The 55531-nt window shown below is 73.1% G+C and carries 52 protein-coding genes, 1 pseudogene and 1 riboswitch (1 of these 54 cut by a window edge); of the genes and pseudogenes, 29 read left to right on the top strand and 24 right to left on the bottom strand.

The genetic code is table 11. The annotated features are described in order from the left end of the window. Positions 1-225 (top strand): annotated as a pseudogene (locus ACGFN2_RS30150) (hypothetical protein); the annotation flags it as partial. A gap of 79 nt (positions 226-304) precedes the next feature. Here the strand turns inward: ACGFN2_RS30150 and ACGFN2_RS30155 are convergent. Beyond that, positions 305-1738, bottom strand: a complete 1434-nt coding sequence (locus ACGFN2_RS30155) for a sensor histidine kinase (RefSeq protein WP_393365713.1) — start codon at positions 1736-1738, stop codon at positions 305-307. A 1-nt stretch (position 1739) separates the two neighbouring features. Further along, positions 1740-2468, bottom strand: a complete 729-nt coding sequence (locus ACGFN2_RS30160) for a response regulator transcription factor (protein WP_362608982.1) — start codon at positions 2466-2468, stop codon at positions 1740-1742. Between the two features lie 217 nt (positions 2469-2685). On the opposite strand from ACGFN2_RS30160, the gene ACGFN2_RS30165 reads away from it, so the two are divergent. From ACGFN2_RS30165 to ACGFN2_RS30185, 5 genes are all read left to right on the top strand, one after another. Next, positions 2686-3369: a DUF3159 domain-containing protein gene (locus tag ACGFN2_RS30165; RefSeq protein ID WP_393365715.1), complete on the top strand. Its 684-nt coding sequence runs from the start codon at positions 2686-2688 to the stop codon at positions 3367-3369. Continuing rightward, on the top strand, positions 3366-4565 hold the full coding sequence (locus ACGFN2_RS30170; protein WP_393365717.1) for a cytochrome P450: 1200 nt from the start codon (positions 3366-3368) through the stop codon (positions 4563-4565). Before ACGFN2_RS30165 ends, ACGFN2_RS30170 begins: the two co-directional genes overlap by 4 nt. A 78-nt stretch (positions 4566-4643) precedes the next feature. Continuing rightward, positions 4644-4838, top strand: coding sequence for a ferredoxin (locus ACGFN2_RS30175; RefSeq protein WP_362608977.1), 195 nt, complete (start codon positions 4644-4646; stop codon positions 4836-4838). 8 nt (positions 4839-4846) lie between these two features. After that, positions 4847-6031, top strand: coding sequence for an NAD(P)/FAD-dependent oxidoreductase (locus tag ACGFN2_RS30180; protein ID WP_393365844.1), 1185 nt, complete (start codon positions 4847-4849; stop codon positions 6029-6031). 126 nt (positions 6032-6157) lie between these two features. Next, on the top strand, positions 6158-7261 hold the full coding sequence (locus ACGFN2_RS30185; protein ID WP_362608990.1) for an aminopeptidase P family protein: 1104 nt from the start codon (positions 6158-6160) through the stop codon (positions 7259-7261). Positions 7262-7342: 81 nt separating this feature from the next. Here ACGFN2_RS30185 and ACGFN2_RS30190 read toward each other — a convergent pair whose 3' ends face one another. Then, on the bottom strand, positions 7343-8356 hold the full coding sequence (locus tag ACGFN2_RS30190; RefSeq protein ID WP_393365720.1) for a zinc-binding dehydrogenase: 1014 nt from the start codon (positions 8354-8356) through the stop codon (positions 7343-7345). 298 nt (positions 8357-8654) lie between these two features. Between ACGFN2_RS30190 and ACGFN2_RS30195 the strand changes: the two genes are divergently transcribed. Continuing rightward, complete coding sequence (locus tag ACGFN2_RS30195; protein WP_362608988.1) at positions 8655-9299, top strand: pentapeptide repeat-containing protein; 645 nt, start codon at positions 8655-8657, stop codon at positions 9297-9299. 128 nt (positions 9300-9427) lie between these two features. Here ACGFN2_RS30195 and ACGFN2_RS30200 read toward each other — a convergent pair whose 3' ends face one another. The 3 genes from ACGFN2_RS30200 to map all read right to left on the bottom strand — a co-directional run bounded on the left by ACGFN2_RS30200 (position 9428) and on the right by map (position 11713). After that, the gene (locus ACGFN2_RS30200; RefSeq protein ID WP_042147111.1) at positions 9428-9925 is read right to left on the bottom strand and encodes a hypothetical protein; all 498 of its coding nucleotides are present in this window, start codon (positions 9923-9925) and stop codon (positions 9428-9430) included. A 98-nt stretch (positions 9926-10023) separates the two neighbouring features. Beyond that, positions 10024-10692, bottom strand: a complete 669-nt coding sequence (locus ACGFN2_RS30205; protein ID WP_393365722.1) for a response regulator — start codon at positions 10690-10692, stop codon at positions 10024-10026. A gap of 253 nt (positions 10693-10945) precedes the next feature. After that, positions 10946-11713 (bottom strand): type I methionyl aminopeptidase, encoded by a 768-nt coding sequence (gene map / locus ACGFN2_RS30210; RefSeq protein ID WP_362608971.1) that lies wholly within the window; start codon positions 11711-11713, stop codon positions 10946-10948. A 115-nt stretch (positions 11714-11828) separates the two neighbouring features. Here map and ACGFN2_RS30215 point away from each other — a divergent pair, with 115 nt between their 5' ends. Continuing rightward, on the top strand, positions 11829-12104 hold the full coding sequence (locus ACGFN2_RS30215) for a helix-turn-helix transcriptional regulator (protein ID WP_362608969.1): 276 nt from the start codon (positions 11829-11831) through the stop codon (positions 12102-12104). Positions 12105-12302: 198 nt separating this feature from the next. Here ACGFN2_RS30215 and ACGFN2_RS30220 read toward each other — a convergent pair whose 3' ends face one another. Next, the gene (locus ACGFN2_RS30220) at positions 12303-12878 is read right to left on the bottom strand and encodes a TerD family protein (RefSeq protein WP_362608967.1); all 576 of its coding nucleotides are present in this window, start codon (positions 12876-12878) and stop codon (positions 12303-12305) included. A 202-nt stretch (positions 12879-13080) separates the two neighbouring features. Here ACGFN2_RS30220 and arfB point away from each other — a divergent pair, with 202 nt between their 5' ends. Then, the gene (gene arfB, locus ACGFN2_RS30225) at positions 13081-13509 is read left to right on the top strand and encodes an alternative ribosome rescue aminoacyl-tRNA hydrolase ArfB (RefSeq protein ID WP_362608965.1); all 429 of its coding nucleotides are present in this window, start codon (positions 13081-13083) and stop codon (positions 13507-13509) included. Between the two features lie 78 nt (positions 13510-13587). Here the strand turns inward: arfB and ACGFN2_RS30230 are convergent, their stop codons facing one another. Beyond that, entirely contained in the window at positions 13588-14202 is a 615-nt protein-coding gene (locus ACGFN2_RS30230) for a flavin reductase family protein (RefSeq protein WP_362608963.1), read from the bottom strand. 312 nt (positions 14203-14514) lie between these two features. Between ACGFN2_RS30230 and cdgB the strand changes: the two genes are divergently transcribed. Both cdgB and ACGFN2_RS30240 read left to right on the top strand, forming a co-directional pair. Next, positions 14515-16191 (top strand): diguanylate cyclase CdgB, encoded by a 1677-nt coding sequence (cdgB, locus tag ACGFN2_RS30235; protein WP_362608962.1) that lies wholly within the window; start codon positions 14515-14517, stop codon positions 16189-16191. Between the two features lie 260 nt (positions 16192-16451). Then, positions 16452-17357, top strand: coding sequence for a CBM35 domain-containing protein (locus ACGFN2_RS30240; RefSeq protein WP_393365727.1), 906 nt, complete (start codon positions 16452-16454; stop codon positions 17355-17357). A 238-nt stretch (positions 17358-17595) separates the two neighbouring features. Here ACGFN2_RS30240 and ACGFN2_RS30245 read toward each other — a convergent pair whose 3' ends face one another. From ACGFN2_RS30245 to ACGFN2_RS30255, 3 genes are all read right to left on the bottom strand, one after another. Beyond that, positions 17596-18534, bottom strand: coding sequence for a 1-phosphofructokinase family hexose kinase (locus ACGFN2_RS30245; RefSeq protein WP_393365729.1), 939 nt, complete (start codon positions 18532-18534; stop codon positions 17596-17598). A 193-nt stretch (positions 18535-18727) separates the two neighbouring features. Further along, positions 18728-19939 carry an N-acetylglucosamine-6-phosphate deacetylase gene (gene nagA, locus ACGFN2_RS30250; protein WP_393365731.1) on the bottom strand — a complete coding sequence of 404 codons (1212 nt, stop codon included), beginning with the start codon at positions 19937-19939 and terminating at the stop codon, positions 18728-18730. Continuing rightward, complete coding sequence (locus ACGFN2_RS30255) at positions 19939-20895, bottom strand: ROK family protein (RefSeq protein ID WP_393365733.1); 957 nt, start codon at positions 20893-20895, stop codon at positions 19939-19941. Before ACGFN2_RS30255 ends, nagA begins: the two co-directional genes overlap by 1 nt. A gap of 272 nt (positions 20896-21167) precedes the next feature. On the opposite strand from ACGFN2_RS30255, the gene ACGFN2_RS30260 reads away from it, so the two are divergent. The 3 genes from ACGFN2_RS30260 to otsB all read left to right on the top strand — a co-directional run bounded on the left by ACGFN2_RS30260 (position 21168) and on the right by otsB (position 23879). After that, a complete protein-coding gene (locus ACGFN2_RS30260) occupies positions 21168-22388 on the top strand; it encodes an extracellular solute-binding protein (RefSeq protein ID WP_362608952.1) in 1221 nt (406 codons plus the stop codon). 106 nt (positions 22389-22494) lie between these two features. Beyond that, positions 22495-22782, top strand: coding sequence for a DUF3263 domain-containing protein (locus ACGFN2_RS30265; protein WP_362608951.1), 288 nt, complete (start codon positions 22495-22497; stop codon positions 22780-22782). Between the two features lie 185 nt (positions 22783-22967). After that, positions 22968-23879, top strand: a complete 912-nt coding sequence (gene otsB / locus ACGFN2_RS30270; RefSeq protein ID WP_362608949.1) for a trehalose-phosphatase — start codon at positions 22968-22970, stop codon at positions 23877-23879. Between the two features lie 38 nt (positions 23880-23917). Here otsB and ACGFN2_RS30275 read toward each other — a convergent pair whose 3' ends face one another. Continuing rightward, positions 23918-25444: a trehalose-6-phosphate synthase gene (locus ACGFN2_RS30275; protein ID WP_362608947.1), complete on the bottom strand. Its 1527-nt coding sequence runs from the start codon at positions 25442-25444 to the stop codon at positions 23918-23920. Positions 25445-25541: 97 nt separating this feature from the next. Continuing rightward, entirely contained in the window at positions 25542-26504 is a 963-nt protein-coding gene (locus ACGFN2_RS30280; RefSeq protein WP_393365737.1) for a glucosyl-3-phosphoglycerate synthase, read from the bottom strand. 172 nt (positions 26505-26676) lie between these two features. After that, a riboswitch (SAM riboswitch) is annotated at positions 26677-26837 on the top strand. A 17-nt stretch (positions 26838-26854) separates the two neighbouring features. Here ACGFN2_RS30280 and thrC point away from each other — a divergent pair. The 4 genes from thrC to groL all read left to right on the top strand — a co-directional run bounded on the left by thrC (position 26855) and on the right by groL (position 31128). After that, complete coding sequence (gene thrC / locus ACGFN2_RS30285; RefSeq protein ID WP_362608943.1) at positions 26855-28138, top strand: threonine synthase; 1284 nt, start codon at positions 26855-26857, stop codon at positions 28136-28138. 77 nt (positions 28139-28215) lie between these two features. Further along, positions 28216-28494, top strand: coding sequence for a MoaD/ThiS family protein (locus ACGFN2_RS30290; RefSeq protein ID WP_018089727.1), 279 nt, complete (start codon positions 28216-28218; stop codon positions 28492-28494). A gap of 422 nt (positions 28495-28916) precedes the next feature. Continuing rightward, positions 28917-29120 carry a cold-shock protein gene (locus ACGFN2_RS30295; RefSeq protein ID WP_003986833.1) on the top strand — a complete coding sequence of 68 codons (204 nt, stop codon included), beginning with the start codon at positions 28917-28919 and terminating at the stop codon, positions 29118-29120. 382 nt (positions 29121-29502) lie between these two features. Beyond that, positions 29503-31128: a chaperonin GroEL gene (gene groL, locus ACGFN2_RS30300; protein ID WP_362608941.1), complete on the top strand. Its 1626-nt coding sequence runs from the start codon at positions 29503-29505 to the stop codon at positions 31126-31128. Between the two features lie 194 nt (positions 31129-31322). Here the strand turns inward: groL and ACGFN2_RS30305 are convergent, their stop codons facing one another. The 4 genes from ACGFN2_RS30305 to ACGFN2_RS30320 form a co-directional block, all read right to left on the bottom strand. Beyond that, the gene (locus ACGFN2_RS30305) at positions 31323-31634 is read right to left on the bottom strand and encodes a hypothetical protein (protein ID WP_393365740.1); all 312 of its coding nucleotides are present in this window, start codon (positions 31632-31634) and stop codon (positions 31323-31325) included. A 527-nt stretch (positions 31635-32161) separates the two neighbouring features. Beyond that, entirely contained in the window at positions 32162-33748 is a 1587-nt protein-coding gene (locus ACGFN2_RS30310) for a PTS transporter subunit EIIC (protein ID WP_393365742.1), read from the bottom strand. Between the two features lie 71 nt (positions 33749-33819). Next, positions 33820-34758, bottom strand: coding sequence for an N-acetylmuramic acid 6-phosphate etherase (gene murQ, locus ACGFN2_RS30315; protein ID WP_393365744.1), 939 nt, complete (start codon positions 34756-34758; stop codon positions 33820-33822). A 131-nt stretch (positions 34759-34889) separates the two neighbouring features. Continuing rightward, entirely contained in the window at positions 34890-35837 is a 948-nt protein-coding gene (locus ACGFN2_RS30320; RefSeq protein WP_362608934.1) for a MurR/RpiR family transcriptional regulator, read from the bottom strand. A 129-nt stretch (positions 35838-35966) separates the two neighbouring features. Here ACGFN2_RS30320 and ACGFN2_RS30325 point away from each other — a divergent pair, with 129 nt between their 5' ends. From ACGFN2_RS30325 to ACGFN2_RS30335, 3 genes are all read left to right on the top strand, one after another. Then, positions 35967-36329, top strand: coding sequence for a hypothetical protein (locus tag ACGFN2_RS30325; RefSeq protein ID WP_362608933.1), 363 nt, complete (start codon positions 35967-35969; stop codon positions 36327-36329). Positions 36330-36380: 51 nt separating this feature from the next. Next, entirely contained in the window at positions 36381-36674 is a 294-nt protein-coding gene (locus ACGFN2_RS30330; RefSeq protein ID WP_393365747.1) for a DUF4031 domain-containing protein, read from the top strand. 66 nt (positions 36675-36740) lie between these two features. Next, on the top strand, positions 36741-37283 hold the full coding sequence (locus ACGFN2_RS30335) for a pyridoxamine 5'-phosphate oxidase family protein (protein ID WP_393365749.1): 543 nt from the start codon (positions 36741-36743) through the stop codon (positions 37281-37283). A 51-nt stretch (positions 37284-37334) separates the two neighbouring features. On the opposite strand, the gene ACGFN2_RS30340 is transcribed toward ACGFN2_RS30335, so the two are convergent. Both ACGFN2_RS30340 and ACGFN2_RS30345 read right to left on the bottom strand, forming a co-directional pair. After that, positions 37335-38609, bottom strand: coding sequence for a Cmx/CmrA family chloramphenicol efflux MFS transporter (locus tag ACGFN2_RS30340; protein WP_393365751.1), 1275 nt, complete (start codon positions 38607-38609; stop codon positions 37335-37337). Between the two features lie 635 nt (positions 38610-39244). Beyond that, a complete protein-coding gene (locus tag ACGFN2_RS30345; RefSeq protein WP_393365753.1) occupies positions 39245-39928 on the bottom strand; it encodes a hypothetical protein in 684 nt (227 codons plus the stop codon). Positions 39929-40244: 316 nt separating this feature from the next. On the opposite strand from ACGFN2_RS30345, the gene ACGFN2_RS30350 reads away from it, so the two are divergent. Both ACGFN2_RS30350 and ACGFN2_RS30355 read left to right on the top strand, forming a co-directional pair. Then, positions 40245-40967 carry a copper homeostasis protein CutC gene (locus tag ACGFN2_RS30350; protein ID WP_393365755.1) on the top strand — a complete coding sequence of 241 codons (723 nt, stop codon included), beginning with the start codon at positions 40245-40247 and terminating at the stop codon, positions 40965-40967. Between the two features lie 226 nt (positions 40968-41193). Then, positions 41194-43416 carry a serine/threonine-protein kinase gene (locus ACGFN2_RS30355; RefSeq protein WP_393365757.1) on the top strand — a complete coding sequence of 741 codons (2223 nt, stop codon included), beginning with the start codon at positions 41194-41196 and terminating at the stop codon, positions 43414-43416. Between the two features lie 60 nt (positions 43417-43476). Here the strand turns inward: ACGFN2_RS30355 and ACGFN2_RS30360 are convergent, their stop codons facing one another. Then, positions 43477-45597: a HelD family protein gene (locus ACGFN2_RS30360; RefSeq protein WP_393365759.1), complete on the bottom strand. Its 2121-nt coding sequence runs from the start codon at positions 45595-45597 to the stop codon at positions 43477-43479. 348 nt (positions 45598-45945) lie between these two features. On the opposite strand from ACGFN2_RS30360, the gene ACGFN2_RS30365 reads away from it, so the two are divergent. From ACGFN2_RS30365 to ACGFN2_RS30375, 3 genes are all read left to right on the top strand, one after another. Beyond that, complete coding sequence (locus tag ACGFN2_RS30365; protein ID WP_362608920.1) at positions 45946-46155, top strand: hypothetical protein; 210 nt, start codon at positions 45946-45948, stop codon at positions 46153-46155. 76 nt (positions 46156-46231) lie between these two features. After that, positions 46232-46381, top strand: coding sequence for a hypothetical protein (locus ACGFN2_RS30370; protein ID WP_393365761.1), 150 nt, complete (start codon positions 46232-46234; stop codon positions 46379-46381). Positions 46382-46426: 45 nt separating this feature from the next. Next, positions 46427-47698 (top strand): glycosyltransferase 87 family protein, encoded by a 1272-nt coding sequence (locus ACGFN2_RS30375; protein WP_393365763.1) that lies wholly within the window; start codon positions 46427-46429, stop codon positions 47696-47698. Between the two features lie 16 nt (positions 47699-47714). Here the strand turns inward: ACGFN2_RS30375 and ACGFN2_RS30380 are convergent, their stop codons facing one another. Further along, the gene (locus ACGFN2_RS30380) at positions 47715-49367 is read right to left on the bottom strand and encodes a DNA repair helicase XPB (RefSeq protein ID WP_362608914.1); all 1653 of its coding nucleotides are present in this window, start codon (positions 49365-49367) and stop codon (positions 47715-47717) included. A gap of 169 nt (positions 49368-49536) precedes the next feature. Further along, positions 49537-52044: a helicase-associated domain-containing protein gene (locus ACGFN2_RS30385; RefSeq protein WP_393365765.1), complete on the bottom strand. Its 2508-nt coding sequence runs from the start codon at positions 52042-52044 to the stop codon at positions 49537-49539. Between the two features lie 176 nt (positions 52045-52220). Between ACGFN2_RS30385 and ACGFN2_RS30390 the strand changes: the two genes are divergently transcribed. Next, positions 52221-53396 (top strand): hypothetical protein, encoded by a 1176-nt coding sequence (locus tag ACGFN2_RS30390; RefSeq protein WP_393365767.1) that lies wholly within the window; start codon positions 52221-52223, stop codon positions 53394-53396. Between the two features lie 58 nt (positions 53397-53454). Then, the gene (locus ACGFN2_RS30395) at positions 53455-54096 is read left to right on the top strand and encodes an HAD family hydrolase (protein WP_393365769.1); all 642 of its coding nucleotides are present in this window, start codon (positions 53455-53457) and stop codon (positions 54094-54096) included. Here the strand turns inward: ACGFN2_RS30395 and ACGFN2_RS30400 are convergent. Continuing rightward, positions 54057-54311 carry a hypothetical protein gene (locus ACGFN2_RS30400; RefSeq protein ID WP_362608908.1) on the bottom strand — a complete coding sequence of 85 codons (255 nt, stop codon included), beginning with the start codon at positions 54309-54311 and terminating at the stop codon, positions 54057-54059. The two genes, ACGFN2_RS30395 and ACGFN2_RS30400, sit on opposite strands and share 40 nt — an antisense overlap. Before the next feature lie 224 nt (positions 54312-54535). Between ACGFN2_RS30400 and ACGFN2_RS30405 the strand changes: the two genes are divergently transcribed. Continuing rightward, positions 54536-54919, top strand: coding sequence for a cold-shock protein (locus ACGFN2_RS30405; protein WP_018089689.1), 384 nt, complete (start codon positions 54536-54538; stop codon positions 54917-54919). Positions 54920-54942: 23 nt separating this feature from the next. Here the strand turns inward: ACGFN2_RS30405 and ACGFN2_RS30410 are convergent, their stop codons facing one another. Next, positions 54943-55531, bottom strand: partial view of a 1,4-dihydroxy-6-naphthoate synthase gene (locus ACGFN2_RS30410; protein ID WP_362608906.1) — the 3' portion only. It continues 263 nt past the right edge of the window; the window shows 589 of its 852 coding nt (coding positions 264-852); the start codon falls outside the window, past its right edge — the gene reads right to left on this strand; the stop codon is at positions 54943-54945.

The raw sequence follows: 55531 nt of genomic DNA on the forward strand, positions 1-55531 counted from the left end.
AACCGGGCGCCGTTCTTCGTCGGCAACCACTTCGAGCAGTGGAACGGCGGCATCTACATGGACGCCGTCGAGGAGGCGATCAAGCACATCGCCGATGACAAGCACAAGGACGTCCGGCTGGTCTCGTTCCGGCAGCTGTGCGACTGGCTCGACGCCCAGGACCCCGAAGTCCTCGCCGACTTGCGCCGGCTCGGGGTCGGGCAGAAGTTCACCGGACGCGGTTGAGGGGAGTAGAGGGAGGCTGGCCGGGGCACGGCGAGGGGCAGGCCCCGTACAGGCCAACCCGGCCCGCTGAGGCGGGCGTTCAGCGGGCGGCAGGCAGGGTGACGGTGAAGGCGCTGCCCTTGCCGGGGGTGGTGTGGACGGTCGCGGTGCCGCCGTGGGCCTCGGTGATGGACTTGACGATGCTCAGGCCGAGGCCGGTGCCGCCGCTGGTGGGGTTGCGGGACTCGTCGCCGCGGTAGAAGCGCTCGAAGATCCGCTCGGCGGTCTCGGGGGGCATGCCGGGGCCCTGGTCGGTGACCGTCAGCTCCACCGTGCCGGCGGGCAGCGTGCGGGCCGTCACCGCGACCGGGGTGTCCGGCGGGGTGTGGCGCAGCGCGTTGCCCAGGAGGTTCTGCAGTACCTGGCGCAGCCGGTCCTCGTCGCCGCAGGCGAACACCCCGTCCGGCACCTCGACGGTGAGGGGGCGGTCGGGGGCGACGAGGCGGGCGTCGGTGACGGCGTCGTCGGCGAGCGTGGCGAGGTGCACCGGGGTGCGCACGATCGGGCGGCCCTGGTCGAGGCGGGCGAGCAGCAGCAGCTCCTCGACCATGGTGTGCATCCGGGCCGCCTCGCCCTCGATGCGCAGCATCGCACGTTCGATGAGGGCGGGGTCCTGGGCCAGGCCGTGCAGTTGGAGCTGGGCCCAGCCCCGGATGGTGGTCAGGGGAGTGCGCAGCTCATGGGAGGCGTTGGCCACGAACTGGCGGAGCTGCTCCTCGGAGCGCTGCCGTTCGTCGAAGGCCCGGTTGAGGGCGGTGCCGACCTCGCCTACTTCGGAGTGCCGCCGGGCGACCTCGATGCGCTGGTCGATGTCGCCCTCGGCGATCGCGGTCGCGGTGGTGGCCATGTCCCGCAGCGGCCGCAGGCCCACGCCCAGCACGCCGCGGCTGAGCAGCACGATGCCGCCGAGCACCGTGAGCGTGGCGGCCGCGTCGGCGCCGACGAGCCAGTAGACGACGTCCTCGGCCGGCTGGAGGCTCTTGGCGACCACCACCCGGCTGAACCGCTGGGGCGCCGCGTCCGGGGTGGGCCGGACGGTGGCGGTGTAGCCGAGGGGGAAGCTCAGCGTGCGGTAGCGGGGGACGGGCCCGCCCCGGGCGGAGAGGGTGACGACTTGCGTGGCGAAGTCGTCGGGCAGCGGGTCGGGCAGGTCGGGACGGGCGCGGGTCCGGCCGTCGATGTCCCGGGCCGGGGTCTGGGTGACCACCCGGCCCCGGTCGTCTACCAGCGCGACGTAGAGGCCGTCGGGTATCAGGGAGTTGAGGTTGCCCGCGTCGACCGGGGCGTGCCGGACGTGCACCCGGTGCTGCACGGACTCCCGGGTCTTGGTGAGGTTGGTGTCGGCGGAATTGACGAGGTTGAGCCGCAGCGCGAGCAGCGACACCGCGTTGACGGTCACCATGCCCACGGCCGCCAGCAGCACGACGCCCACCATCAGCCGTGCCCGCAGGGAGCCGCGCCAGGCCCCGGCCATCTCACCCGCCTTCGGGCAGCCGCAGGCTGTAGCCGAAGCCGCGCATCGTGTGGATCAGGGCGGGCCCATGGGCGTCCACCTTCGCCCGGAGCCGGGAGACCAGCTTCTCGACGACGCCGTCGCCGAAGTGGTGCTGCCACACATGGTCCATGATCTGTTCCTTGGACATCACCTGGTCGGCGTTGATCAGCAAGTAGCGCAGGAGTTTGTACTCGGTCGGTGACAGCGCGATCTGCCGGTCCGCGCGCCGGACCCGCCTGCTGCGCTCGTCCACGGTCAGATCGGCGAAGCACAACAGGGGCCCGGGCTCCGCCGACCGGCCGGCCCGCCGCAGCAAGGCATGGACCCTGGCGAGGAGTTCGGGCAAGCTGAACGGCTTGGTGAGGTAGTCGTCCGCGCCCGCCGCGAAGCCCGTCACCCGGTCGTCGACGGAGTCCCGCGCGGTCAGGAACAGCACCGGCAGCCGGGCCCCGCCCTCCACCAGCCGCCGGCAGACGGCGAACCCGTCCAGGTCGGGCAGCAGGACGTCCAGCACCAGCAGATCCGGGGGCAGTTCCGCGTAGGCGCGCAGGGCCTCGCCGCCGCAGCCGGCGGTCGCGACCTCGTACCCGGCGAGGCCGAGCGTGGTCTCCAGCAGCTCGGCCATCCGCGGATCGTCGTCCACGACGAGCAGCCGCTGCCCGCTTCCTCGGGGCAGCGGCGCGCCACTCGACGGCGAGGCGGAAAGCATGGCGGGCACCCATCGCGTCATTTCGCGTGATTGGAGTCTGCGACGACAACGTGCGGGCCCGTCCGCCGGTTCCCCGGCGGCGGGAGCGGCACGGGCGCCACGGGCTCCGGCTGTCAGGCAATGGTCAGGTTGCCGACCGGGGCCGGTCAACGGGGCCCGCTTTTCTGGAGTCACGACACCGGACCGACCACCGTCCGCCGAGACGTCTGGAGACCCCGTGGACCCTGCCGCAGACCTCGCGCCCGGAGGTACGGACGCCGTCCGCACCGCCGTCCGGAAACGGCTGCGCAGCACCGTGATCGATGTGACGCCCATCTTCGGCTTCACCCTGACCTTCGCCCTCACCCACAGGCTCGGCGTCGCGCTGACGCTCGCCCTCACCACCGGCGCCGGGGTCTTCCTGCTCCGGCTGGTGCGCAGGGAACCCGTGCGGCAGGCGCTCTTCTTCCTCGGCGTGGTCTGTGTGCAGGGCCTGCTGGCCGGGCGCACCGGGGACGCCACCAACTTCTTCCTGCCGCACCTCGTGACGCACGCGGTGATGGCCGTGGTGACACCGGTGCTGCTGCTGCTCGGCTGGCCGCCGCTGGGCGTGCTGGTGGGCCTGGTCACGGGGGAGCGGACCACGTGGCGCCGCTGCGCCGTGCGCCGCCGGGCCTTCACCAAGGGCAGCCTCGTCATGTACACCGGCAACCTCCTGACGTTGTCGGTCCAGCTCCCGTTGTTCCTGACCGGCCAGGCCGTCGCCCTCGGCACGGTCGATGTCTTCGGGCCGCTCGTCTTCGCGCTCGGCGCGCTCCTGGGGTGGCGCGTCTACCGGCGCTCCGTCGGTACTCACCGCTGCGACGCCCCCGTCGGCCCGGGCCCCGACCTGACCCCCACCTTGGAAAGGACCGTTCGATGACCAGTACGCAGCCCACCACCAGGACCCAGCCCATGGGCCGTACCTGCCCCTTCAGCCCGCCGGAGGGCTACCGGACGCTGCGGGAGGAGGACCCGATCGCGCCCGTGACCTTCCCGGACGGCGCCAAGGGCTGGGTGGTCAGCCGGTACGAGGACGTGCGGGCGGTGCTCACCGATCCGCGGTTCGGCGCCAACCGCCGTCGGGTGCGGCCCGGTGACCCGGAATCCGCCGACGCTCCGCTGCCGCCGCCCCCGCCGGGCATGTTCATCATGATGGACGGCCAGGAGCACACCCGCTTCCGGCGGATGCTCACCGGCCAGTTCACGGTCCGCCGGATGCAGAAGCTGGCTCCGGCGGTGGAGCAGATCGTCGCCGAGCAGCTGGACGCGATGGCCGCCGCCGAGGGGCCTGTGGACCTCCTCCAGGCCTTCGCCCTGCCGATTCCCTCGCTGGTGATCTGTGAGCTCCTGGGCGTGCCGTACGCGGACCGGGAGGAATTCCAGGAGAACTCCGCCAGGCTGCTCCGGCTCGACGCGAGCCGTGCGGAGGTCGAGCAGGCCCAACAGGCGCTGAACCAGTACATCCACCGGCTGGCCGCCGCCAAGCGCGAGCACCCCACCGACGACATCCTCAGCGGCCTCGTGCAGTCCGAACAGCTCACCGACGAGGAGCTGGCCGGAGTCGGGGCGCTGCTGCTGCTCGCCGGGCACGAGACCACCGCGAACATGATCGCGCTGGGCACCATGTGCCTGCTGGGCAACCCCGGGCAGCTGGCGGCCCTGCGCGCCGACCCCGCCCTCATGGACAACGCCGTCGAGGAGCTGCTGCGCTACCTGACGATCATTCAGTACGGGCTGCGCCGCGTCGCCCTGGAGGACGTGGAGATGGGCGGCCACCGCATCGAGGCCGGCGCCACGGTGCTCGCCTCGCTGTCCTCGGGGAACCGGGACGCCACGAAGATCTCCGGCGACCCGGACGTGCTGGACCTGGGCCGGGAGTACAGCCCGCACCTCGCGTTCGGGCACGGCGTCCACCAGTGCATCGGGCAGCAGCTGGCCCGGGTGGAGATGAAGGCCGCGCTGACCGCCCTGTTCGACCGCTTCCCGGACCTCCGGCTGGCGGTTCCGGCGGACCAGGTGCCGATGCGCGAGGAGATGCTCATCTACGGCGTCCACGAGCTCCCCGTCACCTGGTAGCCGGCCCGTCCGCCGGGCCTCCACCGAGAAACCTGCCAAGAAGCCCACCGAGAACCCACCGCACGAAGAGGAATCCCGATGAAGGTCATCATTGACGAGGACAAGTGCGTCGGCGCGGGGCAGTGCGTCCTGTCCGCCGCCGAGGTCTTCGACCAGCGTGACGAGGACGGCATCGTCGTGCTGCTCGACGCCGCGCCGGCGGACGCCCTGCGCGCCCCGGTCGAGGAGGCCGCCGCCCGCTGCCCCGCACTGGCCATCGAGGTGCTGCCGTAGTGCCCGCCATGGACCGCATCGTCCTGGTGGGCGCGTCGGCCGCGGGCCTCACCGCGGCCGACGCCCTCCGCCGCGAGGGCTTCACCGGATCGCTGACCCTGGTCGGCGAGGAACTCTGGACCCCCTACGACCGGCCGCCGCTGTCCAAGCAGGTACTGGCCGGCGACTGGGAACCGGAGCGGGCCGTGCTGCGCCAGGAGGCCGACATCCGGGGGCTGGACCTGGACCTCCGGCTGGGCTGCCGGGCCACTGGGCTGGACCCGGCGGCGCGCACCGTCACCCTGGCCGACGGGGACCGGCTGCACTACGACGGCCTGATCGTCGCCACCGGGCTGCGGCCCCACCGGCTGCCCTTCGGCCACGACCTGGCCGGTGTGCATGTGCTGCGTACGCTCGACGACGCCCTGACGCTGCGGGCGCAGCTGTGTGCAAGCCCCCGGGTCGTGGTGATCGGCGCCGGCTTCCTCGGCAGCGAGATCGCCGCCACCGCGCGGGGCCTCGGCCTGGACGTCGCCCTCGTCGACACCGAGCCCACCCCGCTGGCCCGGCAGGTCGGCACCTGGGTGGGCGGCCTGGTGGCGGACCTCCACCGGGACCACGGGGTACGGCTGCACCTGGGGCGCGGCGTCACCGGGGTGACCGGCGCGAGCGGCCGGGTCACCGCCGTCGAACTCGACGACGGCACCCGGCTCCCCGCCGATGTCGTCGTGGTCGCCATCGGCTCGGTGCCGGCCGTCGACTGGCTGGCCGGCTCCGGGCTGTCCCTGGAGGACGGGGTGCGCTGCGACAGCCACTGCCGGGCGGCGCCCGGGGTGTACGCGGCGGGGGACGTGGCCAACTGGCCGGACCCGGTCACCGGCGGCCGGGTCCGGCTCGAACAGCGCCTGAACGCCACCGAACAGGCCCGCGCCGCCGCCCGGAACCTCCTCGCCGGCCCAGCAGGCGGCGTGCCGTATGAGCCCGTCCCGTTCGGCTGGACCGACCAGTACGACGCCAAGATCCAGTTCCATGGCCGGTGCCCCGCCGACGACGCCCGGGTCGAATGCGTCGAGGGCGACCCAGGGGCACGCAAGTTCGTCGCGCTCTACCGGGCCGACGGCCGTGTGGTGGGCGCCCTCGGCTGGAACAGCGCCCGCGCCCTGCGCACCTACCGGGGCCACATCGGGACGACCGAACCGGTGGCGGCAGGGTGAACGGGAGGCGGAACGGCAGGCAGAACGGGAGACGTGAACTGGAGGAGTGAAAGAGGCCCGCGGGGAAGGGAATTCGGCGGGCCGGTGGGGCCGGATCGGCGTAAGTTCGCCGCCATGGTGACTTCGATGACGCAGGTGGACTACGAGCGGCGGATGGCGCGGGCCGGCCGGGCCGCCGCCGATGCCGGGCTGGCCGGGCTGATCGTGACGCCGGGGCCGGATCTGACGTGGCTGTGCGGTTACCGGCCGACCGCCGTCACCGAGCGGCTGACCGCCCTGGTGATCGAGCCGGAGCGGCGCCCGCGGCTGCTGGTGCCCGTACTGGAGTACCCGGACGCGGAGTACTCCCCGGGGGCCTGGGCGATGGAGGTGTCGGGGTGGACCGATGGTTCGGACCCGTACGCCGAGGTCGCCAAGTGGATGGACCCGCAGGGGCGTTACGGGATGTCCGACTCGACCTGGGCGATGCATCTGCTGGGGCTCCAGCGGTCGGTGCCGGGCAGCGCGTACGCCGCGCTCACCGAGGTGCTGCCGATGCTGCGCGCCGTCAAGGACGCCCACGAGGTGGAGCTGCTGGCCGCGGCCGGGGCCGCCGCCGACGCCACGTACGAGGACATCCTGTCCGTCCGTTTCGGCGGGCGGCGGGAGTCCGAGGTGGCGGCGGACCTGGTGCGGCTGCTGACCGGGCACGGGCACAGCCAGGTGGACTTCACGATCGTGGGGTCCGGCCCCAACGGCGCCAACCCGCACCACGAGGCCGGTGAGCGGGTCATCGAGGACGGGGACATGGTGGTGCTCGACTTCGGCGGCCTCAAAGACGGCTACGGGTCGGACACGACGCGGACCGTGCACGTCGGGGAGCCGGGCGCCGAGGAGCGCAAGGTGCACGACATCGTGCGGGAGGCGCAGCAGGCGGCGTTCGAGGCGGTGCGGCCCGGCATCGCGTGCCAGGACGTCGACCGGGTGGCCAGGCGGGTGATCAAGGCAGCGGGCTACGGCGAGTACTTCATCCACCGGACCGGGCACGGCATCGGGGTGACCACCCATGAGCCGCCCTATCTGGTCGAGGGCGAGCATCTGCCCCTGGTGCCCGGGATGTGCTTCTCGATCGAGCCAGGCATCTACCTGCCGGGCCGCTTCGGGGTACGGATCGAGGACATCGTGACGTGCACGGAGTCCGGCGGCCGCCGGCTGAACCAGACGGGACGGGAGATGGCGGTGGTGCGGTAGGGATGCGGTAGGGGAGCGCGGGGCGGGGTCGGGTTGGGCTTTGGGCGGCCCAACCCGGCCCCGCCCCGCACGAGTTGCGCCCTACGGCACCAGCACGACCTTGCCCATCGTGGCGCGGGACTCCAGTGCCCGGTGGGCGGCCGCGGTCTCCGCCAGGGGGAAGCGCTGGACCGCCGGTACCAGCCGGCCCGCCGCGGCCTCGGCCAGGGCCGCGGTCTCCAGGGTGCGGAGCGGGTTGTCGCCGCCGGCCCTGGCTAGCATCGGCGGGCCGAGGACCTGCTCCGACGTGATCCCGCGGGCCGTCAGCTCGCCCTCGGCGAACTCCAGCGGACCGCCGGTGAGCAGGCCGTCGGAGGACCAGCCGAAGACCAGATGGCGGCCCCCTCTGGCGAGCAGGTCCACGGCCGCGCGACCGGGGGCGCCGCCGACCGAGTCGAAGACGAGTGTGGCCCCGGCCGCTCCCCGGCCGTCGAGGAAGGCCCGGACCGTGGCGGGCCAGTCGTCGCGGAGGTAGTCGACGGCGAGGTCGGCGCCCAGTTCGCGGACCCGCGCCACCTTGGTGCCACCGCCGGCCAGGCCGATGACGGTGGCGCCGGTGTTCTTGGCGTGCTGGACGAGCAGGGAGCCGATGCCGCCGGCCGCCGCCGGGACGAGCGCGATGTCGTCGGCGGTGAGGTCCGCGAAGAGCAGGATGCCCATGGTGGTGCGTCCGGTGCCGATCATGGCGACGGCCTGGCCCGCGTCCAGACCCTCGGGGATCGTGTGCAGCCGGTCGGCGGCGACGACGGCGAGTTCGGCGTAGCCGCCGGGGACCGTGCCGAGGTGGGCGACCACGCGCCGGCCGAGCCAGTCGGGGTCGGTGCCCTCGCCCAGCGCCTCGACGGTGCCCGCGACTTCCCGCCCGGGGACGGTCGGCAGCTCGGGGAGCGGCATCGGCCCGCCCGGTATGCCCTCGCGCAGGGCGGTGTCCAGGAGGTGGACCCCGGCCGCCGCCACCGAGATACGGACCTCACCGGGCCCCGGGCGCGGGTCGTTCACCGTCTCGTGGCGGAGGTTCTCCGCGGGGCCGAAGGCGTGCAGGCGTACTGCGTGCATGGCGGTGTCTCCTTGGGGCGTGGGGTGGGGTGGGGTGGGGTGCGCGGTGCGTGGGGCTCGGTACGGGTGGTGAGCTATGCCCGCACTCACTCTGTTACCTCAAGGTTGGTTGAGGTCAAGGTGGTTGGTGTTGCTGGTTGCTGTTGCTCGGCGGGAGCTGCCACCCGACCGGGAGGGCAGGGGTTTCCGCAGGTCAGGCCGCATTGTCAGTGGTGTGGTTCACGATGGGGTGTGCAGGCGTGATGGGCCACGGGCAGCGGAAGGCGGTGATCGCGTGGCAGGGCGCGGCAAGGAGACGGTGCGGGCGGTGCGGCGGCCGGCGGTGCGGCTTCCGGAACTGGCGGCGTACGACGGCGGCGAGCTGGAGGCCGAAGGGGACTACGACGGGCTGGAGTTCGCGGACGCCGACTGGGCCGGGCAGTCGGCGCGCGGCGCACGCTTCATGGACTGCGCGGTACGGCGGTGCGCGTGGGACGAGACCGCGCTCGGCCGGGCACGGTTCATCGACAGCGTGCTGAGCGGCATCCGCGGGGTCGGCACGGATCTGTCCCAGGCATCACTGCGCGATGTGGAGGTGACGGACGCCCGCCTCGGCGGGACACAGCTGCACGGGGCGGTGCTGGAGCGGGTCGTGGTGCGCGGCGGGAAGATCGATTTCCCGAATCTCCGGCAGGCGAAGCTGCGGGATGTCGCCTTCGAGGGGTGCGTACTGGTCGAGGCGGACTTCGCGGGGGCGGTGCTGGAGCGGGTGACGTTCGACGACTGCACCCTGACGCGGGTGGACTTCTCCGAGGCGCGGATGAAGGACGTCGATCTGCGGGGCGCGGCCGCGCTGGACATCGCACGGGGGATCGACCGGCTGTCGGGCGCCGTGATCAGCCCGGCCCAACTGCTCGATCTGGCCCCGGTGTTCGCGGCCCAGATAGGCGTACGGGTGGAGTGAACCGCGGCGGGGCGAGGGCTTCGGGGGACTTGGCGGGGCCTGCGGCGCGGGGGTCGGCCGGGGAGCGGGCACAGGGGTGTCTGATCGCCGGGTGCCGGGTGCCGGTGGTGTCGGATGTCCGTCCGGGATCAGACGCGGGGGAAACGGGCCTGGAGGTCCCAGATGGCGGGGTTGTCGCCGAGGCCGTCGTGCATGTCGGTGAGGTCGGCGATCAGGTCGTGCAGGAAGTCGCGGGCCTCGCGGCGCAGCGCGGAGTGGTTGAAGGTCAGCGGGGCCTCGTCGGCCGCCATCCAGTCCGCGTCGACGTCCACCCAGCCGAAGCGGCGCTCGAAGAAGATCCGGTCGGCGGACTCGGTGAAGTCCAGCTCGGCGTGGACCGGGCGGGCGGAGCGGTTGCCCCGGGGGTCGGTGTCGAGCTGCTCGACGATGTCGCAGAGGGCCCAGGCGAAGTCGAGGACCGGCACCCATCCCCAGGCCGTGGACAGCTCGCGGTCCGTCTTCGTGTCGGCGAGGTAGACATCGCCGCAGAAGAGGTCATGGCGCAGCGTGCGCACGTCCGCGGTCCGGTAGTCCGTCTGCGGAGGGTCCGGGAAGCGGCGGGAGAGGGAGTAGCCGAGGTCGATCACCCCTTGATGGTGTCACGCGGGGTGAAGCCGCCATCCGTCGCCATCGGGTGCCGTCCGGCGCGCTCCGGCCCGGTCCGGCCCCGCCCGGTGCCGACCGGTCAGCGCAGCAGCCGATGTTCCCTGGCGACGGAGACCGCGGCGGTCCGGGAGGCCACGCCGAGCTTGTCGTAGAGCCGGCTCAGATGCGTCTTCACCGTGGTCTCGCTGGTGGACAGGGCCCGGGCGATCTCCCGGATGCTCAGCCCGCGGGCGAGCCGGCCGAGGATGTCCAGCTCCTGGTCGGTGAGGGTGGGGCGCGGGCTGCGCATCTGGGCCAGGACACGGTGGGCGACCGGCGCGGCCGGCATGCTGTGGCCCCCTGCCGCGGCCCGGATCGCGGCGAACAACTGCTCCGGCGGCTCGGCCTTGAGCAGATGCCCGGCAGCACCCGCCTCAAGGGCACAGGCGATGTCGGCGTCGGTGTCGTAGGCGGTCAGTACGAGGACCGGGGGCGAGCCGGGGGCGTCGGTGCGGGTGATCCGCCGGGTGGCCTCGACACCGTCGACACCGTCCACGCCGGAGCCGATACGGAGATCCATCAGGACGACGGCGGGCCGGAGCGCGGCGGCCAGGGTCACGGCCTCCTCAGCGTTCGTGGCCTCGCCGATCACCTCGAAACCGGGGGCGCCGCTGAGCAGCGCGAGCAGCCCGGCACGTTCGATGGCGCGATCGTCGCAGAGCAGCACCTCTATGACGGGGTGCGCGGGTTCGGCGGGGGATGGGCTCATGGGCTGCGCTCCAGGAGGACGGCGGCGGACGACACGGTCCCGCTCGCCCGGCGCCGCTTCCATGGTGCCCTCACCGAGCCGTTCACGCAGACCGGGCACCCGCCCCGCCCGACGAGCAGCCGCCCCACCACGGCGGCCACCCACAAGCCGGAAGCCCCACCCCACACCACACCACACCACCCCACACCTGCGCCGACCCGCACGCCCCGGTCGGCACCCGCCCGGTCAACACCCGCCCGGTCGGCACCCGCCCCTACGCCGCCGTGAGCACCCGCGGCCCCGCGTTCGTCACCGCCACCGTGTGTTCGAAGTGGGCGGCGCGGGAGGTGTCCGTGGTGCGCAGGGTCCAGCCGTCGTCGGCGGCGTAGTAGTCGTTCCTGCCGCCGGCCAGGAACATCGGCTCGATCGCGAGGACCAGGCCGTGGCGGAGGCGCATGCCGCGGCGCGGGCGGCCGTCGTTGGGGACCGACGGGTCCTCGTGCATCTGGCGGCCGATGCCGTGGCCGCCGAAGTCCTCGGGGATGCCGTAGCCCGCGGCGCGCCCGATGCTGCCGATCGCATGGGAGATGTCGCCGATCCGCGCGCCGACCACGGCCGCCGCGATGCCCGCCGCCAGCGCCCGCCGGGTCGTGTCCATGAGCCGCTGGTCCTCGGGGCGGGCGGCGCCGACCGTGAAGCTGAGGGCCGCGTCGCCCGCCCAGCCGTCCACCAGGGCGCCGCAGTCGATGCTCACCAGGTCGCCGTCGCGCAGCCGGGTGCCGTCCGGGACGCCGTGCACGATCGCGTCATTCACGGAGACGCAGAGGACGGCGGGGAACGGGGTGGGCGCGAACGTCGGACGGTAGCCGAGGAACGGTGAGTCGGCACCGGCCTCGCCCAGGACCGTACGGGCCACCTCGTCCAGCTCCTGCAGCCGCATCCCCGGGCCGGCCGCCGCGCGCACCGCTTCCAGCGCCTGGCCGACGACCCGTCCGGCCACCCGCATGGCGTCCAGTTCCGCGTCCGTCTTGATCTCCACCATGGCCCGTCCTCCCGCTCACGGCCGCCCGTGCCGCACCCGGCGGCGGCAGGAGCCACTCCCTCGGCAACCGGTATTTCTTTACCGGTATTTGTTTACCGGTATTAGTATCACGGGCATGGTGCGAACTCCACTGACCCCTCGGGAACGTGAACGCGGTGAGCGGCTCGGCGCGCTGTTGCGCTCGGCGCGCGGCGAACAGAGCATGGTCGAGGTCGCTGCGGCGGCGGGGGTGTCCGCCGAGACGCTGCGGAAGATCGAGACCGGCCGGGCGCCGACACCGGCGTTCTTCACGATCGCCGCGCTGGCCGGGGCGCTGGGCCTCTCGCTGGACGAGGTGGCGGCACTGGCCACGCCACCCGCAGCAGAAGCGGTCACGGACGCGGTCGCCTGAGGGGCCCGCGAGGCACGCCCCCACCACCAGAGGCGCCACCCACCGCCACGGGGCCCGTCCGCCGCCAGGCGCACCCCTACCGCCAACGCCGCCCCCAAACACACCGAAGGCCGGCTCCCATGGGGAACCGGCCCTCCGATGTGCTCGCTATGCCCCGACCCTGTCAGGGCGCAGCGCGGAGCTGACTCAGGCGCTGACTCAGACGTTGACGCCGAAGTCCTGCGCGATGCCGACGAGGCCCGACGCGTAGCCCTGGCCGACCGCGCGGAACTTCCACTCGGCGCCGTTGCGGTAGAGCTCGCCGAAGACCATGGCGGTCTCGGTGGCGGCGTCCTCGCTGAGGTCGTAGCGGGCGATCTCGGTGCCGCCGGCCTGGTTGACGATGCGGATGAAGGCGTTCCGCACCTGGCCGAAGTTCTGGCTGCGGTTCTCGGCGTCGTAGATGGAGACCGGGAAGACGATCTTCTCGATGTCGGCCGGCAGCGCCGCGAGGTTGACGTTGATCTGCTCGTCGTCGCCCTCGCCCTGGCCGGTGACGTTGTCGCCGGTGTGGACGATGGACTGGTCCGGCGTCGCCTTGTTGTTGAAGAAGACGAAGTGCTGGTCGGAGAAGACCTTGCCGCTCGGGTTGACCGCGATGGCGCTCGCGTCGAGGTCGAAGTCCGTGCCGGTGGTGGTGCGGACGTCCCAGCCGAGGCCCACCGTGACGGCGGTCAGGCCCGGTGCCTCCTTGGTGAGGGAGACGTTGCCGCCCTTGGACAGGCTTACAGCCATGGGAAGTCCCTTTCCTTGTCGACTCGTCGAAGCGTCGGGCTCCGTACTGCGCACGAAGCTACCGTCACCCACCTCAACGTCATGAGGGGACCGCCAGGTTCCAGGAGTCTTTACTCTCTTTGCCGAATTCTGATGTGAATGCGTGGCGCGCACCCCGAAAAGCGGGTGACGGGGGCGTGCGCGGCGCGGGATCATAGGACTCATGTCCGGGCCCTATGTCATCCGAGGTTCGGTCGTCCTTCCAGAGGCCGAGCTCGTCTGGCGTTTCTCGCGTTCCTCAGGTCCGGGCGGCCAGCACGTCAACACCAGCGACAGTCAGGTCGAGCTGCGCTTCGACCTCGGTAGGACGCAGACCCTGCCGCCGGTGTGGAAGGAGCGCGCCCTGGAGCGGCTGGCGGGCCGGCTGACCGACGGCGTGCTGGCGGTACGGGCCTCCGAGCACCGCTCGCAGTGGCGCAACCGCGAGACCGCCGCCGTGCGGATGGCCTCGCTGCTCGCCGAGGCCACCGCGCCGCCGCCCAAGCCGCGCCGCAAGTCGCGGATTCCACGGGGCATCAATGAGCGACGGCTGCGCGAGAAGAAGCAGCGCGGCGACACCAAGCGCGGCCGCTCGGGCCGCGACTGGGGCTGACGGCGCGGCCGCCGGTACCCGGCCGCCCCCGCCACGTTCGCCCCTCCGGGCGCCCGGCCGCGCCCCGATCCCCGGGGCTCACCCCAACTGCCGGTACTTCCCCCGGAAGTACGTCAGCGGCCCGTCGTCGTCGTTCGGGACCGACGTGGCCAGGACACGTGCGATGACCAGGGTGTGATCGCCGGCCAGCACCCGCTGCTCGGTCCGGCACTCCAGGGTCGCCAGCGCGCCCCCGATGAGCGGCGCGCCGGACGCTTCACCCCGAATGTGCGGAAGGTCCTCGAAGAGCAGTCGGTCGCTGATGCGGCCCTTCATGGCGAATCGTCCGGCGGTCTGCCGCTGGTGCCCCGAGAGCACCGACACGGCCCAGAGGGGTTGCCGCTCCAGCAGGTCGTCCATCCGTGAGTCATTGCGAACGCTCACCATCACCAGCGGCGGGTCGAGGGACACCGACAGGAACGCCGTGGCGGTCATGCCGACGTCCTCGCCGCGCGGCCCGTCGTCCGGGTCGTGGGCGGTGATCAGCACCACGCCGGCGGCCAGGCGGGACAGGGCGGCACGGAACTCGTCGTCACTCACCCCAACAGAATGCGGGATCGGCGCGCCGCCCGGCACGGAGGCGAGGGCGACGGCGGGTGCGGCGTGCGCGACGGGCCCGGAGGCCGCCGTATCGGCAGAGGTCTTCGTGAACACGCCATAAACGCTAACTTTGGCCGGCCGCGGCGCGCATCGGCCCTCCGGACCACTCATGTCCTAGGTCTGACGGCGGAGGCCGGAATCGCTCGGAATTTGCGTTCAGTAAGTGTAGAAAGAGTGAAGGCGCGCTCCCGTGGCGGTTTTATGGAAGATCGCCAACCGTCGTTCATTGCTTGTGACTTGAGTCACAGCAGGCGCTAATTGTTGACCCTGTGTACCGAGTGAACAGCTCACTGTGATTCAGTGAGCGGGGAATCGGACGACAAGAAATCGTGGAGTTTGCTGTCGAGGTCTCGGGGAGAGCGAACGATGGAGACCGAGTCGGAGCCATACGTCCGTCTTGCAACCCTGCGGCAGCTGCACCAAGTGGTCGCCGAGCTGAACACCGCACGTAGCCTTGCGGACACCTTGCAGACCGTCGCCGACGGCGTGATCACCGGGCTCGGCTACGAGCTGGCCGCGGTCAACCTCGTCCGTCCCGACGGCGACCTCGTCGTCGCCGCGGTGGCGGGCAGCGCGGGCGCCGAGGCGCTCATGGCCGGACGGGTCGGCTCCCGCGCCTCCTGGGAGCGCCGGCTGTCCATGGGCGAGCGCTGGGGCGATCTGCACTTCATCTCGCACACCGAGGGCTGGGTGCTCGATGACGACGACGTGCCGCAGTGGCACACGGCCGGACCCACGCCCCGGTTCCCCGACGAGTGGCACCCCATGGACCGCCTCTTCGCGCCGATGTACACCGCGGCGAACGGCGGCGGCGAACTCCTCGGGGTGATCTCCGTCGACCGGCCGCGCAACGGCCGGCGGCCCGGCCCCTGGGGCCAGGAAGCCCTGCAGATGTACGCCTTCCAGTCCGCCATCGCGATCAGCAACGCCCGGCTGCGGGCCAACATGCAGCGCGCCCTGGTCCGGCTGGAGCGCGAGCAGCAGGCGCTGCGGGCCAGCGAGGAGAGCTTCCGGCAGGCGTTCGAGTACGCGCCGAGCGGGATGGCCGTCGCCGAAATGGGCGGTGACCAGCACGGACGGCTGCTCCGCACCAACGACGCGCTGTGCCGGCTGCTGGGCCGGCCGGCCTCCGGGATGCGCCGCTACTCCTTCTCCGACCTCGTCCACCCCGAGGACATCGGCACGCTGCTGCGCACCTCCGCCGAGGGCGGCCGCGCCGAGCTGCGGCTGGCCCGCCGGGACGGCACCTACGTGTGGGTCTCGCTGCGCAACTCCGTCGTCGCCGACACCACCGACGGCCCCCGCTTCCTGCTCACCCACGTCGAGGACATCGAGGAGCGCAAGCGGCACGAGCTGCAGCTCGCCCACCGCGCCAGCCACGACTCGCTGACCGGGCTGCCCAACAGCGCCGAGCTGCGGGCCCGGCTCGGCGCCCGGCTGTGCTCCCGCCCGCCCGGCTCGATGGCGGACGCCTACGCCTCGTCGGGCACCCTCAGCGTCGACCCCCACGACCCGCACGGCTTCCGGGCGAACGGGAAGGAGCCCTTCGACGGGCTCGACGGCTTCGAGGGCGGGCCCCCGCCCCCGTTCGACCACCATGTGCACCTCGTCGCCCCCGCGGACGGACCGGCCGACGACGGCTCCAAGGGGCTCGCGGTCCTCTTCTGCGACCTCGACGGCTTCAAGTCGATCAACGACCGCTTCGGGCACAACACCGGCGACGCGGTGCTGATCGAGGTCGCCCGTCGGCTGACCAGCGGCGTCCGGGACGGCGACACGGTCGCCCGGCTCGGCGGCGACGAGTTCGTGGTGCTCGCCGACGGCCTGGGCACCGCCGACGCCGAGGACCTCGCTGTACGGCTGCGGAACGCGATCATCCCGCCGATCCGGGTGGAGGGCCGCGCGGTCCGGGTGGGCGCCAGCTTCGGCATCGGCTGGGCGAGCTGCGGGATGTCGGCCGAGGAAGTGCTGGAGTCGGCCGATCAGCGGATGTACGTCGAGAAGCGCTCCCGCTCGAAGGCGAACCGGCGGGCCGCGGGCTGAGCGGCCGGCGGTCCGCAGGGGCCACCGGGCGGGATGCCGCGTATCTCACACCGGCGGCGCTCCGGGCCGCACACCAGCAGTTCACCGATCCGTAGCGATCTTGTGGCCCTCCGGGCACGGTGTGCGCAGGCCGCGACGGGGTAGGCTGCGCCGATGCGGCGCGGCGCCGCCGGGGGCCCGAAAGACAGTTCGCGCAATGAAGCCTGCGGACGCGTAGAGACGCGTACAGACGCGCACAGATCGCTTGGGAGTGACACGGAATGACGGCCGGCAACAACGGCGCGGACACGCCGGAGAACGATGACCCGTTCGCCTACCTCTACCGCTCCGAAGGCGGCGAGGGCGGCGCCCAGGGCTCGGCCGGCGACGGTGCGGCGCGCCAGCCGGGGGTTCCGCGGACGTCCTACAACCAGGTCCGCGCGGTCGGCCAGCGCCAGTACGGCCAGCAGGCCCCGCAGCAGGTGACGTACGGACAGCAGAACGCCCACTACGCCGCCCCCGAGACGCTGCCCGGCGGTGACCGCACGCGCTCCGCCCCCGCCGCGGGCAACGGCGGCCAGGAGCCGCGTCGCGGCCGCAACGGCCTGCTGATCGGCGCCGTCGCCGTGGTCGCGGTGGTCTGCATAGGCATCGGCGTCGCGATGCTCACCAACGGCAAGGACTCCAAGGGCGACGAGGCCGGCAAGCAGGGCCCGTCGGCCGGCGACACGGTCAAGCCCTCCGACGAGCCGTCCAAGAACAAGCCCGGCAGGCTGCCCAAGGAGAACGCGGTCAGCCTGCGGCTGGAGGGCGGCGCGACGACCGCGAAGGATGTGCCCGGCGCGCGCTCGCCCGGCGGGACCTATGTGGCCGGCATGAATGCCCAGGGAGCGGCGGCCACGTGGTCGGTCGACGTCGACGCCCCCGGCAAGTACAAGCTCTGGGTCGGCTACGGCGTGCCCGGCAAGGACGCCGACCTCACGCTGAATGTGAACGGCACGGCGGACAACCGGTCGATCAGGCTGAAGAACTTCGCCCACGCCCCGGAGGGCGCCTGGGACAAGGGCTGGACCAGGAGCTGGCAGTTCGTGCAGCTCAACAAGGGCACCAACACCGTCAAGCTGTCCTGCGAGAGCGGGAATCAGTGCGATGTGAATCTCGACAGGGTCTGGCTGGCCAGGAGCTGAGCGACCGACGGCGCCCCCGTCCTGACCCGCGCCGGTAGCCGCCGGAGGAGCGATCCGCTTCTCCGGCGGTTTGTTGCGTGCGGGCCGGCGAACCCGACGCGTTCGGGTCTGTGGACTGGAGGCCCGGTCGGGCCGGATGCGGCCGCGCTCCACGCAGGCGGCGGCTCGGTCCGCGGCAACTGCGCCGGCCGCCGTCACGGCCGCAAGGCGCAGATCGGCCGGTGCAATTGATGGGGGGTCACTTCGAACTGCGTATCTCCGGCGGCGGCGCTGTCACCCTGACGGTTCGCAGCAGCTCGTCATACGTCGCCGCATCGAACTCGCCTGCCGCCGGGGCCCGTACGGTCGCCGCGGACAGGGCCACCGCGCGGGTCAGGCGGTCCGGCCACGGCAGGTCTTCCACCAGGGCCGAGAGCAGGCCGGCCACCGCCGAGTCGCCGGCGCCGGTCGGGTTGCCGGGGATGCGCCGTGGCGGGGTGGCCTGCCAGGTGCCGTCGGCGGTCACCGCGAGCATGCCGTCCGGGCCCAGGGAGGCGGCCACCGCGTGGGCGCCGCGGCGGCGGGCGTCGCGGGCGGCGCGCAGCGGCTCGGTGCTGCCGGTGAGCGCGGCGAGTTCATCGGCGTTGGGCTTGGCGAGGTCGGGGCGGGCGGCCAGGCCGCGGCGCAGCGGTTCGCCGCTGGTGTCGAGGAGGACCGGGACGCCCGCGCCGCGCGCGGCGCGGGTGAGGCGGGCGTAGACGTCGACCGGGACGCCCGGCGGGAGGCTGCCGCAGAGCGCCACCGCCCGTGCGTCGGCGAGCAGTTCGCGGTAGGTGCCGAGGAAGGTGTCCCACTCGGCGGGGGAGACCGTCGGGCCCGCCTCGTTGAGCTGGGTGGTGTCGCCAGTGGCCGCGTCGACGACGGCGACGGTGCGGCGGGTGGCGCCGCCGACCGGGACCAGTGCGTCGGTGACGCCGGTCTCCGCGAGCAGGGCGCGCAGCGCGTCACCGGGGCCGCCGCCCACGAAGCCGGTGGCGACCGTGCGGTGGCCGAGCGCGGCCAGCACCCGGGCGACGTTCAGGCCCTTGCCGCCGGGGCGTTCGGACACCTCGGTGATCCGGTGCGTGGTGTGGGGCTGGAGCCGGGGGACGCGGTAGGTGATGTCCAGGGCGGCGTTCAGCGTGACCGTGAGGATCATGGTCGCCCCTCCGGGCAGTCATGGCCGGGCGGCCGGGCGTCGGGCAACCGCGTGCGGCGGTGGCATGCGGACAAGTGCGCGAGCGATCATGCCATCGCAGGTGGGGATTGGCCCAGACCCGGTCCGGCCGCCCTGGGCGTCCACGGCCGGTGGGAGGGGTGGCCGCGCACCCGTCCGGTGCGCGGGCGGGGCCTCAGGCGCCCGGCGGGCGCACCAGCCACTCGCCCCGGCGCATCACGCCCACCACGTCGTAGGCCGCGTCCAGCACCACCAGGTCGGCGTCCTTGCCGGTCTGGAGGGCGCCGGTCCGGCCGGCGAGGCCCAGGAGGCGGGCAGGATTGGCCGAAAGTGCCTGTACGGCCTGGTCGACCGTCAGGCCGTCGACGGTGACGGCGCGTTTGAAGGCACGGTCCAGGGTGAGGGTGGAGCCGGCGATCGAACCGGCCGTGGGGCCTTCGCTGATGCGCGCGACGCCGTCCCTGACCTCGACCTGCATCGGGCCGAGCGGATACCTCCCGTCGCTCATCCCGGCCGCGCCCATCGCGTCGGTGATGAAGGCGACCCGCTCGGCGCCGGCCTCACGGACCGCCATCTGCAGGACCGCGGGGTGCAGATGGGTGCCGTCGTCGATCAGCTCGACGGTGACCCGCTCGTCCTCCAGGAGGGCGGCGACCGGGCCGGGCGTGCGGTGGCCCAGCGGCGGCATCGCGTTGAAGAGGTGGGTGGCGACGGTGGCGCCCGCGTCGACGGCCTCGCGGGTGGCGTCGTAGGAGGAGTCGGTGTGGCCGAGGGCGGCGATCACACCCGCGTCCGCGAGCAGCCGTACGGAGTCCAGGCCGCCGGGCAGTTCGGGGGCGACGGTCATCATCGACGTGGTGCCGTGCGCGGCGTCGAGGAGCTTGCGGACGTCGGCCGGGTCCGGGTCGCGCAGCAGCTCGGGCTGGTGGGCGCCGCAGCGGTGCGGGGAGATGAACGGGCCCTCGAAGTGGATACCGGCCAGCTCGCCCTGCTGCACCAGCTCGGCGAGCACCGCGGCCTGCCGGGCCAGGTCGGCCAGTTCGCCGGTGACGGTGGAGGCGACCATCGAGGTGGTGCCGTGCCGGCGGTGGGTGTCGACCACCCGCAGGCACTCCTCGGGATCGGCCGACGAGAACGAGCCACCGCCGCCGCCATGGACATGCATATCGACGAAGCCGGGGACGACGAGGTGGCCCGCGAGGTCCACGACCTGGCCGGCGGCCCCCTCGGCCAGATCCAGGTCCCGGCTGAGGACGTCGCCGATGAGACCGCCCTCGACGGTGAGCCGGCCGCGCTCGACCACCCCGGACGGCCGGGCGATCCGGGCGCCGGCCAGGACGGTGCGCCGGAGGTCCGAGGGCCGCTGCGCCGACTGTTGCTGTGCCATCAGGCGGATACCTCCGTGGAGAGAAGATCCCGGGCGAGCAGTCCTGCGCCCAGGCACCCGGCGGCGTCCCCCAGAGCCGCCGGAACGATCGAGGGGAGCCGCTGGAACGTAACGCGCCGGCGGACCGCTTCCCGCAGAGGTGTGAAGAGCGTGTCGCCCGCCTCGGCGAGCCCGCCGCCGATGATCACCGTCCGCGGGTCGAGCAGGGTGAGGCCGGTGACCAGGCCGTCGGCGAGGGCGTCCACAGCGCGCTGCCACACGGTCTGCGCCCGCGCGTCGCCGGACGCCACGGCCTTGGCCGCGTCCGCCGCGTTGGCCTGCGGATCGCCGCAGGCCGCCGCCCAGTCACGGCCGACCGCGGCGGCCGAGGCCAGCGTCTCCAGACAGCCGCGCTGCCCGCAGCCGCACTCGCGCCCGCCGGGCCGTACGACGATGTGGCCGATCTCCCCCGCGCTGCCGTGCGCACCGGCCTCGATCCGGCCGTCGATGCCGATGGCTCCCGCGATCCCGGTGCCCAGGGGGACGAAGAGGAACCGGTCGGCCTCCCGGCCCGCGCCGATCCGGCCCTCGGCCAGGCCGCCGGCGCGGACGTCGTGGCCGAGCGCGACCGGCACCCCGCCCAGCCGCTCGGACAGCAGCGCCCGCATCGGGACGTCCCGCCAGCCGAGGTTCGCGGCGTAGACGGCGGTGCCGGAGCGCTCGTCGACGATGCCGGGGACCGCGACGCCGGCCGCCGCGGCGGGGGTGCCGTAGCGGGCCGCGCCGAGGTCGCGGAGCTCGGCGGCGAAGCCGAGGACGGCCTCGACCACCGCGTCGGGGCCGTGCTCGCGGCCGGTGGGGCGCCGCGCCTCGTACAGCAGCGCGGGGGGCGTGTCCCCGGAAGGTGCGGTGTCCACCCCGACCAGGGCGGCCTTCATCCCGGTGCCGCCCACATCCAGGGCGATGACGTGTCTCACGGGAACAGTTTTGCGCGATCCGGCCGGAAAGGTCTAGTCCACTCACCGGGGTGATCGGGCCGGAGGTGCGGTCGTCGGGCCGGTACCGGCGCGAACCGGGGGGTGGTGTAGACCTTATAAAGGGCGCGGGGGAGACTCGCTGTTCATGCCGTTCGAGGGCGACCCCTGAGGCGGCCGGGTCATTACCCGACAAGCACGGATTTTCAGAACAAAAGGGCGGAACAGCAGTGCAGCGGCGGTACTTGAGCCTGGCGGCGGCGATCGCCACCACCATGACACTGACTCTCACCGGGTGCAGCAGTGGCACCGGCAGCGACGACGCCACTCTCAAACTGGTCGCGGCGGACTACGGCGACAGCCAGGCCAACGGCTCCCAGCACTACTGGGACGACCTCGCCCGCGCCTTCGAGAAGAAGAACCCCGGCATCAAGGTCGACGTCGACGTCTACAGCTGGACCGACGTCGACAAGAAGGTCGCGGAGATGGTCGAGGACGGCCACGCCCCCGACCTCGCCCAGATCGGCGCCTACGCCGACTACGCGGCCAAGGGCCAGCTCTACAGCGCCGACCAGCTGCTCTCCATCCCCACCCAGGCCGACTTCACCCCCTCCCTCGCGGAGGCCGGCGAATACAAGCGGGTCCAGTACGGCATGCCCTTCGGCGCCAGCACCCGGCGGCTCTTCTACAACAAGAAGCTGTTCGCCGACGCCGGCATCGCCGGCCCGCCGCAGACCTGGGACGACATCGCCCACGACGCCCAGCTGCTCAAGGCGCGGGGCGTCAAGATGCCGTTCGCGCTGCCGCTCGGCCCGGAGGAGACCCAGGCCGAGACGATGCAGTGGATGCTCAGCGGGGGCGGCGGCTACACCGACAGCATCGGCAAGTACACGATCGACTCCCCGGAGAACGTCAAGACCTTCTCCTGGCTGCAGAAGAACCTCGTCGGCAAGGGCCTGACCGGCACCGATCCCGCCAAGCTCAACCGTGAGGACGCCTTCGCCGGCTTCGCCGACGGCGACGTCGGCATGCTCAACGGCCACCCCACCCTGATGAAGCAGGCCGCCGCCAAGGGCATCGACTACGGCACCGTCGAGCTGCCCGGCACCCACGGCAAGGCCAAGGCCACCATGGGCGTCGCCGACTGGATGATGGCCTTCAAGCAGGGCGGCCACCGCACCCAGGTCGGCAAGTTCCTCGACTTCGTCTACAGCAAGAAGAACGTCGAGAAGTTCTCCGGCGAATACGGGCTGCTGCCGGTCACCACCTCCGCCAATCAGGCGATGCTGGCCGACGACACGTACGCCAAGTTCCACGGCTTCCTCAAGCAGCTCACCAACGCCGAGTTCTACCCGGCGAACAAGACCTCCTGGCCGCTCATCTCCAAGACCGTCAAGGCGAAGATGGGCCCCGCGGTCGGCCCGCGGGGCAACCCGGCCGGGGTGCTCACCGACATCCAGAACACCGCGGACACCGCGGACAGCGCCGCCGAATGACGCGGTGCGGGAGCGGACACGGACAGCCGTCCCGGCAGCCCCGGCCGGTCCCGGCCGGGGCGACGAGCCGGGCACTGTCCGACCGTGCGCTTATCGTGGAAGCGTGATGACGGGCGGAACGGCGGGTGCGGACGGCGCGGGCGGAGAGCCCGGGGCCGCCGGACGTGCCTCCGGGCTCGCCGCCCGGGACGAGGCGGTGCTCGCCGTCGAGCGCCGCTCCTGGCCCGGGCCCGGCCCCAAGGAGCGCGCCATCCGCGAGCGGCTCGGCATCTCCCCGACCCGCTACTACCAGCTCCTCAACGCCCTGCTGGACGACCCCCGCGCGCTCGCCCACGACCCCGTCACGGTCAACCGCCTGCGCCGCATACGGGACGCGCGGCGCGCCCGCCGCTGACCGGAGCGGCCCGGCCGGCGGTGACCAGGGTTCCCCGGCCGCGCCGACCGGGCGTGCGTCCGTCGCCGGCCCACGGGCCTCGGCCGGCCGCCCCGCCCCGGGCGCCCTGCCCGCTGCCCGCGTGCGCCCCCGGCTGCCTCCGGAGGTACCCCCGGCGCCCGCCCCGCGCCGGTAGGGTCGGCGCCATGGGCAGCCCCCCGAACGCCGCGCCGCAGTCCCAGCCGGAGCCCGGCTCCGTGCCGACCCCGCACACCCCCGCCGGCCGCGACGGCCTCGCCGCGCTGCTGGCACACCCGGAACGCGCCGTCCTCGCCCTCGACTTCGACGGCACCCTCGCCGAGATCGTCCCCGACCCGGAGAAGGCCCGCGCCCATGGCGGCGCCGTCGCTGCCCTCGCCCGCCTGGTGCCCCGGATGCGCGCCGCCGCGGTGATCACCGGCCGCCCGGCCACCGTCGCCGTCCGCCTCGGCGGCTTCGCCGACGTCCCCGGCCTGGACCACCTCACCGTCCTCGGCCACTACGGCGCCGAGCGCTGGGAGGCGGCCACCGGCACCCTCCACGCCCCCGCCCCGCACCCCGGCGTCGCCGCCATACAGGCCGAACTCCCCGGCGTCCTGGACGCCTCCGGCGTCTGGCACGGCACCTGGGTCGAGACCGCCGTCGAGCGCAAGGGCGGCCGCGCCATCGCCGTGCACACCCGCCGCGCGAGCGACCCGCAGCACGCCTTCGACCGGCTGCGCGGCCCGCTCACCGCGCTCGCCGCACGCCACGGCCTGATCGTCGAGCCGGGCCGCCTGGTCCTCGAACTCCGCCCGCCCGGCATGGACAAGGGCGTCGCCCTCGCCGAATGGGTCCGCGAGACCGGCGCCGCCACCGTCCTCTACGCCGGTGACGACCTCGGCGACCTGGCCGCCTTCGCCGCCGTGGAGAAGCTCCGCTCCGACGGCCTGGCCGGTGTCCTGGTGTGCAGCGGCAGCAACGAGGTCGCCGAACTGGCCGACCGCGCCGACCTGGTGGTCGACGGCCCGGCCGGCGTCGTCGGCCTGCTCACCGCCCTGGCGGACCGGCTGGACGAGAACGAGGCGCACGGGGCGTAGCCAACGGGGCGCACGGGGCATAGCGCCGGGGAGGTGCCTCAGGCGGGCCGCCGCGGACCCTCCTGGGTGTCCTCCCCCCGCAGCTCCCGCAGCTGGTCCAGGAACCAGCGGGCGGGCGGCAGCGCGGTGGCCGCGGCGGCCAGCCGCTCGGTCCGCGCCGCACGCTCGCCGTCGTCCATCGACAGCGCCTCGTGCAGCGCCTCGGCGGTGCCGACGACGTCGTACGGATTGACCGTGACGGCGTGCGCGCCCAGCTCCTCGTGGGCACCCGCCTCCCGCGACAGCACCAGTGCGCAGCCGGCGTCCGACACCACCGGGACCTCCTTGGCGACCAGGTTCATCCCGTCCCTGATCGGGTTGACCAGCGCCACGTCCGCCAGCCGGTAGGCGGCCAGCGAGCGGGCGAAGTCGTCCTTGACGTGCAGCACGACGGGCTGCCAGTCCGGCGTCCCGTACTCGGCGTTGACCGCCTCCGCGACCCGCTCGACCTCCGCGGTGTAGTCGCGGTAGACGGCGAGGTCCTGGCGCGAGGGGTAGGCGAAGGCGACATGGACGACCCGCCCGCGCCACTCGGGGCGGTCGGCGAGCAGCCGCCGGAAGGCGAGCAGCCCCCGCACGATGTTCTTGGAGAGTTCGGTGCGGTCCACGCGGACGACGGTCCGGCGCTCCGCCCCGCCGATCTGCGCACGCAGCGCCGCCATCCGCTCCTCGACATCGGGGCGGTGCGCACGCTCGCGCAGGAACTCGGCGTCGGCACCGAGGCCGTGCACGCCGATCCAGGTCGTACGCGCCGTGCGCTCCGGCACGAGCGCGACGATGCCGGGCGCCCCGTCCTCCGGCCGGACCCGCTCGCACTGCCCGCCGAGCCCGGTCTCGGCGCAGGCCATGAAGTTCTCGGCCCACCGCCTGGTGAGGAAGTTCGCCCGGTCGGCACCGAGGATGCCCAGCGCCAGCTGCCGCTGGATGTCGTCGGGGAGCATCGCGAAGTACTCGGCGGGGGCCCACGGGGTGTGAGAGAAGTGGGCGATCCGCAGGTCGGGGCGGCGCTCGCGGAGCATGCCGGGCACCAGCGCCAGGTGGTAGTCCTGCACCAGGACGGCGGCGCCGGGCGCCGCCCCCTCGGCCAGCGCGTCGGCGAAGGCCGCGTTGTACGCCTCGTAGGACGCCCACTGGTCCCGGAACTCCGCGTCGAAGACCGGTTCCAGCGGGGTCTGGTAGAGCATGTGGTGGACGAACCACAGCACGGAGTTCGCGACGCCGTTGTAGGCGTCGGCATACACCCCGGCAGGAATGTCCAGCATCCGGACCCGCTGTCCACCCGTGTCACCCGGGTCCAGCACCCCACCCGTCCGCCGCACGGCTTCCCGGTCCCCGTCCCCCAGCGCCGCACACACCCACACCGCATCGGTCTCGGGCCCAATGGCGGACAGCCCCGACACCAGCCCACCACCACCCCTTTTGGCGGTCAGCGCCCCGCCCTCCCCCAGGCCGTACGACACCGGCCCACGATTGGACGCCACCAGAACCTCGGCCCCTGCCTGCACCGCACTCCGCTCGGACACCATGACGCGAAGGTAACCCGCCACAGATCCGCGCAAACGTACGGAAGCGGTCAAGGGGGTGGGGGCAGGGGACTCGCCGCCGCCCGGCCGGCGCGAGCACTTACGCCGCCCGGCGCTTCGCGTACTCCGGGATTTCGGCCATCGGGGGGCGTTCCTCGGTGTCCACGTCCGTCGTGCGGGGGACGAAGCCCTCGGCGCCGCGGTCGAACTGGGTGAGGCGGGGGCGGACCAAGGGGCCGCGGGTCAGGCGTAGTTGGGCGGTGCGGTAGATGGCGGCGGCCATGCGGCCGAGGGCCTGGCCGTCCTGGTGGCGGTGCTTGCGTACGCCGACGTCCACCTGGGCGAGGGCGTCGAGGCCGACGGTGTTCAGGGCGTCGACGAGCAGGCCGAGCTCGACGCCGTAGCCGACCGGGAAGGGGAGGCGTTCCAGGAGGGAGCGGCGGGCCGCGTACTCGCCGCCCAGGGGCTGGACGAAGCCGGCCAGCTGCGGCCAGTGGAGGTTGAGGAGGGGGCGGGCGACCAGTTCCGTCACCCGGCCGCCCTGGCCGGCCCCGGCGCCCTCGCCGCCGGTCTCCAGCGGGCGGTCGTACATCGCCTTCACGAACTGGAGGTCCGGATCGGTCAGCAGCGGGCCGATGATCCCGGAGACGAAGGTGGCGGAGAACTCGCGCAGGTCGGCGTCGATGAAGCAGATGATGTCGCCGGTGGTGGCCAGGAGGGAGCGCCAGAGGACCTCGCCCTTGCCGGGAAGGGCGGGCAGCCTCGGCAGGACGCTGTCACGGTGGACGACCCGGGCGCCGGCCGCCGCCGCGACCTCGGCGGTGCGGTCGGTGGAGCCGGAGTCCAGCACCACCAGCTCGTCGACCAGCGGGACCGCCTCGGTCATCAGCTCGGCCCGGATCACCGCCACGATCGCCCCGACCGTGGCCTCCTCGTCGAGCGCGGGCAGCACCACGCTGACCGTGCGGCCCGTCTGGCGCTTCGCCTCCAGCAGCCGCCCCAGCGGGCGGTCGGCGGCGGACCAGGAGTGGCTGGTCAGCCAGCCCTCGACCTCTTCCAGCACGTCTACGACTCCTCGGTCACCGCCCGAACGGCGGCCTGTGTGATCCATCTCGCGGTTCGGACGACTATCTCAACTGTCAGCGCCTTCGGTTACAGTCTTGAACAACGCGGATGACCGTCGCATGTCGGGGTCGCCGCGCCACAAACGCCTGGGTTTCGGCCCAGCGCCATACCGCTCATCCAGAGGGGCAGAGGGATACGGCCCGTTGAAGCCCCGGCAACCCTCCAGCCGGTCTTGCCGCCAGGACGCAGACGTCCCGCGCGCGTGAGGCTCCCGGCTAGGGAAGGTGCCAAATCCGTCTCGTGACGAGATTCGTCGCGAGGAAGATGAGGAGAAAGGGCCTCCCCTCCATGGCTGTGCAAGTCACCGAAAACACCCCCACCGTCGCTCTGGGCCCCGCCGCCGCCCTGTCCTGCCGCGAGTGCGGGCAGCGCTTCGCGCTCGGCCCGATCTTCGCGTGCCAGGAATGTTTCGGGCCGCTCGAAGTCGCGTACGACCTGCCGAGCGGCGATCCCGAGAGCCTGCGGAAGCAGATCGAGGCCGGTCCGGACAACATCTGGCGCTACGCCCCGCTGCTGCCCGTGCCCACCGACGTGGCGGACAAGCCCAACCTCAACCCGGGCTTCACCAAGCTCGTCAAGGCCGACAACCTCGCCCGTGAGCTGGGCGTCACCGGCGGCCTGTACGTCAAGGACGACTCCGGCAACCCGACGCACTCCTTCAAGGACCGCGTCGTGGCGATCGCCGTCGAGGCCGCCCGCGCGTTCGGCTTCACCACCCTCTCCTGCTCGTCCACCGGCAACCTCGCCGGTGCGGTAGGCGCCGCGGCGCGCCGGGCCGGCTTCAAGTCCTGCGTCTTCATCCCGCACGACCTGGAGGCCGGCAAGGTCGTCATGGCCGCGGTCTACGGCGGTGACCTGGTCGGCATCGAGGGCAACTACGACGACGTGAACCGCTTCTGCTCGGAACTCATCGGCGACCCGCTGGGCGAGGGCTGGGGCTTCGTCAACGTCAACCTGCGCCCCTACTACGGCGAGGGTTCCAAGACGCTCGCCTACGAGATCTGCGAGCAGCTGGGCTGGCGGCTCCCAGACCAGATCGTCATCCCGATCGCCTCCGGCTCCCAGCTCACGAAGATCGACAAGGGGCTCAAGGAGCTGATCGCCCTCGGCCTGGTCGAGGACAAGCCGTACAAGATCTTCGGTGCCCAGGCGGAGGGCTGCTCGCCGGTGTCCGCGGCCTTCAAGGCCGGCCAGGACGTCGTGCGCCCGCAGAAGCCGAACACCATCGCCAAGTCGCTGGCGATCGGCAACCCGGCCGACGGCCCGTACGTCCTCGACATCGCGCGCCGTACGGGCGGAGCCGTGGAGGACGTCGACGACGCGCAGGTCGTGGACGCGATCAAGCTGCTGGCCAGGACGGAAGGGATCTTCGCGGAGACCGCGGGCGGGGTGACCGTCGGCGTGACCAAGAAGCTGATCGAGGACGGCGTGCTCGACCCGTCCCTGACCACCGTCGTCCTGAACACCGGTGACGGCCTCAAGACCCTCGACGCGGTCGCCCCGACGTCCGGTCCCACGGCCACGATCCGTCCGGACCTGGACGCGTTCCGCGCGGCCGGCCTGGCCGGCTGAGGCCGACGGCCCGTCCGGCGGACGAGGCCGCGCCCCAGCCCCCGAACTCGTACTCCGTACCCCTGGAAGGCAGAACCATGAGCGTCAAGGTCCGCATCCCCACCATCCTCCGCACGTACACCGGCGGCCAGGCCGAGGTCCCCGCCGAGGGCGCGACCCTCTCCGAGGTGATCGCCGACCTGGAGCAGAACCACCAGGGCATCGCGGCCCGTGTGCTGGACGACGCCGGGAAGCTGCGCCGCTTCGTGAACGTGTACGTCAACGACGACGATGTGCGCTTCGAGCAGGGCCTGGAGACGCCCACCCCGGACGGTGCGGGCATCTCCATCATCCCGGCGGTGGCCGGCGGGTGCTGATTTGCGCCAACTCTTCTCCTGCATGACCGGAATTGCCCCGTCCGCCAGAAAGCGGACGGGGCAATTCCGTGTTGTGAAAGGAGATACCATTGGGGTGATCCCCCTCGGGATATCACCGCGCGCATGCCGAACGCATATGTGTTCGTGATCAGTTGTGGCCAAAGTGTGGGCGGTATTTGTCGCCTAGGTGCGCTATGCCCGGCCCGACTTGCCCTGGAGAACCAGGACTTAGGCGCATATTGCCGATTCTCGGCCTCCAGAATTCTCGTCCGATTGACCTGTTGCTCTGGGCATCTGTGCAGATACATTCAGCGGCGGTCGACGCGTTCCGGCGCACACCCCACGGGCCTTCGCGGGGTGAGGTCTGACCCGGGTCCGCGGAGTGCGGTCCTGCGCAAGGGCCAGTAATAGGGGAGTTAGGCATGGCTCAGGGCACCGTCAAGTGGTTCAACGCGGAGAAGGGGTACGGCTTCATCGCGGTCGACGGTGGTGCGGATGTTTTCGTCCACTACAGCGCGATCCAGATGGACGGTTACCGCACCCTTGAGGAGGGTCAGCGGGTCGAGTTCGAGATCTCGCAGGGCCAGAAGGGGCCGCAGGCGGACATGGTCCGGGTGGCCGGCTGAGGCGCCGACCGACAACTGCGTGACGAAGGCCCGTACCCCTGAGGGGGTACGGGCCTTCGGCTGTTCACCGGGCGGGCGGGGCTCCCTCGCCCCTGGGTGCCCGGCTCGCGCGTCCCCCCGGCCGCCAACCCGCGGGTGTCTTCTTCGAAGCCGCCTTGCACTCGACGGGTGCGAGTGCTAATCATTGGCGTTAGCACTCTCCCAGTGAGAGTGACAAAGAAGGACCGGGTCGGTGAGGCCCGCAGGCCGCGTGGGGCAAGGAACCACACAGGCTTGCAGGTCGTCCGTCGCGGGCGCCAGCGCGGTCCGGAGAAATCCTTCCCCAAGCTCTCAACTGCGTTCGAGCAGGGGAGACCCCATTAGTCCGGGAGGACCACTTCACATGGCCAAGATCATCGCGTTCGACGAGGAGGCACGGCGCGGTCTCGAGCGCGGGATGAACCAGCTCGCCGACGCCGTCAAGGTCACCCTCGGCCCCAAGGGCCGCAACGTCGTCCTCGAGAAGAAGTGGGGCGCCCCCACGATCACCAACGATGGTGTGTCCATCGCCAAGGAGATCGAGCTCGAGGACCCGTACGAGAAGATCGGCGCCGAGCTGGTCAAGGAGGTCGCGAAGAAGACGGACGACGTCGCCGGTGACGGCACGACGACCGCGACCGTCCTGGCCCAGGCCCTGGTCCGCGAGGGCCTGCGCAACGTCGCCGCCGGCGCCAACCCGATGGCCCTCAAGCGCGGTATCGAGCGCGCCGTCGAGGCCGTCTCCGCCGCCCTGCTGGAGCAGGCCAAGGACGTGGAGACCAAGGAGCAGATCGCTTCGACCGCCTCCATCTCCGCCGCCGACACCCAGATCGGCGAGCTGATCGCCGAGGCCATGGACAAGGTCGGCAAGGAAGGCGTCATCACCGTCGAGGAGTCCCAGACCTTCGGTCTGGAGCTGGAACTCACCGAGGGTATGCGCTTCGACAAGGGCTACATCTCGGCGTACTTCGCGACCGACATGGAGCGCATGGAAGCCGCGCTCGACGACCCGTACATCCTCATCGTCAACTCCAAGATCGGCAGTGTGAAGGACCTGCTGCCGCTCCTGGAGAAGGTCATGCAGTCCGGCAAGCCGCTGCTGATCATCGCCGAGGACGTCGAGGGCGAGGCCCTGTCGACCCTGGTCGTCAACAAGATCCGTGGCACCTTCAAGTCCGTCGCCGTCAAGGCCCCGGGCTTCGGTGACCGCCGCAAGGCCATGCTCGGCGACATCGCCATCCTCACCGGTGGCACCGTCATCTCCGAGGAGGTCGGCCTCAAGCTGGAGAACGCCGGTCTCGAACTGCTCGGCCGCGCCCGCAAGGTCGTCATCACCAAGGACGAGACCACCATCGTCGACGGTGCCGGTGACAGCGACCAGGTCCAGGGCCGCGTCAACCAGATCCGCGCCGAGATCGAGAACAGCGACTCGGACTACGACCGCGAGAAGCTCCAGGAGCGTCTGGCGAAGCTGGCCGGCGGCGTGGCCGTCATCAAGGCCGGTGCCGCCACCGAGGTCGAGCTCAAGGAGCGCAAGCACCGCATCGAGGACGCCGTTCGCAACGCGAAGGCGGCCGTCGAGGAGGGCATCGTCGCCGGCGGTGGCGTCGCCCTGCTCCAGGCCTCCCAGGTCTTCGAGAAGCTGGAGCTCGAGGGTGACGAGGCGACCGGCGCCAACGCCGTGAAGCTCGCCCTGGAGGCCCCGCTCAAGCAGATCTCCGTCAACGGCGGCCTTGAGGGCGGCGTCGTGGTGGAGAAGGTGCGCAACCTGGCCGTCGGCCACGGTCTGAACGCCGCGACCGGCGAGTACGTCGACATGATCGCCGAGGGCATCATCGACCCGGCCAAGGTGACGCGCTCCGCGCTGCAGAACGCCGCCTCCATCGCGGCGCTCTTCCTCACCACCGAGGCCGTCATCGCCGACAAGCCGGAGAAGGCCGCCCCGGCGGGCGCTCCGGGCGGTATGCCGGGCGGTGACATGGACTTCTGATCCCGCGCGGATCGGAACGCTGATCCTCCCGGATCAACACGTCCACACGTTCGCCGGGGCGGCACCCTCCTTCAGGGGGGGGGTGCCGCCCCGGCGGCGTTTTTGCGGGCGGGCGATACGGCTCCGGCGGGCGGCGGTTGGCGCTGTTGTGAGGCGGTGGTGGCGGTCTCGGTGAACTCGGCCGGTCTCGGCGGTCAGGTGCGCGGTGTTGCGCGCTTGCGGCGGATGAGACAGCTCCCGGCGCACAGGCCCCCGCTCACCGCCAGCAGGACGGCGCCGATGACGGTGCCCGGTCCCGGCGGGGGATCGGGGTCCACGTGCAGGGTGCTCTCGTAGGCGTAGAGGACCACTTCATTGATGTGCGCCCCGGACCGCTGCGGCGGTACGTACGGAGGTGGTGGCGCCTCGCTTGCCAGCAGCAGCGCGGCTCCGCCGACGGCGAGCACCAGGGCGCTGCCCACCACGATCAGCCTGCCGCGCCACGGGCGGCGTAATCGAATCCACATGCGCCGACCTTACTGCGGGCAGTTTGTGCGCGACGGGCCATGAATGCGTCCCTCCCTCGCCACCGGCCGGGCCGGCTCGTGAAATGCATTTCGGGGGCTGGATTCGAGCGGCTGTGCCCGTGTCGCGTGATGCTTCGGCAGGCCTTTCCGGACCGGTGGGGACAGGGCTGCCCGGAGGCGTTTGCGTGCCGGGTGCGTGGAGGAGCTCGCGCAGGGGCTGCACACATTTCAACTTTTGCGGTTCCGCTGCTACGGCGTCGCTTCCTGGGATTCCGCTGCGGTGAGCCGTACGCCGGGTGATTTCCTTTGTGGGCGTCCTCTCTCAGGGGGGATTCTGCGTGCTCGGCTGGTAAGGAAGAGGTCCACTCCTCAACCATTCTGACGAGAGCGGGCTGGACCGCCGGGCTGGACCGCATGCCGGCACAGTGCGTCGCGATCAGGCCTTATCTGCGAGGGAGGGCGGGGAACATTCGGAAGGTCTCGCGGGCTCGTGAGTTTCCCCTCGGGCTCGTGAGTTTCCGCCGGATTCAGGGTGCTCGCAGGCCCGCCGGTGTTTCGAGTGGGGTGGGGTTTGCTGGAGTTGTCGTGTCGGGTTCCGGGGTCGTGGTGGCGGGGCCGTGGTCAGTGGGAGTGTTCAGCTCTGCGCGCGTCTGCTTGCTGAGGCCGAAGAAGTACGTGGCCAGGAAGCCGGTGACGTAGCCCGTCGCCAGGCCCAGGGCGTAGATGACGAGGGTGGTGGCGAGTGGTTGGTCGCCCTTGACCAGGGGGAAGAGGGCCCAGCCGGAGGGGCCGATGGCGGTGGAGCCGACGGTGTCGCCGAGTTGGTTGAAGAGGCCGATGAAGGCGCCACCGAAGGCGCCGCCCAGGCAGGCGGTGATGAAGGGGCGGCCCAGGGGGAGCGAGACGCCGTAGATCAGGGGTTCGCCGACGCCCAGGAAGCCTGCGGGCAGGGCGGACTTGATGGTGCGGCGGATCGAGCGGTTGCGGGGAAGGCGGAGGTAGACGGCGATCGCGGCGCCGACCTGGCCCGCTCCGGCCATGGCGAGGATCGGGAGCAGGACGGTGTAGCCCTGCTGCTCGATCAGGGTGGTGTGCAGGGGGATGAGCGCCTGGTGGAGGCCCAGCATGACGAGGGGGAGGAAGAGGCCGCCGAGGACGAAGCCGGCGAGGGCGCCGCCGTGGGCCAGCAGCCAGGTGGCGCAGCTGCCGATGGCGGTGGCGACCCCGCCCGCCGCGTACATCAGGCCGAAGAGCGTGACCAGGCCCGTGACCAGGACCGTCACGGTGGGGGTGAGCAGGACGTCCAGCGCCTCGGGGACGGTCCTGCGGCACCACTTCTCCACCTGGACGGCGAGCAGCGCCGCGGCGAGTGCGCCGAGCACGCCGCCCTGGCCGGGGGAGAGGTGCCGGCCGAAGGCGGCGATGTGGGTGACGCCGGGGAAGACGATGACCGCGGCGACCGCGCCGCCGAGGACGGGGGTGCCGCCGAACTCCTTGGCGGTGTTGTAGCCGACGAAGACGGCGATGAGAGACATGAAGCCGGAGGCCATGGCGGCGAGGGCGGGGACGAGCGCGGGCAGCAGGCCGAAGTTGGTCAGCAGGCCGTTGATACCGGCGATGATGCCGCAGCCGATCAGGGCCGGGATGAGCGGGACGAAGATGTTGGCGATGCGGCGGAGGAACAGCTTCACCGGGGTGGCGTTCCGCGACTTCTGCCGGGCCTTGAGGGTGGCGCCTTGGGCGGCCAGCTCCTCGGCGGTGGTGGCGGAGGGAGTGGCCGCGGGGTGGTGAGCGGCGGAGGCCGGCGCCGGGGGAAGGCCGGTGGGGTCCGGCTCCTCGGCGGGAGGCAGGGCGCGGGACCGGGCCACCAGGCGCTCGAACTCCGGGGTGACGCGGGCGACCGTGCCGGGGCCCAGCACGATCTGGTACGTGTCGTCCTCCACCACGCCCAGCACCGCCGGCAGTGCCTTGAGGGCCTCGTCCTGGACCAGGGCGCGGTCCTGGATGCCGAGGCGGAGCCGGGTCATGCAGTGGGCGATGGAGGTGAGGTTGGCGGCGCCGCCGACGAGCGGGAGGATCGCGGCAGCGGTGGCGCGGTTCTGGTCATCGGGCATGTGCGGTGCCTTGCTGTGCGGTCGAACGGGGAGGGGCTTGGGCCGGACGGGGCAGGGCGGGCGTGGCGGGGTCAGTGGTTTCCGGCGGCCTGGAGGGCGGCGCGGAGATGGCCGTCGGCGGCGTCGAGAAGGCGGGCGGCGGTGGGGGCGTCGACCCCGCCGAGGAGGGTGAGGATGGCGTTCTTCACCTCGCCGTCCGTGTCGCGGAGGGCGGTCTCGATCTCCTGGTCGGAAGCGCCGGTGGCGAGCGCGACGATACGGCGCGAGCGGGCCCGCAGCTTTTCGTTGGAGGCGCGGACGTCCACCATCAGGTTTCCGTAGGTCTTGCCCAGCCGGATCATGGTGAGGGTCGAGAGCATGTTGAGCACCAGCTTCTGGGCGGTGCCGGCCTTGAGCCGGGTGGAGCCGGTCAGCAGCTCGGGGCCGACCACGACCTCGATGCCGTGCTCGGCGGCCGCGGCCAGCGCCGAACCGGCGTTGCAGGACAGGCCGATGGTCAGCGCGCCCAGGGCGCGGGCGTGCTCGACGGCCCCGATCGCATAGGGGGTACGGCCGGAGGCCGAGATGCCGACGACGGTGTCCAGGTCGGTCAGGCCGATCGCGGTCAGGTCCTCGACCGCGAACTTCGTGCTGTCCTCGGCGCCCTCGACGGCGCTGACCATCGCGGACGGGCCGCCCGCGATCAGCCCGAGCACCTCGGACGGGTCGGTGTTGAAGGTCGGCGGGCACTCGCTGGCGTCCAGCACCCCGAGGCGGCCGGCCGTGCCGGCGCCGGCGTAGATCAGCCGGCCGCCGCGGGCCATCCGGGCGGCGGTGGCGTCGATGGCGGCGGCGATCTCCGGGAGCCGCCGGGCGACGGCGGCGGGGACAGTGGCGTCCTCGTCGTTCATCGTGCGGGCGATGTCCAGGGTGGGGCGGCGGTCGATCTCGGCGAGTTCGGGCCGGAACGCCTCGGTGGTGAGGGTGTCCAACTGGGCGCGCAGATGGGCGTGGTCGGCGGTGGAGGTCATGGCGTGGCGACTCTTTTCGGGGGTCGGGCTCGTGGGGCCGTGGCGTGTCGGCTGCCCCGCCGCCGGGTGCCGTCGGGCCCACCCGTGCCTCCCCCGGCGGCACGCGGGCCCGCGCGGCGGGCGGCGTGAGGTCAGCGCTGGTTGTTGCGCGGCGAGTGGCGGTGGGCGAGCGCCTCGTAGGAGGCGGACAGCGCGGGGGCCGCGGTCTCGTACGTGCGCTGCGCGACGCCTATGAACAGGCAGTCCACGACCAGCAGCTGACTCGTCCGGGACGACATCGCGGCCGGGCGCAGCTCGCTCTCGCGGGCCGTGGACGTGGTCAGGATGTGGTCCGCGTACGCGGCGATCTCGCCGTCCGGGCGGCCGGTGATGGCGATCGTCGTCGCGCCGTGGTCGAAGGCCACCCGCAGGGGCTCTATGACGTCGGTGGTCCGCCCGGAGTGGGTGATGGCGAGGGCGACGTCGCCGGTGCGCATCTGCACGGCGTTCGTCACGGCCAGATGCGGGTCCGCGTGCGCATGCGCGATCAGGCCGATGCGCAGCAGCTTCTGGACGAGGTCCTGGCCGACGAGGTTGGAGGCCCCGATGCCGTACACATCGATGCGGCGGGCGCCGGAGAGCGCGGCGACGGCGGCTTCGAGCTGGGTGACGTCCAGCGCGGCGGCGGTGTCGGCCAGACACTGCTGCTCCTCCTGCGCCAGCTTCGCGACGACGTCGACGAGGGAGTCGTCGACCGCTATGTCCGCGGTCACCGCCGGGGCGCCGCCGGCCGCCTGCTGCGCGGCGAGGGCGGCGAGCGCGAGGCGCAGATCGCGGTAGCCCGGGTAGCCGAGCAGCCGGGACGTCCGCACGACGGTGGCCTCGCTGGTGCCCGTACGCTCCGCGAGGCCGGTGACGGTGAGGGCGGCGCAGCCGGCCGGGTCGCTCGCGACGGTCTCCGCGACCCGCTGCATGGAGCGGGTCATGGTCGGGGCGAGGGTGCGGACCTTGGCGGCCAGCGCCGCGGGGGCGGGTGGGGCCGGGGCCGGTCGGGTCTCGACGGCCACGTCCTTGAAAGTTTCCTTCACGCTACTGCTCACGCTTGAAAAGTAATTTCATCGACGTCCGGCGTCAATACCCTCTGTGAGTGCTGTGGACAGAGCGCATGATCCGCGGCGGGCTGTGGACAACTCCGCTGGGCGGCGGGCGGCCGGGAGACAATAGGGGGCATGGAGATGGAACAGGCATTGCATGCCGCGCGGGCGCTGGTGCTCGCCGACCTGATCGCGGACAAGGTGGCCGACGCCGACATCGTCTCGCTCGTGGAGGATGCGGTCGTCCACCGCCGGTGGTGGGTGGAGCAATGGCCTGAAGGCGCGGCATTCGTCGCAGGACTGATAGCGCAGGACGTCCAGGACGCCCTCCTGGACCGGTACGGCCGCTGGCCGCTGTGCCCCGTGTGCACGGAGTCGGGAGATCCTCATGCACTCGACGTCGAGCCGGAGTTGGGCACCGATCCGCACTGGGTCTGCCCCAAGACGGCCGTTGCGGTGGCCCGGGTCGGCCGGCTCGGCGCCCCGGCGGAAGGCTGAGGTGGTTGAGGGTGCGGCGGGCTGAACCGGCGATCCGGCCGGAGCACTGACGTGGCGATCTACATCGATCCGCCCACCTGGCCGGGGCACGGCCGTATGTGGTCGCACCTGGTCAGCGACCACTCCTTCGACGAACTGCACACCTTCGCGGCGGGGATCGGCGCGCCCCGGCGGGCGTTCGAGCGCGACCACTACGACCTGCCGGCGGAGCGGTACGGCGATGCGGTGCGCGCCGGAGCCGTGGAGGTCGGCTCCAAGGAGCTGCTGCGCCGGCTGACCGCGGCCGGACTGCGCCGCCCCAAGAACCGGCCGGCGCCCCGGCCGGCCCGCCGCGGCGCGTCGTAGCGGCGGACCGGCCGCGGGCGCCCGCACGATGGGCCTGACCGTGTGCCGCACCGAAAGGGGACAGCCATGTCAGCCGGCGAACAGGGCGGACAACCGGCCACCCACCTCGACCCGGACTACAGCAGCGCGGACGCCACGGCGACCGCCTGGTCCGCGGCCGTCGGCGGAATGACCGAAGCGGAGATCTTCTGGCTCACCACCGTCCGGCCCGATGGTCGCCCGCACGTCACCCCGCTGCTCGCCGTCTGGTCGGACGGCGCGCTGCACTTCTGCACCGGCCCCGGCGAACGCAAGGCCAGGAACCTGGAGACCAACGCGCACTGCGTACTCGCGACGTCGACGGCCGGCGGCAACGACCTGCACGCCGGACTCGACGTGGTCGTCGAGGGCGCGGCGGTGGCGGTGCGCGACGAAGCCACGCTGCGGCGGCTGGCCGCTCTGTACGCCGAGAAGTACGGCAGCGACTGGCACTTCGACGTCCGCGACGGGGCGTTCTACGGGGCGAGCAACCGGGCCGTGGTCTTCCGGGTCGCGCCGGTCACGGCGTTCGGGTTCGGGCGGGGCGAGACCTACAGCCAGACCCGCTGGAGGTTCGACGGCGGTTCGTGAACGGCCGGGCCGCGGCGGTGCGGCCCGGCGTCGGCACCCTCCTGGCGGACGTCAGCGGTGCCCCGCCGACTCCGTTGCCTCCGCGGTCTTCGTCAGCTGCGGCGCCGGGGCGCCGGAGGCCGAGGAGGCGACCAGCCTCGACTGGTGCGTGGCGCGGTGCAGCCGGAACGCGAAGGCTGTCGTGAGCACGGCCCCCGCCGCCAGCGCGGCGCCGGTCCAGGCCACGGACGGGTAGCCCCAGCCCGCGCCGATCGCCAGCCCGCCGAGCCACGGGCCGAGGGTGTTGCCGATGTTGAACGCGGCGGTGGTGGTCGCGCCGGCCAGCGTCGGCGCGGCGTTCGCCACGTTGAACATCCGCGCGTTGAGGGCCGGGGCCGTGGTGAACGCGGTCACCCCGAGCATCAGGGAGAGCGCGATGGCGGCGGCCGGGCTGTGTGCGGTCAGCGCCAGGACGGCCAGCACGACCGTGGACGCCGCGATGCCGCCGAAGAGCGTCCCGAAGAGGTGGGCGTCGGCTATCCGGCCGCCGATGAACGTACCCGTCAGCGCGCCGACGCCGAAGAGGGCGAGCACCGTCGGCACCCAGCTCTCGGCGAGGCCGGCGGTGTCGGTCAGCAGCGGCGAGAGGTACGAGAAGAGCGCGAAGACCGCGGCGCCGTTCAGGGCCGTGGCGGTCAGAGCCAGCCAGACCTGCTTGTCCTTGTAGATGGCCAGCTCACGGCGCAGCTGCGGGCGGTCCTCACCGGTCGGCACGGCCGTGCGCGGCACCAGCGCGACCACGCCGAGCAGGCCGATCGCGGCCAGGCCGGCCACGGCCCAGAAGGCGGCGCGCCAGCCGGCGTGCTGGCCGAGCAGGGCGCCGGCCGGGACGCCCGCGATGTTGGCGATGCTCAGGCCGCCGACCATCACGGCCATGGCGCGGGCCCGCGCGGTCACCGGCACCAGCGAGACGGCCACCGCGGCGCCGACCGCCCAGAAGCCGGCGCAGGCCAGGGCGCTCACGATGCGTGAGGCGAACAGCACGCCGTAGGTGGGGGCCAGCGCGCCCGCCACCTGGCCGAGGCCGAAGGCGGCGAGCAGCGCGATCAGCGTGGTCCGCCGTGGGAGGCGGAGTGTGGCGGCGGCGAGTACCGGGGCGCCGATCACCATGCCGATCGCGAAGGCGGACACCAGCAGGCCGGCCTGCGGGATGGAGACGTTCAGGTCGCGGGCGAGGGGCTGGAGGATGCCGGAGAGCATGAACTCGGACGTACCGAGCGCAAAGACGGACAGGCCGAGAACGTATACGGCGATGGGCAGGCGGGCGCGGTCGGGCTGTGCGGGCATGTCAGCTACTAACAGCGATAGGACCGCTTACATTCCCGCGGGTTGCCGGTGGCTGGGCCGCGTGCGCCTGCGGCGGGTGGGTGGTGGGTCGGAGGGGACGCCCGGTAACCCGTCCTCGGCGCGGGCGATGCTGGTCCCAGAGGTTCTTCACCCCGTTGTTCGCTCCGGGTCCTGCGGGCGGCTCACCGGACATCCCCTCCGACCGCCGTCCGTACGCGGCTGACCCGCCGTACCGATCACCGTTACGGCAGACCCGTACGGCATTCCCTTGGCAGGGAACTGAGCCCTCAGGATTGGGCGCGGGCAGGTGTGGGGGCTGTGAGGCGCGGTGTCACCGGTCCGCAGCCGGCAGCGGGGGACGGTCGGAGGGGATGTACCGGGGACCGCCCGCAGGACCGGAGCGAACACCGGGGTACTCAATCCCATGGACCCGCGTCGCCCGCGCCGAGGACGGGCCCCGGTGCGTCCCCTCCGGCCCCCGCGGCAACCACAGGCCCCGCACAGCGCAAGCCACCACCGGACCCGCACCAACCCCTGACACGGCGACCAGATCGCGCCCCAAAGGGGCGCGGGGAACTGCGCGCCCAGCCCCCACCACCCGCAGCCGAAGCAACCGACCCCGAACACCCAGCGCCCTACGCCCCCCGCAACAAATCAAGCTCCGTCGAGAGATTGCGGCGCGCGTTGTGCTCCCAAAGGTCGTAGCCGCGAGGAGTACGGAAGAGACGCGGCAGGGACAGGAGTTGGCTCAGGACGGCCGAGCGCCCGGCGGTGAAGTCGGGGTCGGGAACGAAGGCGTACTCGTCGCGCACCGCGGCCGCGTAGGCGGCGTACTGGTCGGGGGAGCCGGCGAGCACCGCGAGGTCCGCGTCGCAGAGGACCTCGCCGTCGGGGTCGTCGGGCGCCGGGTCATGGGTGACGGTGAGCCGCACCAGGCGGGCGACCTCGGCCGTGCGGGCCGCGCCGACGCCCAGTTCGGGCAGGGCACGTTCGGCGAGGGCCGCACTGCGCTCCTCGTTCTCGGAGCGCTCCGGGCGGTAGACGGCGTCGTGGAACCATGCCGCCAGCTGGACGGTGGACAAGTCGTCCGCGTGCTCGGCCAGTTCGTCGATGCGGTACAGGACCGCGGCCAGATGGTCGACGGTGTGGTAGCGGCGTTGAGGTTCGCGCCAGCGGGACAGGAGGTTGTCCGCGTACGGGGCGGGGTCGGGTGCCGTGGGGTTCTTCTTGCCGCGGGCCGCGGTGACGGTGTCGGCCCAGCGCTGCCGCAGCTCCGGCACCGGGTCGGTGGTGTCTTCCGTACGGGGCACGGGGGTCATACGGGCCATTGTGCCTCGGGCGCCGGGTATTCAGGGGTGGCGGGTGAGGTCCGGTCAGGTTTGCGGAGGGATGGGGTGGGAGCGGCGGCGGGTGCCGCGGCGCGGGGAGGCGCCTGCGCGAGCCGGGGGCAGGTCGGCGCGGACGGGCCGGCCTCCGGCCGTGCGGGGGAGGCGCGTGCTGCGGCGTATGGGCGGATTCCGGGCGTGCCGGTGAGGGGCTGGTATCCGGAGGGGCGGGTGACCCGTACTCTGGGATATTGGACTAGACCTGTTGTGGGGTCCGTCTCGTCGTGCCGGCATCGGAGGATTGGGTCATATGAGCAAGCGCGCGCTGCTGGAAGTGATCGCGCTCGGCCCGCAGGACGCGGTCGCCGCCGAGGCCGGTGGGGCCGACCGTCTGGAGCTGGTGACGGACATGGCCGCCGACGGTCTCACCCCGCCCCGGGCCACGTTCGCCGCGGTCCGGGCGGCGGTAGGGCTTCCGCTGCGGGTGATGCTGCGGGCCGCCGACGGCTTCGCGGCCGGTGACGTGGCGGCGCTGTGCGAGGAGGCCGCGGCGCTGCGGGCAGAGGGTGCCGAGGAGTTCGTCCTCGGATTCCTGACACCGGACGGGCGGCCGGATCTCGCCGCGGTGACGGCGCTGGCCGAGGTGATCGACGGCTGCCGGTGGACCTTCCACCGGGCCATCGACCGGGCCGCCGACCGGGACGCGCTGCGCAAGGAGCTGGCCGGGGCGGCCGGCGTCGCGGGGCTCGACACGTATCTGACGGCCGGGTCCGCGCAGGGCGTCGAGGAGGGGCTGCCGACGCTGCTGGCCGAGCAGGCGCGTGCGGCGGCGGACGAGCCCGGGTACGCGCCGCGGATTCTGGTCGGCGGGGGGCTGGCGCTCGGCCATCTGCCGAGGCTGCGGGCGGCCGGCCTGGACGCGTTCCACATCGGGGGCGCCGCCCGGCCCGCCGGCTGGTCGGCGCCGGTGGAGGCGGCGGCGGTACGGGAGTGGCGGCAGGCGCTGGACGCGCCCGTCGCCCAGCGGATCTGATCCGGTCCGGCACCGGGGGCGGGGCAACCCAGGGGCCTGGTGGGGCTAACGGGTCTCCGAGGGGCCCGGGTGGTTCGAGGGCGGCCCGAGGGCGCTGGCCCCTGAGGGGGAACGAGAGCCGTTCGTGGCCTCCGGGGTGCCGCACGGCCCGCTTCCTCAACTCCCTCTGGCGTGGCACTGTTTGGGGAGTGTCACGGTGGGGGGACCGGGGGGAGGGTGGCACGCCATGGTGGGTATGGGAGTCAGGCCGCTCGGCGGTGACGATCCGGAGCGGCTCGGTGTCTACCGGATGCTGGGGCGGCTCGGCTCGGGCGGTATGGGGCGGATCTATCTGGCGCGGTCCACTGCGGACGGGTCGCTGGCCGCGGTCAAGACGCTGCTCGCCGAGGGTGTCGTCAGCGAGACCGACCGGCGGCGGTTCGCCCGCGAGGTGACGCTGGCCCGGCGGATCGACAGCGTGTTCACGGCCCGGGTGCGGGACGCCGACCCGGACGCCGAACTGCCCTGGATGGCCATCGAGTACATACCGGCGCCCGCGCTGTCCGAACTCGTCCGCAGCGCGGGACGGCTGCCCGGTTCCGCGGTGCGCTGGATCGCGGCGGGCACCGCGCAGGCCCTGGTGATCCTGCATGACGAGGGCATCGTCCACCGGGACGTCAAACCGCAGAACATCCTGCTGCCGCTGGCCGGGCCGCGGCTCATCGACTTCGGCATCTCGCACGCCAACGACCTCACCCGTACGTCGCTGACGCTCGGCACCATCGCCTTCACCTCGCCGGAGCAGGCCCGCGCCGAGCCGTCCACCACGGCGTCCGATGTGTACTCGCTGGGCGCGACGCTCTTCCATCTCGCCGTCGGCCGCCCGCCGTACCCCGAGACGGCTGACACGATCCGGCTGCTGACGCTCGTACAGCGCGGCGCGCTGGACCTGACCGGGCTGCCCCGGGAGCTGACGCCGCTGATCCGCCCGTGCCTGGCCGCAGGTCCGGAGGAGCGGCCCGAACCCGCCGAGCTGCTGCGGCAGTTCCTGGAGGAACTCGACCGGTGGCCGACCTCGCGGCGCGGCGAGCGCTGGCTGCCGCCCCGGTGGACCGCGCTGATCGAGGAGTACGAGGCGCAGGGGCGGGCCCTGCGCAAGGGCAGCGGCGGGCCGGCCCCCACCGACGACGCGCTGACGCAGCAGGTTCCGCCGCCGGAGCCCACCCGCGTCTACACGCAGGAACGGGACGCACGTCAGCAGCAGGACGAGCGGGCCGCGCGCCGCGCGCGGGAGGAGCGGGCGGCGCGCCTGAAGCAGGAGGAGCGGGAACGGGCGGCGCGCAGGGCCCGGGAGCGCAAGGAGGCGGAGGAGCGGAAGCGGGCGCAGGCCAGGGCGCGGGCGACCGCGCAGGCCGCGGAGCAGCAGCGCCGTGAACGCGCCGAGCGGGAGCGTCGTGAACGCGCGGAGCGGGAGCGTCGTGAACGCGCCGAAAAGGAGCGGAGGAAGCGGGCCGAGGCGGCGTCGCGGGAGCAGCGGGCACGGGCCGCGGCGAAGAAGGCCGCCCCGTCCGCCTCGTCCGCCCCGACCAAGGCGTCGTCCGCCCCGAAGGCCGCCGCGTCCTCCTCCGGCAGTGGCTGCGGCTGGGCGGTCCTGTTGTGCCTCGCGTTCGTGCTCTTCGTCTGGAAGCCCTGGGAGGCGGGGGAGGCCGGCGGGTCGTCGAGCGGTACGTCGAGCGGCTCCTCCAGCGGGTCGTCGAGCGGGTCGTCGAGTGGTACGTACTCAAGCGGCGGGACGGGTTCCGGCTCCTCGGGCGGTACGTACACGGCCGGCGGGACCGGCTCGGGGACGACGAGCGGCGGGCTGGGCTCCGGTGCGTCCACGAGCGGCGGGACAGGCTCCGGCTCGTCGGGCGGTACGTCTTCGTCGGGCGGTACGTCCACCGGCGGGACCGCTTCCCGGCCGACGGCCACGGCGGCCCGTACGCCCAGCGCGGTCGACGCGGCCTTCGCGGCCGTACGGGCCGGCGACTGCCTCGACGCCTACCAGGACGGCTACGGCAACTGGAGCCGTGCGGCGCCGGTACGGGTCGGCTGCGGCGCCGCCGGCGCGTATCTGCGGGTGCTGCGGGTGGCGGGGACCGGGAGCTGTCCGAGCGGCGGGGGCCGGGGCGGCTGGTGGCACAGCGGGGCGGGCTCCTCGTCCACCCACTTGTGTGTGGAGCGGCAGTTCCGTAAGGGGCAGTGCTTTCTGGCGAAGGCCCAGGGGGGCCGCCCGGGGCCGGCGAACCTGCTCACCGCGTGGAACTGCAGCGCCGACCGGGTGCCCCGGGAGTTCAGCTACATCATGCAGGTCACGGCCGTCCTGCGGGCCTCGTCCGGCACCGGTGCCTGCCCGGGGGAGCCCGGCCGCTACCGCTACTCCTGGAATGTCTACGACGGCCGGACCATGATCTGCGCCAAGGTCGCCTGAGGCGGGCGCGTCAGGCGGCGGGCCCCCGGAAGGCCCGCCGCCGTCGCGCCCCACTACGCCTCAGCCGTCGCCCAGTTGCTCCGGCAGCGCCGTCGCGTGGACCACCGTCAGACCGGACACCGGCCGGGTCAGACAGACGTACAGACGGCGCAGCCCGGTCCGTTCGTCCGGCTCGCCGTCGACGATCGCGGCGGGCTCGTCCAGGACCACGTAGTCGTACTCCAGGCCCTTGGCGAGGGTGGCGGGTACCAGGGTCAGCCGGGCCTCGGGCGAGGTCTCCTCGCCCGGGGACAGACAGGTCACACCCGCCGCCTCCAGGGCCGCGCGCAGCGCCGGAATCCGGGCCTCGGCGGCGATCAGCCCGACCGAGCCCTCCTTCGCCAGCGCGTCGTCGCAGGCAATGAGGGTGGCGGCGGTCAGGTCCGCGGCGTCGGCCGTACGGATCTCGAAGTCGCCCGCCGACTCACGGATCGAGGTGGCCTCCGTCAGGTCGGGGGCGATGGCGGGCAGCAGCCGGGAGGCATAGGCGATGACCTCGCGCGGCACCCGGAAGCCCTGGGTGAGCTCCTCGACGGCCGCACCGGGCTTGCCCAGATGGGCCAGCGCCTCCTCCCAGGTGCCCGTCGCCCAGGGAGTGGTGCCCTGGGCGATGTCGCCGAGGACGGTCGCGGAGCCGGTGGTGCAGCGGCGGCCGACCGCGCGGTACTGCATGGGGGAGAGGTCCTGGGCCTCGTCGAGGACCACATGGCCGAGCGACGCGGTGCGCGCGACCAGGTCCATCGCCTCGTCGATCAACACCGCGTCCGCGGCCGACCACTTGGCGCTCTTCACGCTGCGGGGCGGCCGCTTGCCCGTACCCGGGCCCGTCCACAGGAGCGTCTTCTGCTCCTCGTCGGTCAGCACCCCCGCGGCCTGCTCGGCGAGGAACTCCGCGTCGGTCAGCAGCCGCAGCACCAGCTTCGCCGGGTCGACCGGCGGCCACACCGCCTTGACCGCGGCCTTGACCGCGGCGTTACGGGCCACCGCGTCCTGCACCCGGTCGTCCGGCGCCTCGCCCGCCTGCTCCATACGGACCAGCACGGCATGGGCGATCCGCTGCGGCAGGGCCTCCCGGGCCGCCCCGTAACGGATGTCCCGGTCCCGCAACTCCGCGACGATCTCTTCGAGTTCGTAGGCCGGTACGCGCCAGCGGCGGGAGCCGCGGACGACCACACAGGGCTCCTGCGGCACGGTGATGTGCGAACGGACCGCCCGCCGCAGCACCTCCGCCATCCGCGCGTCCCCCTTGACCGTCGCGGTGGCCGCGTCGTCCGTGGCGCGCACCTCCACATGCCCGACCAGGTCGTCGACCGTGGCCTGCTTGACCTCCAGCTCACCGAGGGCCGGCAGCACCTGCTCGATGTAGTGCAGGAAGGAGCGGTTCGGGCCGATGACGAGGGTGCCGGAGCGGGCCAGCCGCTCGCGGTGCGCGTAGAGCAGATAGGCGACCCGGTGCAGACCGACCGCCGTCTTACCGGTGCCGGGCGCGCCCTGGACGCAGACCGTGCCGCCGATGCCGGCGCGCACGATCTCGTCCTGCTCCGGCTGGATGGTGGCGACGATGTCGCGCATGGGGCCGACGCGCGGCCGCTCGATCTCCGACTGGAGCAGGGCGCTGGTCCGGGCGGCCTCGGACGGGTCGGTGAGGTGCTCGTCCTCGTACGCGGTCAGCTCACCGGCCGTGTAGCCGAAGCGGCGGCGCAGCTTGAGGTCCATCGGGTCCTTCTTGGAGGCCCGGTAGAACGGCTGGGAGACGGGCGCGCGCCAGTCGATGACCATGGGGTCGCCGTCGGCGTCGTGGACGTGCCGCCGGCCGATGTAGAAGTTCTCGCCCGGGGCGCCCTCGGCGAGTTCGAGGCCCGGCGCGTGGAGGTAGTCGAGGCGGCCGAAGAAGAGCGGGGTGTGCGAGAGGTCGGCGAGCGCCTTGATACGGGCGTCGATCTCGCCCTGGAGGACCTCGGCGTTGACCCAGTTCGCGGTGACGTCGGCGATGTTGAGCGCCTCGGCGTCCGCCCGCATCGCGCGCAGGGCGGCGCGGGAGGCGGCCAGGTGCGTCTTCTCGCGGTGCAGCGGGTCGTCGGATGCCGGGCGGGAGTTCTCGGTGCGCGGTTCCGTGGTCGGGTGGTGGGCGTGCGAGGGCACGGCGGTTGCCTCCGTGGCGGTACGTCGGCGGGCGCGCGCCGGTGAGCGCGGGGCGCGGCGGGCCGGTGTCGGTGCGCAGCGCCGGTCATGCGGTGCGCGGGTCAGCGGCGTGAAGCGAAGGGCCGACCGGTTTCCGACCGGGCGGCGGCACTCCTCGACGGGAGGCAGGCAGACGCGCGATTGTAGTCAGCCGCTCAGGAGGGCGCCAACGGATTTACGGCGGGCCCCGGCGGTGGCCGCCGTCGGTCTCCCGTAGGGGGCGGGGTGGGCCTGGAGACGGACATCCGGCCCCCAGGGATGGACCTATGGACCGATGTGCTGCAATCGCGTGAATTTCATCATGGAGTCATGAGCAGCGCAGCGATTCCCCCAGGTCCTGTCCACCCCGTCTCCCTGAACCCGGTCAAGGGCGCCACCGCGCTCGGCACCGGCCCCGGGCCCGATGCGGCGGGCGTCCACGAACACCACCATGTCGTGGGCAACGCCCTCCGCGCGATCAAGGTCTTCGCCTCGGCCGCCTTCAGCGTCGTCGTCATGGGTGAGTACGCGGACGACTGACTCCGCCCCTCACGACGTGCAGCTGAGTGCGTGCCTCAGCCGCCCCTGCCCGCGCGCACCGCGCACAATACGGGCAGTGAGCCGCATCGGACACGTACCGGCCAGGTACGGACAGATCGTGCGCGAACCGATCGGGCACGCCACCGCGTGCCGGTCCGAGAAGCCGACCCGTGCCGTCACCCGGATGACCGGAAACCGTTACGGACCGTCGGCCTCGGTCCACTAGCGTCACCGCGTCGGGCGCGCTCAGGGCAACGGGGAGGGGTCAGCGGTGTCTGCCGCCGAGGGGACGTGGACATGGAGACGCACCTGGACGCAGAGCGTCGCGCACCCCGGCAGGCTGGTGCTCGCCACGGCGCTGCTCCTGGCGTGCTTCGCCGGACTCTGGCTGCTCTACCAGGTCCAGCCGCTGCCGATGTCCGACATAGCGGTCTACCGGGCCGAGGGTGCGGCCGCCGCCACCGGCGGTGACCTCTACGGCTTCACGGTCACCAAGTGGCACCTTCCGGCCACCTACCCGCCGTTCGCCGCCCTGCTCTTCATACCGACCACCTGGCTCTCGCTCGGCACGCTCAAGGTCGTCTGCGTGCTGGTCAACGCCGCGCTGCTCGCGCTGTTGATCCACCTCTCCTGCAAGGCCGCCGGCCTGTACCGGGCCGCCCACACCGCGTCCGTCCTGCTGGCCGCCACCGCGCTCGGCCTGTGGCTGGAGCCGGTCTTCCAGACCTTCGTTTTCGGGCAGGTCAACCTCGCGCTGACCTGCCTGGTCCTGTGGGACCTCTCCCGCCCGGACGGCGCCCGCTTCAAGGGGTTCGCCACCGGCCTCGCGGCCGGCATCAAGCTCACCCCCGCGCTCTTCGCCGTCTACCTCCTGGTCACCGGCCGGGTGAAGGCCGCCTGCACCGCGCTCGCCGGGTTCCTGGCGTCGGTGCTGGCGGGCTGGCTGGTCCTGCCGGACGCCAGCATCGAGTTCTGGACCCGGCGGATGTTCGAGACCGGCCGGGTCGGCAAGGTCTGGATCGTCGACAACCAGTCCCTGCAGGGCCTGCTGACCCGGGTGCTCCACCTTCCCGAGCCCGGTCTGCTCTGGGCGGTGCCCGCCCTGCTGACCGCGGCCGCCGGGCTCTGGGCCGCCCGCCGCGTCTGCCTGCGCCGCGGCCTGGACGGCTGGGGCGTGCTGTGTACGGCCGTCACGGCGCTGCTGGTCTCGCCGATCAGCTGGTCCCACCACTGGGTCTGGTGTGTGCCGCTGCTCGCCGCGCTCGCCGCCCGCACCCGGCGCAAGCCCTGGCGCCGGGCGCTGCTGGCCGCCGTCACCCTCGCCTTCACCGCCCGCACGCTGTGGATCGTCCCGCACACCGGCGACCTCGATCTGCGGGTCAGCTGGTGGCAGCAGCCGTTCGCGTCCCCGTATCCCCTGCTCGGGCTGGCGCTGCTGGCCACGGTCGTGTGGTGGACCCGGCGGCCGCCCGTGCCTCCGGGCACCGGCCTGCCCGCACCGCGCGCCGCCCGGGAACCGGTCAGCCCGTCCCGGGCGCTCTGAGCCGCGGGCCGCCGGCTCAGACGTCCTCGTCCGCCGCCAGCAGCTCGTCCGCGTCCACGATCCGGTACGCGTAGCCCTGCTCGGCCAGGAAGCGCTGGCGGTGGGCCGCGAAGTCCTGGTCGATGGTGTCGCGGGCGACGACCGAGTAGAACCGCGCCTCGTGCCCGTCCGCCTTCGGGCGCAGCACCCGTCCGAGCCGCTGGGCCTCCTCCTGGCGGGAGCCGAAGGTGCCGGACACCTGGATCGCGACCGTCGCCTCCGGCAGGTCGATGGAGAAGTTCGCGACCTTGGAGACCACGAGCACCGAGATCTCGCCCTCACGGAAGGCGCCGAAGAGCTTCTCGCGCTGCGCGTTGGTGGTCTCGCCCTTGATCACCGGGGCGTTGAGATGCTCGCCCAGCTCGTCCAGCTGGTCGATGTACTGCCCGATGACCAGCGTCTGCTCGCCCTGATGGCGGCGCACCAGCGCCTCGGTCACATACTGCTTGCTGGCCGTGGTGGCGCAGAAGCGGTACTTCTCCTCGGTCTCGGCCGTCGCGTACGCCAGCCGCTCCGATTCGGTCAGGTTGACCCGCACCTCGACACAGTCCGCGGGGGCGATGTAGCCCTGCGCCTCGATCTCCTTCCACGGGGCGTCGAACCGCTTGGGCCCGATCAGCGAGAAGACGTCCGACTCCCGGCCGTCCTCGCGGACCAGCGTCGCGGTCAGCCCCAGCCGCCGCCGGGCCTGGAGATCCGCGGTGAACTTGAAGACCGGGGCGGGCAGCAGATGCACCTCGTCGTAGACGACCAGGCCCCAGTCCCGGGAGTCGAACAGCTCCAGGTGCGGGTAGACGCCCTTCCGCTTGGTCGTCAGCACCTGGTACGTGGCGATGGTGACCGGCCGGATCTCCTTCTTCGTCCCGCTGTACTCGCCGATCTCGTCCTCGGTGAGCGAGGTCCGCTTCACCAGCTCGTGCTTCCACTGCCGGGCCGAGACGGTGTTCGTCACCAGGATCAGCGTGGTTGCCTTGGCCTGGGCCATGGCACCGGCCCCCACCAGCGTCTTTCCCGCGCCACAGGGCAGCACGACGACACCCGAGCCGCCGTGCCAGAACCCCTCGACGGCCTGCTGCTGGTAGGGCCGCAGCGCCCAGCCGTCCTCGCGCAGCTCGATCGGGTGCGCCTCACCGTCGACGTACCCGGCCAGGTCCTCGGCCGGCCAGCCCAGCTTGAGCAGGGTCTGCTTGATCTGCCCGCGCTCCGACGGGTGCACCACCACCGAGTCCGGGTCCAGCCGCGCTCCGACCAGCGGCTGCACCTTCTTCGAGCGCAGGATCTCCTCCAGCACCGGGCGGTCGGTGGTGGTCAGCACCAGGCCGTGTGCGGGGTGTTTGGTCAGCGTCAGCCGCCCGTAGCGGGACATCGTCTCGGCGATGTCGACGAGCAGCGCGTGCGGCACCGGATACCGCGAGTACTGCACCAGCGCGTCCACGACCTGCTCTGCGTCGTGCCCGGCGGCCCGCGCGTTCCACAGCCCCAGCGGCGTCACCCGGTACGTATGGATGTGCTCCGGCGCCCGCTCCAGCTCGGCGAAGGGCGCGATGGCCCGCCGGCAGGCGTCCGCCAGCTCGTGGTCCACCTCCAGCAGCAGCGTCTTGTCGCTCTGGACGATGAGGGGTCCGTTCACACGCCTCGCCTTTCGCTACCGGCCGGCGACCACCGGTGACCGGCCGCCGGCCCCGGCCGTCGCTCCCGACCGCGGTCCTCGGCCGCAGATGCGGCCAAACGTCCAGTGTGCCGCATCGCCGCGGCGACCGTCAGCGGTGCAGCTCGGGCCCGGTGCGGCAAGCGGCCGCTCAGACCGAGTCGTCCGCCAGTTCCGCGACGCCGGTGATGCGGTGGAGCGGGTAGGTGCGGACCTCGTCGGAGGTGTGGTCGTAGGCCGTCACGAAGCCACCCTCGACGCGTACGGGGGCGATGACGCGCTGGCTGGCGGCGCCGTCGGCGTTGACGTAGCCGATCCAGAGTGCGGAGCTGGTGAGCACCGCGGCCTGCATGGTGGCGAGGGTCTCGGCGGAGGTGGTGCGGGGGAGGGCGCCGGGGGCGGCCGCGGGGGCCTGGACCGGCTTGCGTTCCGCGGTGGCCGCGAGGTCGCCCGCGCGGATGGCGCGGACCGCCGCCGCGAGCAGCGTGGCGTCGGGCGACGGCGGGCCGTCAGGGACCGGGGCGGGGGCGGTGCGCGGCGGGGTCCGGTAGGAGTCGGCGCGGGCGACCAGGACGTCACCGGCGGCCGACTCGGCGGCCGGGGCGTAGCCCATCGCCCGGAGGCCGTCGAGGAGTTGGTCGGGCGCGGTCTGGGCGGCGAGCACGGTCGGGGCGAGCCGGCGCAGCCGGAGGGGGGTGGCGCGGCGGTCCGCGAGGATCTCGGAGAGCAGCGCGTCGTCGTCGCAGCGGACATAGGCGGTGGCCGCGCCGACCCGCAACTGTCCGTGCTTACGGGCCACGTCGTCGATGAGGTAGGCGAGCGGCTGCGGGACCGGGGTGCGGGAGTGGGTGGCGAGGAACTCCTGCAGTTCGGCGGCGGAGCGGCCGGCGTCCAGGGCGCGGCGTACCGAGCCGGGGGTGAAGCGGTAGACCGTCGCGCCGCCCTTGGACTCGATGTCGGCGAGCACGCCGAGCGCCTCGGCGAGCGGGCGGCGCAGCGGGCCGGGCGCGACGGCGGTCAGGTCCGCCTGGAGCAGGACGTGGTCGACGGGTTCGGGCAGGAGCGGGGCGAGCAGGGCGGCGGCGTGGGCCGCGGCGGCGGCGGTTTCGGCGGCGGTGGTGGCTTCGGCGGTGCCGTCCGGTGCGCCGTCGAGCAGGCCGCGGCCGTGGGTGGAGAGCGCGCCGCGGCCGGTCACACCGAGCAACTCGGCCTCGGTCAGGGACCATTGGGCGAGCCGCGAACGGAGGTCGTCGGCGGGTCCGGGCGCAGTGTCGTCGTCGCCGGCGGCCGGCAGCCGGCTCGCGGCCGGGGCGCCGCCGCGCAGCGGACGCTCCCACCGCAGCCGGGCCAGCACCGCCGTCGCCGGGACGGCGGTGCCCGGCGGGAGCGCGGCGAGCAGGGTGAGGGCGCGGCGGCGGACCTCGGGGGCGGGGGAGCGGTCGAGGTGCGGGCCGAGGGCGGCGAGCGCGCGGCCCTTCGCGTCGGCGCTGCCGACGACGCCGGGGGCGCGGGTCGCGGCGAACCAGCCGGCCGCCAGCACCGCCCAGCGCTCGTGATCCGGCTGCTGCAGCCACTCCTCGGCGGCCGGGGTGGCCGCGAACCGCTCGTCGGCCTCGCCGTCGGAGGCGATCAGCCCGGCCGCGTAGGCGAGTTCGAGCCAGAAGGCGGCGAGCTGCTCGGTGGTGTCCAGGGCGGTGGCGGTCCGCTTGAGGTCGCGCACGCTCATCCCGCCGGCGCGCAGGACGGCAGGACCGCCCAGGTCCCACTCCTTGAGCAGCTCCTCGACGGTCGCGAGCGCGGTGAACGCCTGGCTCGCGGCGGCGTTGTCCACAAGCTGTGGATCACGTTCGGTGGCGGGGGAGAGCGCGGGCGGCACCGGCTCGGGCCGGTGATGCGCGCGGCCGCCCCGCAGATGCAGCGCCGCCTCCCGGGGCAGTACCACGTTCCGGGCGCCCGCCGGGATCAGCAGCCCCCGGTCCAGCAGCCACTGCAGATGCGGGGCCGGGCGTTCGGTGACCGCGCCGTAGGGCGGGCCCCACAGCAGCTTGTCCAGTACGGCGACGGACTCGGCGGGCGCGGTGTCCAGCAGCGCCGCCATCCGCGTCCGGTCGGTGAACAGCGCGCCGAGCGCGGCGACCGCGGTCACCGGGTCGTGGGTGGCCGGCAGCCCGGCCACGGCGATGACCTCCTGGAGCCGCCCCGGCGACGTCCCCGCCATGGCCTCGGCGACGGTCGGGCCCAGGCCGGTCGGCGAGGGGTGCGCGGCGCTCGGCGTGAGCAGCTCACGGGCCGTGCGCACCAGCCGCAGCCGGTCGTCCGGGCCCCACACCAGCGCCTGCGCCCGCAGCTCCGCCAGCGCCCTGGGCAGCTCGGCGGCGACCGCAGCGTCACCGGCGTCCCCGCCCATCAGCGCGCCCAGCGTGTCGTACGGGCACGGGTCGGGCGCCACCGCCAGCGCCTCGGCGGTCTGGAGCACGAACCGGTCGAGCCGCTCCACGGCACGCACCACCGACGCCCGCGTCCCGGCCCGGGTCGCCAGCTGGGTCACATCGCCCGGCACCGGACTGAGCAGGTCGGGCCGGGCCCGCAGCAGCCCGGCGAGCCCGTGGTCGGGGCGGGTCCTGAGCTCCTCGGCGAGGGTGCGGGGTGTACCGGTCATTCGTCCTACGTTAGCGGGGCCGGGAAGGACCGGGGAGCGTGCGGCCGCCCGGCGGCGCCCCGGCCGGCCCCGGACCGGAACGGACCCGCCGCCCCCGCCCCCGGCAGCCTCCGGCCCGGCCGCCCGCCGAAGCGGTACCGTCGGGGCAGCAACCAGCGGACGCCGCAGGGGATTTCGTGGGGATCGAGAGTGATCAGCTCGTCTTGGACTATCTGAGCCGGGTGGGCGACCTGGCCCAGCAGCGGGGGCTGCCCGCCGCCACCCGGATGCGGCTGGTGACCGGCCTCCGGGCCGAGATCGACGGCAGCCGCGCCGATTCGGTGTCCGGGGTGAAACGGACGCTGGCCCGGCTGGGGACGCCGGAGGCGGTGGTCACGGCCGCGGGCAGCGCGGACGACCGGGTGCCGGGCGCCGCCTGGAGCGGCGCGGCGCGGCCGGAGCCGGGTGCCGGGGCCGCCGCCGACGGGCCCGCCGTACCGCTCGGCCCGCGGCCCGCCGAGCCGCCCCGGCGCTGGACCGGCGCGCGCGAGAAGCTCACCGGCCTGGCCGCGCGCAGCGGACTGACCGGCAAGCCGGCCGACGGCGGCACCGCGGCCGGGAACGGCACGGCGCGCGGCAGGCTCCCCGCCCCGCGCGGCGAGGCGCCGGACAGCGCGCCGGCGGTCGGTCTGCCGCCGCATCTGGCCGGTGCCGACGAGCTGGGCGACGGGGACGCGCCGGACTGGTGGCGGGTGGAGCCGGCGCCGTTCGGGCCGGGGGAGACCGTGCCCGGGTTCGTCGGCGGGATCGAGATCCCGGAGATGTGGGACCGGCCCGAGGACGAGCGCCCCACGTCGCTGACGAAGGACGGCGCGGACGGGGACGGGGGGAAGAACGGGCAGGCCGGGGGCGCGACGGCGGGCCGCCCGCTGCCCCGGATGCTCCGGCGCGCGCTCGGCCGCCCGCCCGTTGCCGCCCCGCCCCCGGCGGAGGCAGGGCCGGAGGAGGACACCGTGGTGGCGGTCCCGGCGCGGCCGCCGCTCAACCCGGTCCTGACGCTGGCGGTGCTCCTGCTGGTGGCCGGTGCGGCCCTGGGGTCCTGGCTCGCGCTGGCGGGTGGCTGGGGACTCGCCTACGTCTCGCAGCGGCTGACCCGTACCGAGGCCAAGGTCGCGGCGCTCGGTGTGCCGGGCACCGTCGTCGGTGGTCTGGTGGTGTGGCTGTGGGGCCGCTTCGACGGGCGGTGGGGCGAGCCGATCGCCCAGGGACGGCTGGGGCAGGAGCTGCTCGACGGGCTGCCGGGCGGGGTGCGGGCGGCGGCCGTCGCCTCGGCGCTGTTCCTGGTGTGGCGGATGCGGCGCCCACCGCGGTGAGGCGGGCGAGGCGACCGGGCCGGACGGCCCGAACGGGGCCGCAGGCACAATGGCGGGCATGGCTGCACACCCGCTGACGGTCGGCTTCGACCTCGACATGACGCTGATCGACTCCCGCCCCGGCATCAGGGCCGCCTACCACGAGCTGTCCGCCCGGACCGGCACCTTCGTCGACGCCGACCTCGCGGTGAGCCGGCTGGGGCCCCCGCTGGAGCAGGAGATACGCCGGTGGTTCCCCGAGGAGCGGGTCGCGGAGACCGCCGACCTCTACCGCGCGCTGTACCCGGACCACGCGGTCCGGGCGACGACCGCGCTGCCCGGCGCCCGGGAGGCCCTCGACGCGGTCCGCGCGGCGGGCGCCCGCGCGATCGTGGTGACCGCCAAGCACGAGCCCAACGCCCGGCTCCACCTCACCCACCTCGGGCTCGACGTGGACGCCCTCGTGGGCTCCCTGTGGGCGGAGGGCAAGGCCGAGGCGCTGCGTGAGCACCACGCCCGGATCTACGTCGGCGACCACACGGGCGACATCGCCGGGGCGCACACCGCCGGCGCGCTGTCCGTCGCGGTCGCCACCGGCCCGTGCGACGCCACGGAGTTGCGCGCGGCCGGCGCCGAGGTGGTGCTCGGCGACCTGACGGAGTTCCCGTCCTGGCTGGCGCGCTATGTGGCGGAGGGTGGGGACGAGGCCGCCGCCACCTGACGGCGCTGGGCGACAACGGAACGGATCACTCCGGCCGCCGCGACGACGAAACCGGCGCCCATGAGCATGCACACGCCGTAGAAGACGGACGGCAGCGGATCGGTCCCCAGGAACAGCGGAGCCACCGTGGCGAGAGTGGCCACCGCGCCAACTAGGAACATGATCGCGCCGATTCGGACCAGCAGATCCCCGGCAGGGGGCGTTTCGTCAGACACCTGACCAGGGTAAGTCCGGGCCAGAAGCACGGAGGACCCACCCGGCGGCGTCTTGTCACCGGCCTCGGGACCATTAGCCTTGGGGTGGCGGGTCCTGCGGCCCGCTGCATTGCTATCCAGACCCTTTCCGCCCGGCTTCACCCGAGCGGGAAGACTCCAGACCGCAGTTCCGCAGTAGACCCGGCCCAGTTATTTTTCCGACGAGTACGAGGACGAGGACAGACGTGCCTACCGGCAAGGTCAAGTGGTTCAACAGTGAGAAGGGCTTCGGCTTTCTCTCCCGCGATGACGGCGGTGACGTCTTCGTGCACTCGTCGGTGCTTCCCGACGGCGTGGCCGCACTCAAGCCTGGCCAGCGCGTCGAATTCGGCGTCGTGGCGGGCCAGCGCGGCGATCAGGCGCTGACCGTGACACTCCTCGACCCCGCACCCTCGGTGGCCGCGGCGCAGCGCCGCAAGCCCGACGAACTCGCCTCGATCGTCCAGGACCTCACCACCCTCCTGGAGAACGTCACCCAGCAGCTCGAACGCGGCCGTTACCCCGACAAGGTGCACGGCGCCAAGATCGCCGGCATGCTGCGCGCCGTCGCCGACCAGCTGGACGTCTGAACGACCCGGCCGGCAGGCACGGCTCATACGAAGCTCAGCGCATCGCGGCCGAGGGGCGGAACCAGCCCCTCGGCCGCGGCGCGTGTGAGCAGCCCGCGCACCGCGGCGTAGCCGTCCTCGCCGAGGGCGGCGGTGAACTCGTTGACGTACAGCCCGATGTGCTGGTCGGCGACCTTCGGGTCCATCTCCTGGGCGTGCTCCAGGACATACGGCCGGGAGGCCTCCGGATCGTCCCAGGCCATCAGGACCGAACGGCGGATCGCCGCCGCGAGGTCGCGCAGCGTCCGCTCGCCCAGCGACCGCTTGGCGATGATCGCGCCGAGCGGGATCGGCAGGCCGGTGGTGTGCTCCCAGTGCTCACCCATGTCGGCCAGGCAGAACAGGCCGTAGTTCTGATACGTGAAGCGCGCCTCGTGGATGACCAGGCCCGCGTCGACCTTGCCGTCGCGCACGGCCGGCATGATCTCGTGGAACGGCAGCACCACGATCTCCCCGACCCCGCCCGGCACCTCGGCCGCCGCCCACAGCCGGAACAGCAGGTACGCGGTGGACCGTTCACTGGGCACCGCGACCGTCTTACCCGCCAGATCCGCGGCCGCGCCCTCTTCCCGG

The sequence above is a fragment of the Streptomyces sp. NPDC048612 genome, from assembly GCF_043199295.1.
Lineage (GTDB): Bacteria > Actinomycetota > Actinomycetes > Streptomycetales > Streptomycetaceae > Streptomyces.

Coding starts and splice junctions, on each gene's coding strand:
- ACGFN2_RS30265 (WP_362608951.1), top strand. CDS start 22,495: ATGACGGGCGGAACGGCGGGTGCGGACGGCGCGGGCGGAGAGCCCGGG.
- ACGFN2_RS30180 (WP_393365844.1), top strand. CDS start 4,847: ATGGACCGCATCGTCCTGGTGGGCGCGTCGGCCGCGGGCCTCACCGCG.
- ACGFN2_RS30245 (WP_393365729.1), bottom strand. CDS start 18,534: ATGATCCTCACGGTCACGCTGAACGCCGCCCTGGACATCACCTACCGC.
- ACGFN2_RS30260 (WP_362608952.1), top strand. CDS start 21,168: ATGACACTGACTCTCACCGGGTGCAGCAGTGGCACCGGCAGCGACGAC.
- ACGFN2_RS30155 (WP_393365713.1), bottom strand. CDS start 1,738: ATGGCCGGGGCCTGGCGCGGCTCCCTGCGGGCACGGCTGATGGTGGGC.
- ACGFN2_RS30240 (WP_393365727.1), top strand. CDS start 16,452: ATGACGGCCGGCAACAACGGCGCGGACACGCCGGAGAACGATGACCCG.
- ACGFN2_RS30310 (WP_393365742.1), bottom strand. CDS start 33,748: ATGCCCGATGACCAGAACCGCGCCACCGCTGCCGCGATCCTCCCGCTC.
- ACGFN2_RS30345 (WP_393365753.1), bottom strand. CDS start 39,928: ATGACCCCCGTGCCCCGTACGGAAGACACCACCGACCCGGTGCCGGAG.
- arfB (WP_362608965.1), top strand. CDS start 13,081: ATGTCCGGGCCCTATGTCATCCGAGGTTCGGTCGTCCTTCCAGAGGCC.
- ACGFN2_RS30355 (WP_393365757.1), top strand. CDS start 41,194: ATGGTGGGTATGGGAGTCAGGCCGCTCGGCGGTGACGATCCGGAGCGG.
- ACGFN2_RS30185 (WP_362608990.1), top strand. CDS start 6,158: ATGACGCAGGTGGACTACGAGCGGCGGATGGCGCGGGCCGGCCGGGCC.
- ACGFN2_RS30335 (WP_393365749.1), top strand. CDS start 36,741: ATGTCAGCCGGCGAACAGGGCGGACAACCGGCCACCCACCTCGACCCG.
- ACGFN2_RS30395 (WP_393365769.1), top strand. CDS start 53,455: ATGGCTGCACACCCGCTGACGGTCGGCTTCGACCTCGACATGACGCTG.
- ACGFN2_RS30160 (WP_362608982.1), bottom strand. CDS start 2,468: ATGCTTTCCGCCTCGCCGTCGAGTGGCGCGCCGCTGCCCCGAGGAAGC.
- ACGFN2_RS30205 (WP_393365722.1), bottom strand. CDS start 10,692: ATGAGCCCATCCCCCGCCGAACCCGCGCACCCCGTCATAGAGGTGCTG.
- ACGFN2_RS30220 (WP_362608967.1), bottom strand. CDS start 12,878: ATGGCTGTAAGCCTGTCCAAGGGCGGCAACGTCTCCCTCACCAAGGAG.
- ACGFN2_RS30215 (WP_362608969.1), top strand. CDS start 11,829: ATGGTGCGAACTCCACTGACCCCTCGGGAACGTGAACGCGGTGAGCGG.
- ACGFN2_RS30295 (WP_003986833.1), top strand. CDS start 28,917: ATGGCTCAGGGCACCGTCAAGTGGTTCAACGCGGAGAAGGGGTACGGC.
- ACGFN2_RS30275 (WP_362608947.1), bottom strand. CDS start 25,444: ATGGTGTCCGAGCGGAGTGCGGTGCAGGCAGGGGCCGAGGTTCTGGTG.
- ACGFN2_RS30175 (WP_362608977.1), top strand. CDS start 4,644: ATGAAGGTCATCATTGACGAGGACAAGTGCGTCGGCGCGGGGCAGTGC.
- cdgB (WP_362608962.1), top strand. CDS start 14,515: ATGGAGACCGAGTCGGAGCCATACGTCCGTCTTGCAACCCTGCGGCAG.
- ACGFN2_RS30350 (WP_393365755.1), top strand. CDS start 40,245: ATGAGCAAGCGCGCGCTGCTGGAAGTGATCGCGCTCGGCCCGCAGGAC.
- ACGFN2_RS30290 (WP_018089727.1), top strand. CDS start 28,216: ATGAGCGTCAAGGTCCGCATCCCCACCATCCTCCGCACGTACACCGGC.
- murQ (WP_393365744.1), bottom strand. CDS start 34,758: ATGACCTCCACCGCCGACCACGCCCATCTGCGCGCCCAGTTGGACACC.
- ACGFN2_RS30385 (WP_393365765.1), bottom strand. CDS start 52,044: ATGACCGGTACACCCCGCACCCTCGCCGAGGAGCTCAGGACCCGCCCC.
- ACGFN2_RS30190 (WP_393365720.1), bottom strand. CDS start 8,356: ATGCACGCAGTACGCCTGCACGCCTTCGGCCCCGCGGAGAACCTCCGC.
- ACGFN2_RS30340 (WP_393365751.1), bottom strand. CDS start 38,609: ATGCCCGCACAGCCCGACCGCGCCCGCCTGCCCATCGCCGTATACGTT.
- ACGFN2_RS30305 (WP_393365740.1), bottom strand. CDS start 31,634: ATGTGGATTCGATTACGCCGCCCGTGGCGCGGCAGGCTGATCGTGGTG.
- groL (WP_362608941.1), top strand. CDS start 29,503: ATGGCCAAGATCATCGCGTTCGACGAGGAGGCACGGCGCGGTCTCGAG.
- otsB (WP_362608949.1), top strand. CDS start 22,968: ATGGGCAGCCCCCCGAACGCCGCGCCGCAGTCCCAGCCGGAGCCCGGC.
- nagA (WP_393365731.1), bottom strand. CDS start 19,939: ATGGCACAGCAACAGTCGGCGCAGCGGCCCTCGGACCTCCGGCGCACC.
- ACGFN2_RS30170 (WP_393365717.1), top strand. CDS start 3,366: ATGACCAGTACGCAGCCCACCACCAGGACCCAGCCCATGGGCCGTACC.
- ACGFN2_RS30325 (WP_362608933.1), top strand. CDS start 35,967: ATGGAGATGGAACAGGCATTGCATGCCGCGCGGGCGCTGGTGCTCGCC.
- map (WP_362608971.1), bottom strand. CDS start 11,713: ATGGTGGAGATCAAGACGGACGCGGAACTGGACGCCATGCGGGTGGCC.
- thrC (WP_362608943.1), top strand. CDS start 26,855: ATGGCTGTGCAAGTCACCGAAAACACCCCCACCGTCGCTCTGGGCCCC.
- ACGFN2_RS30365 (WP_362608920.1), top strand. CDS start 45,946: ATGAGCAGCGCAGCGATTCCCCCAGGTCCTGTCCACCCCGTCTCCCTG.